The sequence below is a fragment of the Paenibacillus sp. Soil522 genome (assembly GCF_001428245.1).
Classification (GTDB): domain Bacteria; phylum Bacillota; class Bacilli; order Paenibacillales; family Paenibacillaceae; genus Pristimantibacillus.
Genome location: NZ_LMRV01000035.1, coordinates 1 through 57,671 on the forward strand (window position 1 = coordinate 1; position 57,671 = coordinate 57,671).

General features: G+C 46.6%; 50 protein-coding genes and 1 pseudogene (1 of these 51 running past the window's edge). 17 read left to right on the forward strand and 34 right to left on the reverse strand.

Features of this window, described 5'->3' with window-relative positions; translation table 11 throughout:
• Positions 1-105 precede the first annotated feature (105 nt).
• A complete protein-coding gene (locus ASG81_RS33900; RefSeq protein ID WP_081417249.1) occupies positions 106-393 on the forward strand; it encodes a DUF3502 domain-containing protein in 288 nt (95 codons plus the stop codon).
• Between the two features lie 44 nt (positions 394-437).
• Here ASG81_RS33900 and ASG81_RS33905 read toward each other — a convergent pair whose 3' ends face one another.
• The 4 genes from ASG81_RS33905 to ASG81_RS10635 all read right to left on the reverse strand — a co-directional run bounded on the left by ASG81_RS33905 (position 438) and on the right by ASG81_RS10635 (position 2,473).
• Positions 438-779 (reverse strand): DUF2238 domain-containing protein, encoded by a 342-nt coding sequence (locus tag ASG81_RS33905; RefSeq protein ID WP_081417250.1) that lies wholly within the window; start codon positions 777-779, stop codon positions 438-440.
• A 136-nt stretch (positions 780-915) separates the two neighbouring features.
• Positions 916-1,077 carry a hypothetical protein gene (locus tag ASG81_RS32655; protein WP_162255016.1) on the reverse strand — a complete coding sequence of 54 codons (162 nt, stop codon included), beginning with the start codon at positions 1,075-1,077 and terminating at the stop codon, positions 916-918.
• A 45-nt stretch (positions 1,078-1,122) separates the two neighbouring features.
• Positions 1,123-1,458: a PilZ domain-containing protein gene (locus ASG81_RS10630; protein WP_056633147.1), complete on the reverse strand. Its 336-nt coding sequence runs from the start codon at positions 1,456-1,458 to the stop codon at positions 1,123-1,125.
• A 484-nt stretch (positions 1,459-1,942) separates the two neighbouring features.
• Positions 1,943-2,473 carry a hypothetical protein gene (locus tag ASG81_RS10635; protein ID WP_056633150.1) on the reverse strand — a complete coding sequence of 177 codons (531 nt, stop codon included), beginning with the start codon at positions 2,471-2,473 and terminating at the stop codon, positions 1,943-1,945.
• Between the two features lie 67 nt (positions 2,474-2,540).
• Between ASG81_RS10635 and ASG81_RS10640 the strand changes: the two genes are divergently transcribed.
• The gene (locus ASG81_RS10640; protein ID WP_155971418.1) at positions 2,541-2,846 is read left to right on the forward strand and encodes a hypothetical protein; all 306 of its coding nucleotides are present in this window, start codon (positions 2,541-2,543) and stop codon (positions 2,844-2,846) included.
• 268 nt (positions 2,847-3,114) lie between these two features.
• A complete protein-coding gene (locus ASG81_RS10645; RefSeq protein ID WP_056633156.1) occupies positions 3,115-4,404 on the forward strand; it encodes a glycoside hydrolase family 27 protein in 1,290 nt (429 codons plus the stop codon).
• An 80-nt stretch (positions 4,405-4,484) separates the two neighbouring features.
• Here the strand turns inward: ASG81_RS10645 and ASG81_RS10650 are convergent, their stop codons facing one another.
• The 5 genes from ASG81_RS10650 to ASG81_RS10670 all read right to left on the reverse strand — a co-directional run bounded on the left by ASG81_RS10650 (position 4,485) and on the right by ASG81_RS10670 (position 11,337).
• Positions 4,485-5,168: a DUF2238 domain-containing protein gene (locus ASG81_RS10650; protein WP_162255017.1), complete on the reverse strand. Its 684-nt coding sequence runs from the start codon at positions 5,166-5,168 to the stop codon at positions 4,485-4,487.
• 270 nt (positions 5,169-5,438) lie between these two features.
• Positions 5,439-7,445 (reverse strand): glycoside hydrolase family 15 protein, encoded by a 2,007-nt coding sequence (locus ASG81_RS10655; RefSeq protein WP_056633159.1) that lies wholly within the window; start codon positions 7,443-7,445, stop codon positions 5,439-5,441.
• Between the two features lie 38 nt (positions 7,446-7,483).
• A complete protein-coding gene (gene glgD, locus ASG81_RS10660) occupies positions 7,484-8,596 on the reverse strand; it encodes a glucose-1-phosphate adenylyltransferase subunit GlgD (RefSeq protein WP_056633162.1) in 1,113 nt (370 codons plus the stop codon).
• 19 nt (positions 8,597-8,615) lie between these two features.
• Positions 8,616-9,752, reverse strand: a complete 1,137-nt coding sequence (locus ASG81_RS10665) for a glucose-1-phosphate adenylyltransferase (RefSeq protein WP_056633165.1) — start codon at positions 9,750-9,752, stop codon at positions 8,616-8,618.
• A 289-nt stretch (positions 9,753-10,041) separates the two neighbouring features.
• Complete coding sequence (locus ASG81_RS10670; protein ID WP_056633167.1) at positions 10,042-11,337, reverse strand: ATP-binding protein; 1,296 nt, start codon at positions 11,335-11,337, stop codon at positions 10,042-10,044.
• Positions 11,338-11,895: 558 nt separating this feature from the next.
• Between ASG81_RS10670 and ASG81_RS10675 the strand changes: the two genes are divergently transcribed.
• The 3 genes from ASG81_RS10675 to ASG81_RS10685 all read left to right on the forward strand — a co-directional run bounded on the left by ASG81_RS10675 (position 11,896) and on the right by ASG81_RS10685 (position 14,574).
• Complete coding sequence (locus ASG81_RS10675; protein ID WP_056633170.1) at positions 11,896-12,885, forward strand: LacI family DNA-binding transcriptional regulator; 990 nt, start codon at positions 11,896-11,898, stop codon at positions 12,883-12,885.
• Between the two features lie 280 nt (positions 12,886-13,165).
• A complete protein-coding gene (locus ASG81_RS10680) occupies positions 13,166-13,390 on the forward strand; it encodes a hypothetical protein (RefSeq protein WP_056633335.1) in 225 nt (74 codons plus the stop codon).
• Positions 13,391-13,602: 212 nt separating this feature from the next.
• Positions 13,603-14,574 (forward strand): alpha/beta fold hydrolase, encoded by a 972-nt coding sequence (locus ASG81_RS10685; RefSeq protein ID WP_056633174.1) that lies wholly within the window; start codon positions 13,603-13,605, stop codon positions 14,572-14,574.
• Positions 14,575-14,591: 17 nt separating this feature from the next.
• Here ASG81_RS10685 and ASG81_RS10690 read toward each other — a convergent pair whose 3' ends face one another.
• The 4 genes from ASG81_RS10690 to ASG81_RS10705 form a co-directional block, all read right to left on the reverse strand.
• On the reverse strand, positions 14,592-15,548 hold the full coding sequence (locus tag ASG81_RS10690; protein WP_056633177.1) for a sugar ABC transporter substrate-binding protein: 957 nt from the start codon (positions 15,546-15,548) through the stop codon (positions 14,592-14,594).
• 71 nt (positions 15,549-15,619) lie between these two features.
• Positions 15,620-17,671, reverse strand: coding sequence for a PAS domain S-box protein (locus tag ASG81_RS10695; protein WP_056633180.1), 2,052 nt, complete (start codon positions 17,669-17,671; stop codon positions 15,620-15,622).
• Entirely contained in the window at positions 17,613-18,407 is a 795-nt protein-coding gene (locus tag ASG81_RS10700; protein ID WP_442952857.1) for a CheR family methyltransferase, read from the reverse strand. The genes ASG81_RS10695 and ASG81_RS10700 overlap by 59 nt, the downstream gene beginning before the upstream one ends.
• Positions 18,408-18,487: 80 nt before the next feature.
• Entirely contained in the window at positions 18,488-21,244 is a 2,757-nt protein-coding gene (locus ASG81_RS10705; protein ID WP_056633184.1) for an ATP-binding protein, read from the reverse strand.
• 656 nt (positions 21,245-21,900) lie between these two features.
• On the opposite strand from ASG81_RS10705, the gene ASG81_RS10710 reads away from it, so the two are divergent.
• Positions 21,901-22,431 (forward strand): SRPBCC family protein, encoded by a 531-nt coding sequence (locus tag ASG81_RS10710; RefSeq protein ID WP_235548816.1) that lies wholly within the window; start codon positions 21,901-21,903, stop codon positions 22,429-22,431.
• Between the two features lie 175 nt (positions 22,432-22,606).
• Here ASG81_RS10710 and ASG81_RS10715 read toward each other — a convergent pair whose 3' ends face one another.
• Entirely contained in the window at positions 22,607-23,056 is a 450-nt protein-coding gene (locus tag ASG81_RS10715) for a hypothetical protein (protein WP_056633187.1), read from the reverse strand.
• Between the two features lie 349 nt (positions 23,057-23,405).
• On the opposite strand from ASG81_RS10715, the gene ASG81_RS10720 reads away from it, so the two are divergent.
• From ASG81_RS10720 to ASG81_RS10760, 9 genes are all read left to right on the forward strand, one after another.
• A complete protein-coding gene (locus tag ASG81_RS10720) occupies positions 23,406-24,164 on the forward strand; it encodes a prolipoprotein diacylglyceryl transferase (RefSeq protein ID WP_056633190.1) in 759 nt (252 codons plus the stop codon).
• Positions 24,165-24,166: 2 nt separating this feature from the next.
• On the forward strand, positions 24,167-25,606 hold the full coding sequence (locus ASG81_RS10725; RefSeq protein ID WP_056633192.1) for a radical SAM protein: 1,440 nt from the start codon (positions 24,167-24,169) through the stop codon (positions 25,604-25,606).
• Entirely contained in the window at positions 25,590-25,895 is a 306-nt protein-coding gene (locus ASG81_RS10730) for a hypothetical protein (RefSeq protein WP_056633195.1), read from the forward strand. The genes ASG81_RS10725 and ASG81_RS10730 overlap by 17 nt, the downstream gene beginning before the upstream one ends.
• Before the next feature lie 433 nt (positions 25,896-26,328).
• A complete protein-coding gene (locus ASG81_RS10735) occupies positions 26,329-30,579 on the forward strand; it encodes a GH32 C-terminal domain-containing protein (protein WP_056633197.1) in 4,251 nt (1,416 codons plus the stop codon).
• 580 nt (positions 30,580-31,159) lie between these two features.
• Positions 31,160-31,606 (forward strand): hypothetical protein, encoded by a 447-nt coding sequence (locus ASG81_RS10740; RefSeq protein ID WP_056633199.1) that lies wholly within the window; start codon positions 31,160-31,162, stop codon positions 31,604-31,606.
• 1 nt (position 31,607) lies between these two features.
• On the forward strand, positions 31,608-31,841 hold the full coding sequence (locus tag ASG81_RS10745; protein WP_056633202.1) for a helix-turn-helix transcriptional regulator: 234 nt from the start codon (positions 31,608-31,610) through the stop codon (positions 31,839-31,841).
• Positions 31,838-32,548, forward strand: coding sequence for a DUF4386 domain-containing protein (locus ASG81_RS10750; protein ID WP_056633203.1), 711 nt, complete (start codon positions 31,838-31,840; stop codon positions 32,546-32,548). Before ASG81_RS10745 ends, ASG81_RS10750 begins: the two co-directional genes overlap by 4 nt.
• The gene (locus tag ASG81_RS10755) at positions 32,526-33,512 is read left to right on the forward strand and encodes an NAD(P)-dependent alcohol dehydrogenase (protein WP_056633208.1); all 987 of its coding nucleotides are present in this window, start codon (positions 32,526-32,528) and stop codon (positions 33,510-33,512) included. Before ASG81_RS10750 ends, ASG81_RS10755 begins: the two co-directional genes overlap by 23 nt.
• Before the next feature lie 110 nt (positions 33,513-33,622).
• A complete protein-coding gene (locus ASG81_RS10760) occupies positions 33,623-34,366 on the forward strand; it encodes a DUF975 family protein (protein ID WP_056633211.1) in 744 nt (247 codons plus the stop codon).
• Positions 34,367-34,820: 454 nt separating this feature from the next.
• Here the strand turns inward: ASG81_RS10760 and ASG81_RS10770 are convergent, their stop codons facing one another.
• From ASG81_RS10770 to ASG81_RS10810, 10 genes and pseudogenes are all read right to left on the reverse strand, one after another.
• Entirely contained in the window at positions 34,821-35,834 is a 1,014-nt protein-coding gene (locus ASG81_RS10770; protein WP_081417255.1) for a GNAT family N-acetyltransferase, read from the reverse strand.
• A gap of 595 nt (positions 35,835-36,429) precedes the next feature.
• Complete coding sequence (locus tag ASG81_RS10775; protein ID WP_056633219.1) at positions 36,430-38,154, reverse strand: RCC1 domain-containing protein; 1,725 nt, start codon at positions 38,152-38,154, stop codon at positions 36,430-36,432.
• Between the two features lie 339 nt (positions 38,155-38,493).
• Positions 38,494-39,342 carry a sulfurtransferase gene (locus ASG81_RS10780; protein ID WP_056633222.1) on the reverse strand — a complete coding sequence of 283 codons (849 nt, stop codon included), beginning with the start codon at positions 39,340-39,342 and terminating at the stop codon, positions 38,494-38,496.
• A gap of 45 nt (positions 39,343-39,387) precedes the next feature.
• A complete protein-coding gene (locus ASG81_RS10785) occupies positions 39,388-40,254 on the reverse strand; it encodes an alpha/beta hydrolase family protein (RefSeq protein ID WP_235548817.1) in 867 nt (288 codons plus the stop codon).
• A 132-nt stretch (positions 40,255-40,386) separates the two neighbouring features.
• A complete protein-coding gene (locus tag ASG81_RS10790; protein WP_056633228.1) occupies positions 40,387-41,622 on the reverse strand; it encodes a molybdopterin-dependent oxidoreductase in 1,236 nt (411 codons plus the stop codon).
• A gap of 23 nt (positions 41,623-41,645) precedes the next feature.
• A complete protein-coding gene (locus tag ASG81_RS10795) occupies positions 41,646-42,728 on the reverse strand; it encodes a sensor histidine kinase (protein WP_056633231.1) in 1,083 nt (360 codons plus the stop codon).
• Positions 42,725-43,471 carry a response regulator transcription factor gene (locus ASG81_RS10800; protein ID WP_056633234.1) on the reverse strand — a complete coding sequence of 249 codons (747 nt, stop codon included), beginning with the start codon at positions 43,469-43,471 and terminating at the stop codon, positions 42,725-42,727. Before ASG81_RS10800 ends, ASG81_RS10795 begins: the two co-directional genes overlap by 4 nt.
• Before the next feature lie 532 nt (positions 43,472-44,003).
• A complete protein-coding gene (locus tag ASG81_RS31970; protein ID WP_056633238.1) occupies positions 44,004-44,426 on the reverse strand; it encodes a hypothetical protein in 423 nt (140 codons plus the stop codon).
• 194 nt (positions 44,427-44,620) lie between these two features.
• Positions 44,621-44,863, reverse strand: a complete 243-nt coding sequence (locus ASG81_RS33910) for a Beta-galactosidase C-terminal domain (protein WP_162255018.1) — start codon at positions 44,861-44,863, stop codon at positions 44,621-44,623.
• A gap of 22 nt (positions 44,864-44,885) precedes the next feature.
• A pseudogene (locus tag ASG81_RS10810) lies at positions 44,886-46,415 on the reverse strand (glycoside hydrolase family 32 protein); the annotation flags it as partial.
• A 333-nt stretch (positions 46,416-46,748) separates the two neighbouring features.
• Here ASG81_RS10810 and ASG81_RS10815 point away from each other — a divergent pair.
• The gene (locus ASG81_RS10815) at positions 46,749-47,066 is read left to right on the forward strand and encodes a helix-turn-helix transcriptional regulator (protein ID WP_056633243.1); all 318 of its coding nucleotides are present in this window, start codon (positions 46,749-46,751) and stop codon (positions 47,064-47,066) included.
• A 16-nt stretch (positions 47,067-47,082) separates the two neighbouring features.
• Here ASG81_RS10815 and ASG81_RS10820 read toward each other — a convergent pair whose 3' ends face one another.
• From ASG81_RS10820 to ASG81_RS10865, 10 genes are all read right to left on the reverse strand, one after another.
• On the reverse strand, positions 47,083-47,922 hold the full coding sequence (locus tag ASG81_RS10820) for a PRD domain-containing protein (RefSeq protein WP_056633246.1): 840 nt from the start codon (positions 47,920-47,922) through the stop codon (positions 47,083-47,085).
• Between the two features lie 29 nt (positions 47,923-47,951).
• Positions 47,952-48,452 (reverse strand): PTS sugar transporter subunit IIA, encoded by a 501-nt coding sequence (locus tag ASG81_RS10825; RefSeq protein WP_056633249.1) that lies wholly within the window; start codon positions 48,450-48,452, stop codon positions 47,952-47,954.
• Positions 48,445-49,848 carry a PTS transporter subunit EIIC gene (locus ASG81_RS10830; protein WP_056633252.1) on the reverse strand — a complete coding sequence of 468 codons (1,404 nt, stop codon included), beginning with the start codon at positions 49,846-49,848 and terminating at the stop codon, positions 48,445-48,447. The genes ASG81_RS10825 and ASG81_RS10830 overlap by 8 nt, the downstream gene beginning before the upstream one ends.
• Positions 49,849-49,991: 143 nt before the next feature.
• A complete protein-coding gene (locus tag ASG81_RS32660) occupies positions 49,992-52,640 on the reverse strand; it encodes a glycoside hydrolase family 68 protein (protein WP_081417258.1) in 2,649 nt (882 codons plus the stop codon).
• A 394-nt stretch (positions 52,641-53,034) separates the two neighbouring features.
• Entirely contained in the window at positions 53,035-53,787 is a 753-nt protein-coding gene (map, locus tag ASG81_RS10840) for a type I methionyl aminopeptidase (protein WP_056633255.1), read from the reverse strand.
• A gap of 245 nt (positions 53,788-54,032) precedes the next feature.
• Positions 54,033-54,221 (reverse strand): hypothetical protein, encoded by a 189-nt coding sequence (locus tag ASG81_RS10845; RefSeq protein WP_054026245.1) that lies wholly within the window; start codon positions 54,219-54,221, stop codon positions 54,033-54,035.
• A 180-nt stretch (positions 54,222-54,401) separates the two neighbouring features.
• Entirely contained in the window at positions 54,402-54,620 is a 219-nt protein-coding gene (locus ASG81_RS10850; protein WP_056633258.1) for a hypothetical protein, read from the reverse strand.
• Between the two features lie 134 nt (positions 54,621-54,754).
• Positions 54,755-55,183 (reverse strand): PaaI family thioesterase, encoded by a 429-nt coding sequence (locus tag ASG81_RS10855; protein WP_056633261.1) that lies wholly within the window; start codon positions 55,181-55,183, stop codon positions 54,755-54,757.
• Between the two features lie 5 nt (positions 55,184-55,188).
• Entirely contained in the window at positions 55,189-56,973 is a 1,785-nt protein-coding gene (locus ASG81_RS10860; protein WP_056633265.1) for a long-chain-fatty-acid--CoA ligase, read from the reverse strand.
• Positions 56,974-56,988: 15 nt separating this feature from the next.
• On the reverse strand, positions 56,989-57,671 hold the 3' end of the coding sequence (locus ASG81_RS10865; protein WP_056633268.1) for an acyl-CoA dehydrogenase family protein. Its footprint extends 1,108 nt past the window's final position; 683 of the gene's 1,791 nt are visible here — the last part of the coding sequence; its start codon lies off the right edge, out of view; it ends in the stop codon at positions 56,989-56,991.

Here is a 57,671-nt window from a genome sequence, read left to right on the forward strand (position 1 = left end):
GATTACAGGCGAAATTAAACGGCCTCAGTCCGATGGAATTTAGGACTAAGGCCGCATAACTGGTTTTTATTATTTGTACTGTCTACTTGACGGGGCGCAGTTCATATTTGGGAGAAGACAGCCCTTTATAATAAAGAAGCTAAAAAGTCCAAAGCCTTTGGATTCTCCTTAAACGTTGATCCCGTCCGCACCGAAATGTCAGCCTTACAGGCTGTCTTAAATCAATACCTAAACGGATTGGAAACCGGAACCTTAGATCCCGATGAAACGCTGCCCGAGTTCCGGGCTGCTCTCCGGGCAGCAGGCATTGTGCGGGTTATAGAAGAGAAACAAAAACAACTGGATATCTGGTCAGATCAACAGATCAAGCTTAATACGGAGGGAACGAAATAAACACAGGCCAAGACGGACCACTATGCCATCAGTGGTCCGTCTTCCTAGTATAAACCGCCCATAACTAGATGCGGCACATATGAGCTCGCAATTTCGTTTGAATCCAGTTCAAGCAAAATGATGGAAAAGGTGAATGTATACAACCATTTGTGCCGCAGTCTCATTAACGCTGCTATAAATTCCCTAACAGGATACACAATTAACAGACCAAATGAAAAATGGACAAACCAATCATAAATCCCCCTCTTCATCCCGAAAAGGTTTTTGGCCCAAAAGTCCAACGGCGTATTTTTATATGCAAAATGCGCGCCAATCATATGTAATATGCAAAATAAGGTGAAAAACAAATAAGAACGGTTGCTGAACTTGAAGAATCGGTATAGAATCGCAAGCTATCCCGGAGGGAGCTGACTTCGATATAGTTAATAACCACTTCGAGGAGTTGAATTAGAATCTTTGTAAAGATTTTAAAAAGGGTTACTCATTCAAGGTAATTGTCCATTGATCAAGTGCCTTCGTAGTTCAGCTTGGCGGATTCATTGATAGGTACAGCCGATTCAGATGCAAGTCAGGATTCCACCAATAGTGCTGATCCATCATTCGTTCAAGAAGAAGAGGAGCAGGAAACAGAAGCTGTGCAAGCAAACCAAAGAAGCTCCAGAAATCAAAAAAAAGGTTGGCCATCGGCCAACCTTTTTTTCTCCCTATAATAAACAACCACGAGTGATCTTAAAAAGATAACTTAAAGATAGCTCCAATCATTTGATTGCTCAGAGCTATAAATTTAACTCCGTATCTGAATTGAAGCAGCCCGTCCACATTTTCTTTCCAAATAATAACCCCATCTAAGTCCCCATATGAATCACTATGAAATTTATAAATAATCCCTTCATCGACAGGGAATGACAAGTTCGATTCAAATTGTAAGCCGCCCAATGAAATATTCCGTACCAGAACATCTGTTTTTTCTGTTAAATGACTCTCTTGGTTTATGGTTTCTATTGTCAGATCCGAAAGAGAGGAGACCTTCAGCCGATCGTATAAACGCAGGTTATTGGCAGCCATTATCAGCACATCCTTTCTTCTTCATTAAATCATATGAACACGCAACAGAGAATGGGAAACGAGTCCTAGGGATATCCGCCAAATTCAAGTCTTTTGCTGGTACTATTTGATAACATCTATTAAAATAAAATAGGTACACAGAACGACAATTTTTTCAGGATTGCCTATTTTATGAATAAGAAAGGAATTGACTATGAAAAGTGTTACTGCCAACCTTTAATGTCCGCCGGTTGACGGCGTAAGTTGTCCTGCTGATGACGGACAAGCTGACTGCAACAAAAAGCAGCAGAACAGCATTTTCGAGGAGCCAGTCTTTATCATAACAATTGCCCTTGCGACTCATGCTGGCTGTCATTTTATATTTGGTGAGTTTCTTTCGATAATCGGATGAAGCATACTGCGAGCCGCGATCAGAAGGACGGTCCATAATTGGTTAGAGCGCACAAGAAAGACAGGCCTGTAAAGACCCGTCTTTCTTGATCCGTCAACGGTTAAGCAAGTATTTGGCATAAATGGCATCGTACTCGGTTTTCGTTATCGGTATAACCGTTCCGTGACGGGGGCTGTTTGGCAAATCGTAATCGAGAGAAACCGTCCATACGCCAGAGTCCAGATCCGTCGTTTCGAGCGGAACATAACCTCGGCCGCCGAATTCGTCGGCGAATAAATACCATTTTTCATCCGTATTGGACTTGAAGACGGTTGGTCCTTCGACTCCTTTAAGGCCACCGACGCCTTCTTTTATAATTTGATAACCGGGATCGAACACGGAGCCTAGTACCTCCTGAAATACCATTTTGCCGTAAGGGGATAACGGCTGATTGTCTCTTTCATCTTTCGTGAACCTATAAATTTCCCCCTTATGGGAGATCATTGTCGTATCGATAATGGAATACCCGAAATCCATATGCGGTTCTGTAAAGACACAGAAATCCCGGGTTTTGCTGTACATGATTTTTTGATAAGCATCCCCGGCATGACTTTCATCCGCGAACAGCTTGGAAGCCCAGAACACGATATACTCGCCCGCAGCTACATCAAAGCTGTGGGAAGAAGTGCTCAGGCTTGATGCGAATTACGAAATGGCCTATATCGGAATTGGCAAGTCGCTGCTGCGTCAGGGCGAATACAAGCAAGCCATGACTTTTCTGAGGCTGGGCAATGACAGGGAATATTATTCCAAAGCGTTAACGAAATACCGCAGGGAGTATATGCGCGAGCACTTCGGGCCTATTTTAGCAAAATCAGATATGCTATGTAATGCGTTACACCTATTGCAGTTAAAAAAAGAGCAGGCTCGTCGCTTCAACGATCGTTCCTCCCCCAGCTATAATGTCCAAATTACGCTTCAGCAACCATCAATGAAATGGATTTCATTAATGGCATAATTATAGAACTACTCTATAAGCGAGTCAACGGTTACCATCTCATTCTCCCTCCGCCATCGCCACAAAACGGATGACTTTCAACACTGACAACGAGTGAAAAGCGGATGATCAATCATCTGCTCATCCACATTGGGCGGGTATGTGTGCTAAGCGTTAGGCATCAACTAGTTTAGAGTGCATAAGATTTAAAGATTGCTTTTTCCCGTTCAGTCGGATACTGAACGACTCGCGAAGATTTAACTAACGCGGAGGAAAGGAAGAATGCGGCATGAGGGAGCATCATAATGTTGCTTTGACTCCGCCCATGGGCTGGAACAGCTGGGATAGCTACGGAGCAAGCGTTACGGAAGCGGAAGTGCGTGGAAATGCCATGTATATGTCCCGCTATTTGAAGCCTTACGGTTGGGAATATGTTGTTGTGGATATTCAGTGGTATGAGCCCGGAGCAACCTCATCCGAATACCGTCCTTATGTGCCGCTGGAGATGGATGAGTACTCCCGGCTTGTTCCGGCTGTCAACCGGTTTCCTTCCGCCGCCGGGGGAGCAGGTTTTAGGCCTTTATCGGATTATGTGCACGGACTTGGCTTGAAGTTTGGCATTCATATGATGCGGGGCATTCCCCGGCAAGCCGTTCATGCAAATACTCCAATTAAAGGCTCCGTCTCCAGAGCTCGGGATGTCGCACATATCAATTCCATCTGCCCGTGGAATACGGACATGTATGGCGTTGACGCCACGAAAGAAGGTGCCCAGGCGTATTACAACTCCTTGTTTGAAATGTATACCGAATGGGGGGTGGATTTCGTCAAAGTGGACGATATTGCAGCTTCACGCCTTTACGGTATCCATTTGGACGAAATCCGATTGATCCGAAAAGCGATTGACCGCTCCGGAAGACCCATGGTGCTCAGCCTCTCCCCTGGCCCAGCGCCTTTGGACGAAGCGGAGTTCTTAATGAAAAACGCAAATATGTGGCGGATAACGGATGACTTTTGGGATCGTTGGGAGCTCCTTTACCAAATGTTCGAAAGGTGCGAGAAGTGGTTTCCTTATTCGGGACCCGGACATTGGCCGGATTGCGACATGCTCCCTCTGGGCCGCATCGGGATCCGCTCAGTCGACGGTGACCGCTGGACAAGATTTACCAGAGATGAGCAAATCACCATGATGACGCTTTGGACGATATTCCGATCCCCCCTTATGGTCGGTGGCGAGCTCCGCGATAACGATAGGTGGACCCATTATTTACTTACCAACGAAGAGGTGTTGCAAGTCCATAAAAATAGCCGCAATAATCGGCCGCTGTACCGCGACGGCTATTGGTCATCTTGGATTGCCGACGATGCAAAGGGAAACAATTATTTAGCGCTGTTTAACCTAAGCGAGGTGTTATTGACCTTCCCGATTACGGCGGAATGGCTCGGGCTCCCTGACAAATTAAAAGTGAGAAATCTGTGGCAGCGCACGGAGCTGGGGAGCCTCCATGATAACATCATGATTCCCATTCCTCCGCATGGCGCCGCGTTATTGAAAATTTATCCTTCGGCTATCGAATGATTCAAATCTTGAGCATAGTAGTCAAATAGACTACCTCTTTTCCATACATTTGGCCATAGGGTACTTGCTATGAAACGGGTTTAAGCATCGCTTTTTCCGCGTCGTAAATAACTGATCGTGACCAGTATACCAATGGATATCAAAGCGCCAAAAAGTGTCATAGACATATCTTTCTGAGAATCCAGTACATCTCCCTGAACGCCAAGATACTCCTCAGCAAGCGTTTGACTAGCCACCAATACGACACCCATTTCTCCGATTTCAAATAATGCGCTGGATGTCATAATGATGGAGAAGGTGAAGATATACAACCATTTGCTTTGCAGTCTTAAACACGCTGCTATAAATTCCCTAGCGGGATAAACAATTAATAGACCGAATGCAAAATGGACAAACCAATCATAGATACCTCTCTTCATATCGAAAATGTGTTTGGCCCAAACGTCCAGCGGCGTATTTTTGTACGCATAATGCGCGCCAACCATATGCAAAATGCAAAACAGGGTGATAAACAAGTAAGAACGGTTGCTGAACTTGAAGAATCGATATAAAATCGCAAGCACTGCAACAAAAAGCAGCAAGACAGCATTCTCGAGGAGCCAGTCTCTCCTGTTTACGGGAGATATGGCAAGTACTCCCCAAGCTAGAACGAATATCGCGATCATAAAATGCAAAGGCCGATTATGTCTAAACGAAATTTCAGAACTCGATACTTTCCGTGAACGCGTCCATTCGCGCCGGCTTTGTTTGGAAGAGCGAAGCATAAAGAAATTCACCTCATAAACCAAGAGTTTGGTTTGTATTGAACCCATCACCAACTTTTTTATATTGTCCATAAAAACCCATTTTACTCCAGATCGTTGAATTAACACTTTATATTCCTCTTATACTCCCATTTAAGCCCGGCCTAATAAAGAAAATGGCAGCCTGCAACTTTGTTTAGAAGTTCCAGACTGCCAATATTAAACGATAAGGAAATGCAAATTTCTGCTTGTCGTTTTCCGGGATAGAGTAGGAAATGATCTTAGAAATGGTTAGCTTTGTACTTGGAGCTGCTTTACGCGGTTAAGTTCCATTTCAACTAGTATCTGATTGTATTTCTCCGTATATTTTGTCACGGTCAACACGAAAGTGGAGTGGGACCACGTAAGGGGGGCCACCGAAAGAGGCTCTCCAGTCAAGGGATTCAGCTGTTCGGGGAGTACACCGCTTTCCATTGCTTGTTTATGGGTCCAATATAGTAAGTCATACGGTTCAGTCAAATCGGACAAAGTTTTTGCTCTTGCGATTTCCCATTCCGCTACCCAAAGTGTGCAGATAATCCACGGATTACCGGGGATCTTTCCATGGTCGTTTGATACGCTGAAATAATAATCCCCTTCATAGCGGGCATAACCGCCAACCTCCGTTTTCACCCTCAGATTTGATTTTATCGCTTCCATCGTACGGACAACCCGCGGATCATCTGCCGGCAGCACACCAAAGGAAAAGAGAGAGAACATGCTGCTTTCCACATTGTAATCTTTACTGATTTGTCCGTCGCTGTTCAGGTAAATTCCCCGCAAGAAGCGCCCTGTTTCCTCATCGTACAAATACCGCAGCATGGCCGCTTTAATCGATTCCGCTTTATCGTTATAACGTCTGTAGCGGATGTCGTCTCCGAACAATTGGGCAAAATTAGCTGCTGCCTTCAATCCGGCATATACGGAGGAGCAGGTAAAGGTGAAGATGCCTCGCCGTTCTTCCCATAAATCATAGCTTGGCAGCGGCAGCTCCAGTTCCGAATGCATGTAGTTTAACAAAAATTTGGCTGCCGGACGGATAAGCGAAGCGTACAATGACTGGCAGTGCTCAATTTGCTTCGTCTTCTCATAGTATTCCCATAACGTATACAATACGAGTGCGGTTTCGTCTTCTTGAATCGGCAGCTGCACTTCACCGTTCTGGATAACCGGATGCCAGCTCGATCCCACCGAACCGTCAGGATTGTACTTATGCTGAAGATACCCTTCTTTTGAAATCGCTTTTTTGCAAAATTTATAAAAATTGAATACCATTCCGCCATAGCCGGCCTTAATCATAGCCAGAGAAACCAGTGCGCCGTCACGCGGCCACATATAGCTGTAGTGATCGCGGTTGAACTCCAAGACGTCCGTATCGTTAGCGGCAATAATAGCGCCATTCTGATCGATTTGAGTGCTGACGACCAAGAGGCTCTTTTTGTATAAATCGATAAGCTCCGAAGGAAGATTAGCAAAATCGTCATTTTCTTTGTTCACCCAACGCTGCCAATATACCTCGATTCGTGACAGAAGATGGTTTGGATCATTTTCCATGACATAATTGTTCAGTTTTTTTACATCCTGATAGGTTTCACCGACACACAACCAGTAATACAAGGTTTGTTCTTCGCCCTCATCAAGGAAAAGGCGGAATGAGATTGTGCTGTCAACCGATCCTTGGGCAATGGTATTGCCGCCGAGCACTCCGTCTTCTGCGTCACGCCATGTTCCTTCGGCCTGATTAAATCGTTTGATGCCGATACTGTATTGATGGACTCCTTCCGTAGGTGTCTGTCCGTTCGCCATGATGTAAACATTCCGCTTATAGTGGTAGACGGAATTCAAACTGGGATCATACAGTGCGGTATCACCTATTTCCGATTCGTTCAAGTTAAAGTCGTGATGGAAAAACAGGCGGATTTCCCGGGGTTTCGAAGACCAGTTGCGGACCCGGACCCTTTTCAAATAAATATTATCCCGTTGATGAATACCGTCTTCCATGTGCAGCTCCAACTGCAATCTATCGTTTGCGGCGCGAATGTTAGTAACCAGCGAATCCGGCTGATAGCGCAATTGCCGATTCCACTCGTCTTCATCCAGCCAGTTAAACATTTCGTCCGTCCATACACCCATTTTGCAGTAATGGCCGCCCACATGATTGAGTTGTCCTACATAGGGATAATAAAGATCTCTTAAGCGAAGTTTGTCATCAAAGTTAATAAGCATTTTGCTGTTTCCGATTACTAGTGGTCTAGGCATTTTCTACACGTCCTCAATTCGTCTGTTAGCATTGTTGTTTAGATTCTGCTTTTCTTTGTGAATACCGTCGGGGCAGTCTGTTCTCCAATAAGTCTGCTTCCCTGTGTGACATATACTTCCTTGTCAAGGATCACATGTTCTAAAAAAGCCTCTTCTTCAATGACGCAATTTTGCATCAATATGCTGTTCTTAACAACCGCGCCTTTAGCGACTTTAACTCCCCTGAACAGAATGCTGTTCTCGACGGTTCCTTCAATAATGCAGCCGTTCGCGATCAGTGAATTTGCCGCTTGAATATCTCTCGTATACTTAGTGGGAGGCTCGTCCTTGATTTTAGTGTAAATGGGACCCGGCTCGAAAAAGAGCGATTCGTACACTTCCGGCTTTAATAAGTCCATACTGAATTTATAGTAATTATGAATGGAATTAATAACAGCCAGATGGCCTTTATATTCAAAGGCGTACACATTTAATGCGTCAAGATTGCGCATAATGACATGTCTTACAAGATCATAGTAGTTTTGCGCCACGCTCTTTTTCACCAGATCAACTAATAATTCCTTTTTAATCACGATCGTCCGCATGTACACTTTGCTGCTGTCATGCTTCAGATGGTTCTCGGTCATATTCGTGACGCGGCCATCATCGTTCTGCTCCACCATGATCAGGTTGGCAAGGTTTTCCTCGCTGGTGTTCATTTCTTTATAAATGATGGTAATATCCGCATTTCTCTTCTGATGGAACTCCACCACTTCGGCAAAATTAATGTTGCAGATCATGTGGCTGCTGGATACAACCACGTACTCCTCCGTGCTGCGGGCAAAATAATCGAGGGATCCATAAAAATTTTGCAAATCGCCGTTAAAGCCGGGAAAATGCGTATTGTTGGGAGGTAAAATGTATAATCCCTTCTGCTTTCTGTCTAAATCCCATTCCTTCCCGGAACCTAAATGATCGATGATGGAACGGTAGTTGTTGTGGGCAAGGACAGCAACATTATTGATCCCTGAATTCACCATATTGGATAGTACAAAATCAATCAGCCGGTATCTGCCGCCGAACGGTACAGTTGCGGTTGCACGCGAGTAGGTAAGTTCATGCAATAGCGGCTGGTTGATGCTGAGATTGATTACACCTAACACATTATTCACGGTACAAGCTCCTTTGACATTAAGATGAAATGACCATTTTATCCCCGATCAAAGTAATTTCCGTATCATACGGGCTACCGATCCGGGCGCCGTCTTCAATGACCACGCCGGAGCCGATAATCGCTCTATGGATCACGACATCTTTGCCGATGCGGCAGTTAGGCATAATAATCGAATCTTTGATCAGGCTCCTTTCACCGACTCTTACGCCATATGATAGTACAGAATGGTCGATTTCCCCGAATACCCTGCAGCCCTCATTTACCATGGAACGGTTAATTTTAGCGGTAGGCGCAATATATTGCGGTGGAAGGTTAGGGTTTTTCGTGTAAATTCGAGCTTTTTTGTCATGGAGAGAAAATGGCGGCTCATCCTCGAGCAGGTCCATATGCGCTTCCCAAAGGCTATCTAGCGTTCCGACATCTTTCCAATAGTCTTTGAATCGATAAGCTAATAAATATTGATTGCTTTCAAGCATAGCCGGAATGATATCTTTGCCGAAATCGTTGGATGACAATGGATTTTCCTCATCAGCAATCAGCAATTCCCTTAATACACTCCAGTTGAAAATGTACACGCCCATGGATGCCAGGTTGTTTTTCGGATATTTTGGCTTTTCGTCAAATTCGGTGATCCGGTCTTCTTCGTCCACATTCATAATGCCGAACCGGCTGGCCTCTTCTATCGGAACTTCTATAACCGCGATGGTAGCGTCCGCGTTTGCATCCTTATGAGCCTTAATCATCGCGGCATAATCCATCTTATAAATATGGTCGCCGGAAATGACGAGCACATATTCCGGATTATATTGCTCCAGATAGCTTATGTTCTGGTAAATGGCATGGGCTGTCCCTTTATACCAATTGCCCCCGTTTTTTGCGACATAAGGCGGAAGCACGGTAACGCCTCCATTTTTCCGGTCCAAATCCCATGAACTGCCGATTCCTATGTAGGAATTGAGTACCATCGGCTGGTATTGGGTCAGCACCCCGACTGTCTGAATTCCGGAATTGCAGCAATTGCTCAATGTGAAATCAATGATTCGGTATTTGCCCCCAAAGGGAACGGCGGGCTTGGCAAGATTGGCGGTCAGATTGAATAATCGTTTCCCTTCACCCCCGGCCAACAGCATGGCTACGCATTCTATTTTTTGCACCGGTTAATCTCCTCTCTGTCTCTCGCACTTGCTTACATTTACTCTTCCCCAGGATGTCGGTTGACGTCGTTAAGCTATACTTTTTCTTCCATTTAATCGACTCCTTTCTAGTATTTTTTACATTGTAAGCGAATTCATAAAAGATGTCAATATATTCTGACAATTCAGAAAATATAAAATTAATGTTAACATTTGCTAGAGTTGTATGCGATAAATAGCACAAAAAAAGCCGGGTTCCTCCTCTGTGGAATTGCCCCGGCTTCTTGCTCTATCGTTCGTTTTCACAAACCTAAAATTCAACAGGAAGAATAATATCAACGGTCGTCCCTTGATTCACTTTACTTTTTATTGACATACTCCCCTTGTGTCCTTCTATTATTTTATTCGTTACCATTAATCCGAGACCCGTTCCAGTCTCTTTGGTGGAATGAAACGGTTCGCCCAGCTTTGGCAGTTGATCCTCAGGGATGCCGATGCCTTGATCAATAAACCTGATTAATATTTGATTAGGCTGAATATTTTTAACTTGAATACGGACTATACCTCCATTATTCATCGCTTCCAGAGCATTTTTAAGAATGTTAATAAAAACCTGTTTCAGCTGATTTTCATCACACTTGATTAAGGGAATGCCACTATCATATTCCGTTATCATTTGCACATTTATAAGATTTGCCTGTGCGCTTAGCAGCAGCACGATATTCTGCAGTATACACTCCAATCTTTTTTCTTCCAGGGTGCGGACTACCTGCGGATTTGAAACGATCATAAATTCATTTACGATAAAATTGATTCGTTCGATCTCGGCTTGCATAATCTCAAAATAGTTTTCATAACCGAGATTTTTCGAATTTAACAATTGCAAAAAACCTTTTAAAGACGTTAATGGATTCCGGATTTCATGCGCAACCCCCGCTGCCAATTGCCCTACTACAGAAAGCTTTTCAGACTTCCTGATCATTTCCTCCGTTCGCTTTCGCTCTGTTATGTCTCTCATCACATTTTGAATGACGGGCTTGCCCAAATATTTATCAAAACAGATGCATGAGGTTTCGACGTCTATAATCTCTCCATCTAATCGGATAATCTTCTGCTCGATGCTTTCCGAACGTTCTTCCGCCGGTATAATAGACTGAATTCGTTCTGTCTCCATCTCATGATAGTCGGGATGCAAGAAATCAAAGATCGGTTTTCCTACCACTTCTTCAATCCTGGCTGCCCCAACTACTTTCAAAGCAGCATCGTTCGCATAAATCAAAATACCATCGCTATGAATCGTTATGGGTTCAGGCGAAAGCTTAATGATTTTCCGGTATCTGGACTCGCTGTCACGAAGCATCTCTTCTATTTGATTCCGCTTAAAATTATTAATCTGCATAAGTAAATAAAGCATCCAAGCCATTACAACGACAAAGAAACAGCCTTTAATCGTTTGTATTCTAGTTATGATTTCCGCGTCCTTGAAAAATATAAACAATATATTGTCTGTCAATACAATCCACAGGACTGTAATAAGTACATAGATGAATACTATTTTTAAAATGCTCAGTTTTCCATTGGAATTTTCTTGTCTGCTCGAGCTCATGATGATTCCCTTCTTTTCCCTATAAGTTGCTTCGAGACTTAGGAGCCATGCTCTTAAAAAAGCCTGGTTCACTCCCTCATTGACTAAAAACGGTTACAATCAGCATATGTAGAGTGTTTTTTTAAAAGGGATTTACATTTAGTGTATTTTTACAGAAAAAGTCCTAACTGAAAAATATTATCCTTCTTTACTTATATATCGGAAAATATTTTCCCAACATGACCGAGTATAAGATAATTTATTTTCCTAGTCAATGCTAATTCGGATAATTTCCAACGATCATGCTAGGATTTAATTTTAGGTTAACAATGAACGCACACGGCACGGGTTAAATGATAGACGGCAGCCCTCATTTTGCTGATACATCCGTTATAAACTAAGCAGTCAGCGGTATTTTCGTTTACAAAAAATTAATATTTTATAACAGGAAAGTCATAGTCGATTGCAGACCATCTATTTTCTATTGCATATTGAATGGACGTGAAATATAATTTGTCTGTTCAGGAAAAATTTTTCCTGTATTTAGAAACGGTCAATCTTATTCGGGTGGTGATGAACATGAAAATAACGATTAACGATATAGCAGAAATGGCCGGGGTTTCGATATCTACAGTCTCAAGAGTGCTCAATAACAGCAAACCCGTTAAAGAGGAAGTACGGAAACGGGTTATAGAAGCAATCAAGCAAACCAACTATCGCCATAGCGCTTTAGCGAGCGATGTTAACAAGAGTGAATCTTGCCTGATCGGCGTCATTATTCCGTTATATATCCATACGGTATTGGACGAATTTATCATTGGTATCAAAAACGTAGCCAATTTTTACGGCTATGACGTTTTGATTACACAAACAGATGGTACCATCGAAAGCGAGCTTCAGCATTTGCAGCTATTTCGTAAACTTCAAATTCACGGCATTATTTTCACAGGAACGCCTATACATAAGAAGCATGTCGACATGATTGAAAGCACACCGTGCATTGCGATCGGCCAAATCTCAAGTCTCCCTTCCATTCCTTCTGTGCATGTTGATAACATAATGGCTGCCTATGAAGCAGTAACCTCCCTGATACATAAGGGCCACCGCAATATTGCCATGATTCGCGGTACAGGCATATCGGCCGTAGGCGAAGAGCGTTTTATAGGTTATCGGCAGGCTTTAAAGGATGCCGGTATTACTATGCGCAAAGATTGGGTCGCGGAGAGCGGGTTTTCCGTTGAGGAGGGTATGAGCGCGATGGACAGCATTGCAGCAGCAGGTTCGTTGCCTACCGCTGTATTTTGTTCAACTGATCTCATGGCTCTGGGAGCGATGAATTATTTACTGGACAATGGCCTTCGCATTCCTGAAGACGTTTCCGTTTTCGGCTTTGACGGCACCTACATGTCAACTATAGTAAGACCTAGACTTTCGACAGTGGAATACTCCGATACGGAGATCGGCATGACGGCTGCCCGCAATCTGTTCAAAATGATCAAAGGAGCCACGGATATTCCTCAGCATACCAATGTAACGCATTACGTAGCGATTCGCGACAGTACGCATTGAGCTGCCTCCCCTTGTTAGAACTCCAATCGCTAAGCTGTCTCAGGTTCTTGATTCGTTATCAATTAGGTATCACCAATAGATTACATTGAATAAAGTCGAGTTAATAGCAAATTAACAGACATCTTACATTAAAAAACAGATTTATATAATCGCTGTATCTCTCATGTGTTGGCACTCTCGATCGCTCCCTCCCGTTGAGCATAAAGAAGGAGCAAGTTAGTTCCTCTCCGCGTATGTCCTACATATAATGGCTTCTGGAGGTGAAAATATTTTGCTACAAATGCCATGGTATACGAAGGCTTTGGGATTAGTCGGCCAGCCTGTGGGGGTTTCATTGGTTAACGGGCAAGGTGTAACGGGGGTTTTATGCAGCGTCAGCGGCGGCACCGTGGTTCTGCAGGAGTACTTGTATCAAAGCCAATTTGCCACAAAGCAGTATCCCTTCAATATGATTCAGGATATTAATTCTTTTCCGGGCTGCAGCGTTCCTGGCCCTTTGTTTTGACATCCAATATTTCTGGACACAAATAAAACGAACCGTTCAAGAGTCTCCTTGTCGGTTCGTTTTTTATATTGGAACTTTACTTGTAGCAGATTCAGACTAAAGGCGGGGTGCCCCCCCTGCTTAAGGCGGTTATTCTTTCCACTAAATTCCTGTACATTATAGGAGGCGCTGAGTGACTGGAAACTGTTTACTTGAAAGGGGAATTGAAATACATGTGGAGACGGGTCCGCAAAATTGCGTTTTACCTGCTCGTGATGCTTATGGTGCTGGCAGGTATCGGTGCTGCTTATCAATGGTACGGTTCCGTGCAGGACAGGAAAACATATAAAACAACCGGGAAACTGTATGATGTAGCAGGCGGCAAGATGCATCTCTATACGGAAGGTGAAGGAGACACTACGGTAGTGTTCGCTTCAGGGTGGGGAACGGTGAATCCTTACGCCGATTTTTATCCTTTGTATGAAGGGCTGAAGCAGCATGTGAAGCTTGCAGTCTATGACCGGCTCGGTTACGGTTTCAGCGATATAACCGGCAGAAAACGGGATATCGATACGATCACCGACGAGATTCATGAGCTGCTTCAAGCATCCGGACAGAAACCGCCTTATGTGTTCGCCGCCCACTCTCTGGGTGCTCTGGAAACCATCCGGTACGCGCAGCGGTTTCCAGAAGAAGTGAAGGGTATACTGCTCATAGAAGGCGGAAGTCCTGAATATTACAATTTCAGCCCGGAGCTTACCCTTATTCCTTGGACGTACAAAGGACTTCGGACATTGGGCATACTGCGGACATTGTATCATATGAACGGCTTCGCCGAATGGGTTGCCGACCAAAGCAACGGGGAGAAGCTGCTGCCGGAGGAGCTGAAGGAATTAAACCGCAAAGCCACACTGCTTAAGGCCGGGAACCGGAATATGACGGATGAAATACGCCAAAGCCGAGAGAATGCCGGAATCGTGCTTGCAGGCGGAAAGCCGCTTAACATCCCCATTACAGTAATGACTGCCGATTATTTCGGCAAGCTGGACGATGATCAAGCATGGAAAGACAGCCAAGCAGCGCTTCCTTCATGGTCCGTTTCCGGCAAGCAAATCATCGTGCAAAGCAGCTCCCATTATATACACAGCTATCAGCCAGGCCTTGTTGTTGATGAGCTGCTAAAACTGGCCGGGCAGGTTGAATGATTCGAATAGGAGCGATTCTAATTTAATATTTGTGTGAGGAAATCTAATTTTTCCTTCGCATTATCTTTCGTTATGATGTCAATACCGCTGTCAATCCTTGTTTCAACGGTCTCCCCTTCAATCGCTTTCAATGCGTTTTCAACACTTAAATAACCCATGTCATAAGGGTTCTGTGTCACTGTAGCGGTCAGCGTTCCCGCTTCAATGGCCTTGACCATGTCTATAATACCGTCCGCTCCGACGACCGGAATTTTTAAACCTTTTTCTTCTATTACTTTTAATGCCTTTAGAGCTAAAGTGTCATAAGTGGCAAATACACCTTTAATATCGGAATTCGTCTGATACATATTCGTTTTCAAAAGGCTACTCATTACTGATCTAACCTCTGCAATGTCGTCAACATACTCAAACTGCTGCTCGACAATTTTAATTCCAGCGGCTTCTAAAGTTTCTTTAGCTCCTTTTATCCGTTCATTCGCGTTTACTGATATCCCCCCAATGAGGGCTACTTGATCCCCGGGCTGCAGCATGGAAGCTAACAGCTCTCCTGCTTTTTTGCCCAATGCAGGGTTATCCGTTCCAATATAAGCCGTTTTATCATTCCAATCGGCTTCCGTATCCACAAACAAAACAGGAATATTTTTTTTCTTATATTCCATTAATATAGGAATAATGGAAGAAGGTTGTTGCGGAGCGACAACCAGTGCATCCGGATTTTGCCTCAAAACGTTTTTCAACAATGTTGCCTTTGTCAGACTTTTGGAATTAGGTGCTAGCACTTTACCCTCTATATTAAAATCAAGAAATGCTTTATTCGCGCCTGCTTCAACAATTTTCCAATACTCTGAATCTAATCCTTCAAGTACGACAACAACCTTCGGCCTCTCATCCCTATCTATTAACCTGACAGTTAACCCGATTAAAGCGAAAAGTACGATTGTGCAAACCAATAGGACCATCCATCTTTTCTTCATCGCTCATCCCCTCCCCGCATGGTTTTTCCGGACATTCGGAATTCTGTTTCGCTTCATGCGTTCATGCATAATCAAAGCCTGAAACGAATAGAAAAGACAGTCCCATGATCACCTGATTTTACATCGATGACAGCATGATGACGTTCAGCCACACTGTAGCAAATAGCTAGGCCTAATCCGGATCCCTTCTCTTTCGTTGTGAAGAAGGGGGTTCCTATTTTCTCCAGTAGCTCCGGTTTAATTCCCACTCCCTCATCCCGTATCTCCAGAACGGCCGATTGTTCTTCAGAATATGTCTTTATCGTAAGCGTTCCTCCTGAAGACATGGCCTCCAACCCATTTAAAACGAGATTCAATATAAGCTGGCGAATTTCCTTTTCATCTAAATATAGTTCCGGGCAATCCCCTAATTCAAGCAGCACATGCTTGTCAGAAAGCAGCGCTTCTGCCTGAATCAGCGGAAATAGCGCTATTAAAATCTCATTGAGATGCTTTTGGGTTTTATCATTGACTTTATTTTTAGCCAGAGTCAGAAATTCTGTAATGATGCCGTTGGCCCGATCAAGTTCTCCCATCATTAATTCAATATGCTCCAGTGAAAGAATATCACGTTTAAACTTGGACATTTGTAAAAATCCCCTGACAGAAGTCAATGGATTTCGAATTTCATGGGCAATTCCTGCTGCCATCTCCCCAATTAAATTCAAACGGTCCAATCGAGCCATTTCTTTCTCCAATAGAATTCTTTCGGTTATGTCAGTCACAACAATGATAATACATGCTTCTCCTTGGATTTCTATTCGTTCTGTTGACAATAAACCCTCGCGCACTTCCTCGGACTTGCTCCTATATCGAATCTTCTCATTGCGAATCGATTTCCCGCATTCAAGACTGAATAAACCGGTATTGCTCCTATCAGAGTCCGGTATAAGATGCAGCATATCGTCCGTTTGATTCTTTACCTCTTCATAACAATAACCGGTATAATGTAACCATCTCTCATTAACATCAATGAACCTTCCATCCTGGAGAGAACGAATTGCTATCAAGCAAGGACTGGACTCAAAAATTTTCCGAAAACGTTCCTGGGATAAGCGAAGATCGTCCGCTATTTTTTTTCGCTCCTCAATTTCTTTCTGGAGCTTCTCGTTAGCCAGTAAGAGTTCCAAAGTCCGCTCTTCCACCAGCTTCTCTAAATCATTGAATTGCTGCCTTCGCAGAGCCTCGAACTTTTTTCTATCCGTAATATCACGAATGGAACATACATAGATGTTTTGATTCTCTATATTTGCTTCCCCAATTTGAATATCCGCGGGAAAAATGCTTTTGTCTTTGCGCAAGGCAACAGCCTCCATCAACTTGCCGGTAATCGGCTTGACCTTGGGAGAAATGATCAATGAGGCCTCTTTCCCATCATCTTGCTTAAAGGCAGGGAGAAGGTTAGCGACATGCTGGCCTAATAACTCATCAGTGATGTAACCAAACATATCTTTAACTGCATGGTTGACAGAAAAAATATATCCGCTTTCATCAAATGTTATAATCGTATCTATCAGTGTCTCTCCAATCACCCTCGCCACTGCTTCCTTATTGCGCAAATCCAGCGTCGTGCGGTCAAGTTTTTGGTTAACTTCCTGAAGCTCAAGAGTACGCTCCCATTCACTTTGTTCATAATTTTTGTGAATGTTTATAAGTTGTTCAATTTTCCGCCTCAGCGTTTCCGGATGGAAGGGTTTGGTGATATAGTCAATGGCTCCAACGGAATAACCACGAAGGACATTTTCAATATCCTGGCTAATAGCAGTAACAAAAATAATAGGGATATGTTTTGATTTTTCTCTTTCCTTGATTAATTTAGCCGTTTCAAATCCATTCAATCCCGGCATTTGCACGTCCAGCACAATAACGGAAAAGTCCCGCTGTAAAACATACATCAATGCTTCTTCACCCGAATTTGCTTTGGTAAAACAATAGTTCGGGGACATGAGCACAGCTTCTAAAGCTAATAAATTTTCCGGGTGATCATCCACTATTAAAATATTGACCTTTTCGGCGGATATTGCACTATTTGATTTTACGGTACATTCTTTCTGCGGAATCAAACTCTTCGTAATGGTCAGCATATCTTGTATACCGAATCCCCTCTCTATTACCGAGACCAATAAAACCCGATAAACTTAAACTCTCATAAAACAGCTGATGTACATGATTTTGCAAAGATTTATTAAAATAAATCATCACATTTCGGCAAATAATGATGTGAAATTCATTAAAAGAGTGATCGGTCGCCAAATTATGCTGAGCAAATACAACATTTTCCCGAAGAAAAGGATGGAAAATCACTTTATCCTGCTTAACTGTGTAGTATTCGGAAAAGGCCCTCGTTCCACCAGCTTCCAAATAATTTTTAGTATACATTTGCATCCGTTCTAAAGGGAAAACTCCACTTTTTGCCTCTTCTAAAAGAGTGCCATTCATATCTGTTGCATAGATTTTAGTTTTGTCGTATATTCCTTCCTCGTGCAAAAGAATGGCCATCGAATAAACTTCTTGTCCTACTGAACAGCCTGCATGCCAAATCCGAATAAATGGGTATTCCCTCAGCTTCGGAATGACTTTATTTCGAAAGGATAAAAAAAAGCTGGGATCGCGGAACATCTCCGTCACATTGATAGAGAAATCAGCATAAAATCTTTTCATCAAGTCAGGGTCATGGAAAACCTTCTCCTGAAGGCCAGATATGCTTTTTAATTTCTCAGCACGAATGCGATACCATATTCTGCGCTGAATAAAGGGAAATGAATAGTACCTAAAATCAAAGCCGTAATAACGATACATGCCTTCAAGCAATAATTCGATTTCAATTTTTTCTAATTCGGCATCATCTTGTATTTGATTTTTACTCTTTTCATCGATTAGCTCTGTAATGGTAGTCCCGCCTATCTATATACCCATACCTGTATCAGTGAGAGTAGTTGAATAATATTTATTGGTTTGCTGATATAATCAGAAGCCCCGGCATTCATGCATTGTTCCCTATCCTGTTTCATTGCCTTTGCTGTAAGTGCGATTATTGGAATATTTTTGAATTGAGGCATTTGACGAATCGCGTGGATGGCCTCAAAACCGTCCATCTCCGGCATCATGATATCCATCAATACCAAATCCGTCTCAGGGTTGCTGCATAAGATTTCAATTCCTTCAAGGCCATTTAGCGCAAATATTACTTCCATTTGATATCCCTCTAACGCAGTCGTTAACGCGAATATATTGCGCATATCATCGTCCACAATGAGAATTTTTTTACCGTCGAGCAAGTTTTTTTCATACGGATTAGGGTTCCACGATTCAACATGCAGTCCATTCTTCGCAGCAGATTCCACGGAATTGTGCGCCTGTTCGTAATGCCCTGCGGCCACCTCTTTCATAGAGGATCGGTTTTCTGTCAATGGGAACGATTCAATACTGGGCAAATACAGAGTAAAGGTAGTTCCCTTGTCTACCTCACTATTCACTTGGATGAAACCGCCTAACAGCTGGGCAATTTCCCGGCTAATCGGCAGACCTAAACCAGTGCCGCCGTATTTTCGGCTTGTGGTTCCATCCGCCTGCTTAAATGTCTCGAAAATCATTTCCTGTTTTTCTTCCGGAATCCCAATTCCCGTATCTACAACTGAAAAGGCCAACACAGATCCCATTTGGTCAGCAATAGGTTTTTCACCAAAAACTTTTTGGGACGTCTTCTGAATATATAGGGATACACTGCCCTTTTCCGTGAATTTAAAGGCATTTGATAATAAATTTTTCAGAATTTGCTGCAAGCGATGCTCGTCGGTAAATATACTCTTCGGTAAATCCGGATCGATCCGGACGGAAAATTCAATCCCTTTCTGGCGGGCAATCGGGAAAAATTGATTTTCTACAAATACCTGCACATCCTGAAGCTGTAATTCTTCAGGAATCACCTCCAAGTTTCCAGATTCCACTTTCGCCAAATCTAAGATGTCGTTGATTAAATTGAGCAGATCATCACCTGATGAATAGATTGTCCGGATATATTCCAATTGTTTATCGGTAAGATTCCTCTCCGAATTCTCAGCAAGTATATGAGTCAGAATCAATAAACTGTTGAGCGGTGTTCGCAGTTCATGGGACATATTGGCAAGAAACTCGGATTTATATTGAGAGCTAAGTGCCAAATGCTGAGCTTTTTCCTCGAGAACCAGCCTGATTTCTTCCAGCTCCGTCTTCTTCTGTTCCGAGTTTTCATATTGTTCTTCGAGTCTTTCATGGGCCGATCTTAATTCCTCTTGCTGCATTTGGAGCTCCTCCGATTGACTTTGCAGTTCTTCTGTAAGAGCCTGCGATTCTTGCAGCAATTTTGCCACTAGCATTCGGCTTTTAACACTATTTATGGCAATCCCAATTTTGCTCATAACCTCATGAAGCAGCATTTGCTGAAGTGGAGTGAATGTTTCAAAGGTAGCCAATTCAATGACAGCCAGTATCTCCCCTTCATACTCAGCGGGTAAAATGATTAGGCTTGCTGGCGACGACATGCCGGTACCGGAAACTATCTTTAGATGATCCTCCGGGATCTGATTAAGCAAGATAGACTTTTTTATCGCTGCACATTGTCCAACCAGCCCCTCCCCCACACGAAAACTTTCGAATCCAAATGGTTCATGATGAGCAGCATAGCCAGCCAACTTTCGAAGGCGGTATTGATCCCCTTCCCCCTCCTGCGTATAGAAGACTCCATAACTGGCTCCCGCCATTGGCGTAATCTTCGTAATAAACAATTGAGCCAAGGTCTGCAAATCATCCACTTTAGAATACATCGTGGCGATTTCTGCAATTTTTGTTTTTAGCCAACTCTTTTCCTGAGCCTCTTCTTTTAACTCTATTTCCTGCTTGGCGCGTTCTTCCAAATCTTGGGCCATTCCATTAAAGGCTTCAGCAATCGCACCAAACTCATCTTTGGAAGTCACCTTAATGCGGGGTAACTTCGTTACATTATTATGGGTTACGCTAGTCATTACAGATGTTACTTTATTAAGATTCTTTGTAATGCTTAGGATCAACCAAACCGTCATCCCTATTCCGATTATCAAACCTATTAAGACATATGTATAAATCATTTTGGTGGCTACATTATATGTCGCGCGGGTCCGATACAATTCGTTTTTCATCTCTTGTTCCTGCAGGGTATTTAGTAAGTCTATATTTTGCAGCAGACGTTCACGAAGCTGCTTCGAATCATACCATAGCAATTTTTCGTATTCAGCCTTCATACCCGCTTTTTTGAGTGTTAAAATTTGTTGTGTCATTTCAGTATAAGTTCCATAGAGTGCCGTGAATTTTACAATTAATTCCTGTGACTTTTCACGAGTATCCATCTTCTTTAGGGACTCAATGGCCATACTCGTATTCATACGGGATTTTTCCATATCATTCGTGAAATCTTGAAGGAGATCATCAGGCGGATCGGAAGTGAGCCCCTTTAATCCCCTGTCCAAATTGGCAATCTCGTACTGAATGGTTGCAGTCATACTTACCCTTTCGGATAATTCCTTGACTACGACATTCATTTTTACCGTTATTTGATCCAGCATATTTATTAAAAACGTCACGAGGATAATAATGATTACTAAAAAAGAACCCAATCCTAAATAGAGCTTTGTTTTGAATTTCATATAATCTCCATTCTATTTAAATGTCTATAAATTACTAATTTAGGGGAATTATAAATTATTTCTTCTCTTTAAAGCGATTGTCATTTGCATTACCTCGGACAAGGAGGCTGTGGGGTCAACGTTTTAGCAAGACGGATGGTGCGAGGAGATTCGTTATTGCAAGTATTATTCCTATTTTGAAAAGCACGCCCGGGGCTCAAGCCGGCCCTTTAGTCGATACAGTCCTTGTTGCTTCAATGCAATCTAAACCTCCAAAGCATTAAGTTTAATTATAAATATAGCGGAATGAAAAATGAATAGTTATTTCAAATTTAACATGTAATTTACAAAAGTATGAAGTGAAATTGAGCACCTTATAGTCTCCTATAAGCATTATAACAGATTTCTCTTTTATCGCATCACTTGGGAACTCGCTTGTAAACTACATTTATACTTAAATCTGGAATTTTTTAGATATTATTGAATGGCAGTCGGTTTCGGCAATACGATCAGTCTTTCAATTCTGCTTCGGGCAAACATGAATATAATATTCCTTGACATGAATATTCCATATGGAGTATATTCGATTCATGAACTAATCTTACTCGCACTCGCCGAGCCCAACCGATTACACATTGACCCTAATCCATACTAAAATCAAAATTGGAGGAATTGTCATGACTGAAAGCCAAGCAGCAAACACCAATCCCATGAACACAGAGGAAGGAAAATTTGTTATCTCTCGCACTTTCAACGCACCGCGTGAGTTAGTGTTTAAAGTATGGACGGAGTCTGAGCACTTGATGCATTGGTGGGGGCCTACGGGTATGTCACTTGAAGTAAAGAAGCTTGATCTGCGCCCAGGCGGTATGTTCCATTATAGCATGCGCTCCCCTGATGGCCATGAAATGTGGGGCAAGTTCGTTTATCAAGAAATCGTTGCACCGGAAAAAATCGTATTCATCAACTCCTTCTCCGATGCAGAGGGCCATACAATACGTCCCCCATTCAGTTCTGAATTTCCGCTTGAAGTGATGAATATCGCAACGTTCGCCGAGCATGAAGGCCAAACCACCCTCACTCTTCGGGGAGGCCCTCACCATGCAACAGCTGAGGAGCACGAGTTCTATAAAGGCATGTTTGAATCCATGCAGCAAGGATTCGGCGGCACCTTTGACCAGCTCGACGCATATTTAGCGAAAATCTAAGGTACCAGCGTTCGGAATTGGTTCGAGTTTAATTTCTGAGTTAGGATTCCATGTTAAACATAAAAAAAGAGTACAGGAGATCACACCTCCTGTGCTCTATTTTTAGAATCCAGCGTAAAAACCTTACTGGGACAAGTACGATGTAAGCTCAGTCTTAGTACGACGGAGCTTCTCATCACTTATTCTTCACCCGCCGCTTTCTACATTTAGGAATACATTTCTTTTTCGTTTTCTTTTCCTTGCTGCACCCAACATCCACGGCAGTTATTGAAGTAATTTTTATATAGCTAACGACACCATTCACATTTATAACGACACAGCCATCTACAATGCCTAAAAACACTCCAGTACGAACTGTTCCGTCAAAATGAATTCGAATATTGGCAGTACCTACTCCAATATCTGATAGAATGCAATGAAAGTGACTATTTTTGCCGCAGCTTTTTTCCTCTGATCTTTTACTTCCGTCGCTCCGACAATCCGAGCCTTTACTTCCGTGGCTTCTGCTCCCCGAGCTTTTACTACCGTGACTTCGGCTTCCCGAGCTTTTACAACCGTCGCTTCGACTTCCCGAGCTTTTACAACCGTGACTTTTTGAGCCTTTGCATCCCCCTTTTTTCTTCATTCACACCATCCCCCTTTCATTAAGAATTAATATTATCATATGGAAATTGAGAGAGTTCCGTGTGTATATTTTCAATAAAATTTAAAAATAAAAACCTGTTTTTAATAAAAATAATAATAATTATGGACTAACACAGCTTTAATACGTTGAAAATACTTACAGTTAACCTAATATTTGAAGTAGAAGAAACGATGTTTTCATATTTATCAATAATAAATTAATCTTGGTTTCTCCTCGGGTATTTCGATGTCACTCTAACACACCTGATCCCTTGTGAACATAAAGGATTATCAATTGCCGCTAGCGAATGTATAGAAAATAAATCCATAAAACGAAACTGGAGAACGTGATGACCTTCCCTATTTGGATCAATCTTGGCTTTATAAAGCTGCATCCTCATGCGGTATTTGAAGCGCTCGCTTATTTTATCGGCTATCGAGTGTACCTCTACACCCGCAGCAAAGATAAGCTTCCGATTGTGCAGGGCATGTGGATCATTGTCGGCGCCATTCTAGGAGCTGCCATCGGGTCTAAAGTGTTGTACTGGCTGGAGGACCCCATGCGGACGATCGAAAACTGGCGCAGCTACACCTATTTAATGGAGGGCAAAACGATAGTCGGCGGACTGCTAGGCGGATTGATCGGTGTGGAGTGGATGAAGAAGCGCGTCGGCATTACCCGTTCCACCGGCGATGATATGGCGCTGCCGATTATCGTAGGCATGGTTATCGGGCGCATCGGCTGTTTTATGACCGGGCTTAGTGATCATACCTACGGCACGCCGACAACTTGGATGACAGGCATTGATTTTGGTGACGGCATCCTCAGACACCCGACACAACTGTATGAAATTGCTTTCCTGCTTCTGCTTGGCGGGACGCTCTATCGATGGAAAAAAAGAGCCGCATTTCCTGACGGAGCGATTTTCCAGCTTTTTATGGCGGGGTATCTCTTGTTCCGCTTAGCCGTCGATTTTATAAAGCCGACCCCTCATCTTTATCTCGGACTCAACAATATTCAACTGGCTTGCCTCGCAGGCTTACTCTATTACTTTGCTTTGATATACAAGTGGGGACAGCCATTACGCCCACATAGGAAGGAATTGTAACGATGACAACGAAAAACAGACCCTACATTTTCTACGAGCTAACGAACAGCATCTGTTCAAAATGTTTGCGCAAGGTCGAAGCTAAAGTCATCATTGAGGACAATCAAGTGTTTCTGCTCAAATATTGCGGACAGCATGGACGGGAAAAGGTACTGATTGCAAGCGACGCCGCCTATTATAAGAAATGCCGCGAATTCCTGAAGCCTGCGGAAATGCCGCAGCACTGGAACACACCGATCCGCTACGGCTGTCCCTATGATTGCGGTCTATGTCCCGATCATGAGCAGCACAGCTGTCTGACGCTGCTCGAGGTCACAGACCGCTGTAATCTGCAATGTCCGATTTGCTATGCGGAGTCCTCCCCGCATAAGGATTCGTGGCGCTCACTGGAGCAGATCGAGAAAATGCTCGATGCCATCGTCCGCAACGAGGGCGAGCCCGACATTGTGCAAATTAGCGGGGGCGAGCCTACTATTCATCCGCAGTTTTTCGAAATACTGGACCTCGCCAAAAGCAAGCCAATCAAGCATGTTATGGTAAACACCAATGGCCTCCGCATTGCCCAGGACCGCAGCTTTGCCAAGCGGTTAGTCGAATATATGCCCGGCTTTGAAATTTACTTGCAGTTCGACAGCTTCCAGGAAGAGGCATTGCGAGAGCTTCGCGGCGTTGATTTGCGCGACGTTCGCCGCCGGGCTTTAGAGCATTTGAACGAATTCAATATCTCGACCACGCTGGTCGTTACGCTCAAAAAAGGACTGAACGATCATGAGATCGGCGACATTATTCAGTTCGGCCTGAAGCAGCCCGCCGTACGCGGTGTGACCTTCCAGCCTATCCAAGCGGCAGGACGTTTGGAAGATTACGATCCGGCGAAGGATCGCTTGACCCTTAGTGAGGTGCGGCAAGGAATAATTGACCAATCGGGTATTTTTCGCTCTGAGGATATTATTCCGGTACCATGTCACCCCGATTGTTTGGCGATGGGCTACGCCTTGAAGCTTGGCGGGGATGTGCTGCCGCTTACCGGATTAATGGACCCTCAAATATTACTGGAAGGCGGCCGCAACACGATCGTGTTCGAGCAGGATCAAACCCTTAAGTCAAAAATATTCGAGCTGTTCTCGACTGCTCATTCCCCTGCCTCTTCAGCGCTTTCGCTAAAAAACCTGCTATGCTGCTTGCCGATGGTCGCCGTGCCTGACAACATTAGCTATGATAATGTATTCCGTGTCATCATTATGCAGTTTTTAGATCCATACAATTTTGATGTACGCTCTGTCAAAAAATCTTGCGTTCACATCGTACACCCCGATGGACGAATCATTCCTTTTGACACGTACAATATGTTCTATCGCGGTGATCAAGAGAAGAAGCTGGCCGAGCTGAGAAATGAATTTGACATGCGCCCGGGAGGTAAAATCAATGAGTGGAATGAGTGATGAGGATAACAAGCAGCTAGACGTATCGCCTTCTGGCAAATCGCCTGATCATACCAAGCAAGTATGGCACGGAATCGGGCTGCTCACCGTGCTGCATTTATTGCTTTTCCTTTTTCCTATCGCCTTTTTCTTTATCAGCATCGCACAACTCTTATACCTGATTCCTGCTATCCTTATTTTCCGTAAAAAAAGCGGTATCGTCCAAGGATTGCTTATCGGCGCCGGCATTACTTTTCTGTTGAACGCTGCCTGCTTCGGTCTCCTGCTTAGTGGCAATTTTTCTCTATGAGCCTTGCTAATTCAGCCGCCTTAGATCTGCTGCAATTCAGATGGAAAGCCAAAAGAGGGCCGTAACAGCCCTCCTCTTGGCATCCTTTCACAACCCCAAAACCCGCGTCCTACGCGGCCTATCTGCCCTTACTCTTCCCCCATCAAAAATAGCTTGAAGAACTCATTTTTAGATTGTCGGTCATCTGCTGGCACTCCTACCCCAAGGTTAAATGCGAAAAAAGTGAAAGTGCGAAACCAAACAAAGTAAAAGTATTATCCTGCAAAATGCCTTTATAATGACAAAAAGAGCACGCTCATTCAAGAATTGACACCGGGCGGCGTCGGCTCTGCTCATCCAAAAAGGAGGGGAAATTCACGAAAAAATCGGTTTTACGCGAACTAAATTGTATGCGCTTACATAATTACCACAATACGATGGAAGAAGGCTTATCATGAAACTAAACATGAAACGAAATCACTTCCTCAAATTTGGCGTGCTTCTAGCAACCGTTATCATCAGTTCGATGTTCCTCACGATTCATGCGGCCGCGACTGCCGAGTTCCGCTCGAACGTGCCCAGCTACCTCCCGATAACGGGCAACTGGTCCGAACAGACCAGTGAGGGACTTAAAGGCGTCAGCGCCGACAATGCCAATGCGTTCAGTATGACGAATGCGGCGAGTGAAACGAATTTTACGCTCGAAGCGGATGTGAAGGTAGATGCTTCCTCGCCCTACGGCGTCGGCTCGCTCATCTTCCGGGCATCTGAAGACGGCAGCAAAGGCTACGCGCTGAGCGTGGATCCGAATTTGGACCGTCTCCGGTTGTTCGATCTGGCGACCGGCTCAACCGTCGGGACTCCTTACAGCACATCGCTGAATACGGGAGCTTCCTATCATCTGAAGGTTACAGCGGACGGCCCTGCGCTCAAAGTATATTTGGGCGGCACGCTTGCGATTTCTGTCAGCGACACCAAATACGCCAAAGGCAGCTACGGCTACAACGTATATAACGGAACGGCGTATTTCCAAAATGTAACCGCTTACGATATGTATACGAATTTAACCGGCTGGACGGCTTCCTCCGGCACATGGACTTCGAGTTCGCTAGGCATTCGGGCTTCAGCGGCCAGTGGCCAGAACGGCTACTTCATGGCCGGCACAAGCTCGGACAGCTTCACATATGAGTCTGACGTGCTCATTGAAAGCACCCATGCCATCGCAACGCTGTTGTTCCGCTCCAATGCGGCTGGCACACAGGCCTATGGACTGCAGGTTGACGCAAACTTGGACCGGCTTCGCTTGTTTAAGACGAGCGGCGATGTGACCTTGGCAACCCAAACCGTCACGATCGATACGGGTAAGGTATACCAGCTTCGGATAAAAGCGGAGGGCAGCGCAATCAAAGTGTACCTTCAGCAAGCAGGCTCGCAGATCTTGACCGGCTACACGCCGGCCATCTCGGTTACGGACGCCAGCTACGCTTCCGGCCAATTGGGTCTAGGCGTCTACAACGGCAGCGCCGTTTTCCAAAATATCCGGATCAGCGATATAAATACGAACCTGTACAGCTGGACTGACATGGGCGGAACCTGGATGCCGAACCTTGGCGGAGTCAAAGCTGTCAGCGCCGGTACGGTCAATACGTTCCGCATGGCAGAGAACGTTTCGTCCAATTTCGTTCTGGAGGGCGATCTAAAGGTGGATGCTGCCACCCCGCTCGGAACAGCGGCGCTCGTCTTACGCGGGAATACGCAAGGCACCTCCGGGTACGTGGTGAATATCGACCCTAATCTGGATCAAGTGCGCCTGTTCAACGCAAACGGAGGAGGCACAATTGCCTCGGCGAGCCGTGTGATCGTTCCAGGCAAGACGTATCATCTGGAGGTTGAGGCTGTCGGCTCCAGCATCAAGATCTACCTCGACGGCTATGCCGCTCCGGTCATCTCGGTGACGGATACCAGCTATGCAAGCGGCAAAATCGGCATGAACGCCTACAATGGAACGGCTTATTTCCAGAACGTGTACGTCACGGAATCGAACAAATGGTACAGCGAGCCTTACCGTCCGCAATACCATTTCACATCGCCGCGAAGCGCGGTAGCCGATCCGAACGGGCTTGTCTATTATGAAGGGGAATACCATTTATTCCATCAGGAAGGCGGTAAGTGGGCGCATGCAGTCAGCACGGATCTAAACTATTGGAAAAACCTTCCGATCGCGCTTCCGTGGAATGATATGGGTCATTCATGGTCCGGCGCGGCGATTGTCGATGCGAATGACGTTTCCGGGCTGTTCAACGGCGGTTCGGGGCTGCTCGCCTACTACACCTCCTTCAATCCGGACAAGACGAACGGCAATCAGAAAATCGGTCTCGCCTACAGCAATGACAAAGGACGCACTTGGTCCTTCTATGGCAGCGGCGCCATCATCGAAAATCCGGGCGGCGCAAGCGGCAGCTGGGATTTCCGCGACCCGAAAGTGGTATGGGACAGCGACCATTCCAAGTGGGTCATGGTCGTCTCCGGCGGCGACCATATCAGATTTTATACGTCAACGAACCTAATCAACTGGACATATGCCAGCTCCTTCGGCTTTGGCGCTTACCTTCACGGCGGTGTATGGGAATGCCCGGATCTGTTCCAGCTTTCGGTTGACGGCAATCCTGCAAACAAGAAGTGGGTGCTGACGCTCAGCACCGGCGCAGTCCGGCAGACGGACGGCTCGGCTTCGGAATATTTTGTCGGCGGCTTCGACGGTACGACGTTCACGAGCGACAATCCTGCGGCAACGGTCCTTCGTAGCGAGCGGGGCAAAGATATGTACGCCGCAGTCTCCTTCTCGGACATTCCCGCTGCGGACGGTCGCCGCATCCAGCTCGGTTGGATGACGAACTGGGACTATCCGTTCAGCTACCCGACCCGTCCGTGGAAAGGACAATTTTCCATTCCGCGCGTCCTAACGCTAAAGAACTACGCAGGCGAAGGTGTCCGGCTCGTGCAAACGCCGGTGGCCGAGCTGCAGGCGCTGCGCGGAACGGCTTCTTCCTTCAGCAATGTGACCGTCACCCCTTCGACGACGAATTTACTGGCGAATTTCTCGGGCAGCGCCTATGAAATCGTCGGCGAGTTCGAAATACCGGCGACAGACGTTTCAGCGGAATTCGGCTTCCGCCTTCGCGAACTGGGTGACCAGATGACGTATGTCGGCTACAAGCCGGGGCTGAACCAGATGTTCATCAACCGGACCGATGCCGGGATGGACGATTTCACCACGTATTTCTCCGGCTGGCAGGATGCAACGGTTGTACCGGTGAATAATCGGATCAAGCTGCATATTTTCATCGACCAGTCCTCGATCGAAGTGTTCGGTAACGACGGCAAGGTCGTGTTCTCTGATATGATCCTGCCGGGCGATGCAAGAGACGGACTCACCTTCTACACGAACGGCGGCAATGTGAAGGTCGTCTCGCTGCAAGTGTATCCGCTTGCAAATACGTGGCGGAGCGAGCCAACCTCCGGCACGGCTCCACAGAAGGTTGTCATGGACAGCACGAGTATGGATGTGGCGCCGGGGGCGACTAAGCAGCTGTACGTCGCCGTTCTGCCGCAAAGCGCAACCAATAATAACGTCACATGGAGCTCCAGCAACACGGCAATTGCGACTGTGTCGGCAGTGGATTCCCGAAGCGCGAACGTAACAGGGGTGGCGCGTGGGCGGGCAGTCATTACAGCTACGACGCAGGCAGGAGGGATAATCGGTCAAACCGTCGTCGAGGTCGGAGGCGCGTTCAACACGAATCTGACCGGCTTCGTCCAGCCGGCGACGGGACGCTGGTACGCCTCTGCAGACGGCATTGCGGGCACTTTTGATCAAGATACGAACTATATCTCTACGGTTTCGGCAGACAATTTCACGTATGAAGCGGATATTCGTCTTGACGCCTCGGGCGGAGCCGGCTCCCTGCTCTTCCGTTCAAATGCGGACGGATCAAGCGGATATTACCTCAACGTGGACCCTAATTTCCGTATGATCCGGCTGTTCTACAAGCTGAACGGAAGCTTTAGCCCTAGCCAGATGCTGGCCAGCGCTCCGGCCTTTATCCAGCCGGGCAGAACCTACCATATCAAGATCGTCGCCAGCGGCTCGAATATTAAGGTCTATTTTGATAATGCAGCGTCGCCATCCATTAATGTAAACGACAGCACCTTCGCCAGCGGTTATTTCGGACTAAACGCCTTCGGAGGCGTCTCCTATTATCAGAATGTTTACTGGTGGCCGGAATTAATCAACGCCACCGTCTATCGGTTGATCAACACAGGCAGCGGCAAGGTGCTTGACGCGGCCGGAACCGCAGACGGTGCCAATGTCCAAATCTGGTCTTCTCTCGGTAACGATAACCAAAAGTGGACGTTAACGACGAATACAGACGGCACCTTCACTCTCACCTCGGTAGCCAGCGGCAAGGCGCTTGACGCGGCGGGTACCGGAGACGGCGCCAACGTTCAGGTGTGGCAAAACCTGGGCAACGCCAATCAAAAGTGGATAATCACACCGAACAGCGACGGCACATTCGAAGTGAAGGCAGCGGACAGCGGCAAAGCGCTGGATGTCGCAGGCGGGGGGACCGCCGACGGCACGAACGTGCAGATCTACTCGAGCAACGGATCGTCCGCGCAGAAGTGGCAGCTGATAAAGTCATAATTTGATGGAGCAGGCGCCGGATTGGCGCCTGCCTATTTCTAAGGTTTAACTTGTTTACTTCATGTTTGTAATTAATCTGATTAAAATCTAGAGCAAATTTTGGGTATATCAGTTTTCTCATGTATTAGCCTCATAGCTTCAGATTGTTGACTTTGACACCATTTCAGCAAGCCTCGCAAGCTACACGCTCCACTATATCAATGCATCTCAAAACCCGCGTCCGACGCAGCCTATCGGCTCTTATTCTTCCCTCACCGCAACCGGATTCCCTCTACCAGAAATCCAATGGCTTCAGCTATCATTTGCCCATTATCCTAGCTTTTACCCACGAGAATTGCACTCATCTCATGCAGAGTGGTATGTCCCCATTGCTCGATGAGCCTGCAATAGCTCTCCGTTCGTGCATCTGCGCGGCGACGTCGCAGATAGTCAAGGACTAACCAATCTTAGGGAGAGGCAATTTAGGCGTAGGTTTCTCCAAAAGCAATGTAAATCAAACTTGACATTTTGGATTATATTGGTTATCTTATGTATATAAAACTTTACTTAATGTAAAGTATATTTTACAGGAGGCGAAACCATGACCTATCAAGAAAAGAAGAGCATCGTATCGTTGATCAGCGTCATTCTTATTTTTGGATCTTATTGCTTGTACATGTACCCGAGGTACCCTGAAGGGGGGCTGGAGTCGACGGAAACCTTTCGCTATTGGGGGTCCTTCGTGCTCATCCTGATTTTGGTTTCGATAATCGCGCATATCATAATCAGCATTATTTTTAGCATTTTCTTTCGAATAACGACCAGAGAAAAGGAACCAACATTCGCGGATGAACTGGATAAACTCATTGACTTGAAAGCGACCCGAAATTCTTTTTATGCGTTTATCGTCGGCTTTCTTCTTGCCATGGGATCGCTGGTGATTGATCAGCCGACACAGGTGATGTTCATTATCCTGACCGCGGCCGGATTCATTTCCGAGGTGACCGGCTCCGTTACAAAACTTTATCACTATCGGAAAGGAGTCTAATATGGGCAAAAATCTTGTCGGCAATCACATCCGAAGATTACGATTCAACTTTGATGAAATGACTCAGCAGCAATTGGCTGACAAGGCGGGCGTAACAAGACAAACCATCGTGGCCCTGGAAAAGGGAAACTACTCCCCCTCTCTGGAACTGGCTTTTCGCATTGCTCTCGCCTTCAATGTACCTTTGGAGGAGGTATTCTTTTATGGGGATGAAAAAGAAGGAGACAAAATATGAATTCTAACAAAAAGACTGCAATGACCGTGGGAATACTATTTATGCTTGCGGCGGTTACGTCGATAATCGGTCTTATTTTATACGATCCTATTCTAAATGATCCCGATTACCTTACTGCAGGTTTTGAACATAAAAACCAAGTGGTACTGGGAGCGCTATTTGAGTTGATTCTTGTCTGTTCAGCTATTGGCACTTCGATTATGCTTTTTCCCTTATTTAGAAAACACAATGAAAGTATCGCTCTTGGGTATGTTTGTTTCAGATTTCTTGAAGCCGTTATTATTACTATTGGTATAGTCAGCGTACTATCCCTCTTGACCTTAAGTCAGGAATTTGTAGAAACAGCAGCTTCGAATGCTTCCTCTTTTCAAACTTCAGGTACATTATTAATAGCCATACATGACTGGACCTTTATGCTTGGTCCTAACTTCATGTTGGGCATAAATACGATGATGTGCAGTTATTTACTCTATAAATCAAAACTCGTTCCCCGATTTATATCATACATGGGTCTTACCGGAGCGACACTTATTTTTATTGCAGCCTTGTTGGAAATATTCGGTATCATCCTTCAACTTTCAGCATGGGGAGCCGTTTTGGCGATTCCGGTAGCCTTGTATGAAATGACTCTAGCGGTATGGCTCATCGTTAAAGGATTCAATTTATCGGCAAGGAGGGATATTTATAAAAGCAATTGTAGCAACTAAATACGGATCGCCGGAGGTTCTTCAGCTCAAAGAGATTGAAAAACCTAAGCCCAAAGACAATGAAATATTAATAAAAGTGCATGCGACAACCGTAAACGCCGGGGACTGCAGAATACGAAGTTTTACAGTCCCCCCTATGTTCTGGCTCCCCGGTCGGATTGCTTTAGGTTTTAGAAAACCAAGAAATCCGATATTCGGAATGGAACTAGCCGGTGAAGTTGAAGCAATCGGCAAAGATGTAACCCTGTTCAAGGCAGGTGACCAGGTTTTTGCATCGACCTTCAAGGTGAATTTTGGTGCCCACGCCGAGTATAAATGTCTGCCCGAGAATGGGGCAGTAGTAACAAAGCCGAACAATATGACCTATGAGGAAGCCGCTACTCTTTCTGTCGGAGCAATTACCGCTCTGTTTTTCCTCAAAAAAGGCAACATCCAGCCCGGAAAAAAAGTCCTTATCAATGGCGCCTCGGGTAGTGTAGGCACTTTTGCGGTGCAGCTTGCCAAGTACTTTGGAGCAGAAGTCACCGGGGTGTGCAGTACTCAGAATATAGAATTGTTAAAGTCTCTAGCAATTGATAAGGTCATTGACTACACGCAAGAGGATTTTACAAAAAACGGCGAGACCTACGATATTATTTTTGACACGGTAGGCAAGACTTCGCTATCACAATGCAAAAGCTCGCTGAAGAACAAAGGGTATTATCTTAATACGGTAATGGCGGGGTCAATGATTAATGGGCTGTTGTATTCGATGACAACAGACAAGAAAGTCGTCGGCGGGACAGCAGTCACACGCAAAGAAGATCTAGTTTTTCTCAAAGAGCTTACGGAGTCTGGACAACTGAAATCAGTTATTGATCGCTGCTATCCATTGGAACAAACTGCCGAGGCTCACAGGTATGTTGAAAAAGGGCACAAAAAGGGTAATGTAGTTATAAATTTGCAACATGATAAAAAAGCCTAACTATGTGCTGCATACGAGAACGGTGATGACTTCAATCTTGTGCCTACTATAAATTTTATGACATCTATTGTAAGATGAATAACAAAGTATTCATAGAGAGAGGGATTACGATGTGGGATCGTAAAAAATTGAAACGAAGAGCCAAGGATGTGCTGCGGACATCGTACTGGAAGGCATTTTTGGTGAGTATTATACTGGCAATTTTCAGTGGAGGGGGCGGCGCTCCCAGCTTTAACTTTAACGGTGGATCATCCGACTCCTCTGGCGCGGATATGGATTGGGGGAGCATCTCGCCTTTCCTTGCTATCTTGATTGTCGTTATGATTTTCATATTTTTGTTCGCACTTGCGTTTCGCATCTTTCTCGGCTTCCCCCTCGAAGTCGGTTCGATTCGTTACTTCAAGCAATCTGCGGAACATGAGGTCAACCTGAACAATTTGGGCTTTGCTTTTAACAAGCGCAGGTATCTGGATATCGTGAAAGCGATGTTCTGGAGAGGTTTTCTGAATTTCTTATGGTTTTTGCTCCTCATCATCCCCGGGATCGTGAAATCCTACGCTTACAGCATGGTCCCGTTTATTTTGGCTGACAACCCTAATATTGGGTATAGGCGCGCTGTGGATTTAAGCAATCAAATGACTCGGAGACAAAAATTTCGCATATTCGTGCTTGATCTAAGCTTTATCGGTTGGATCCTCCTCGGCATTCTGGCAATCTTCATCGGCGTCCTGTTTGTGCTGCCCTATATCAATGCTACGAAGGCGGAGCTGTACCTGACATTGCGCCAACAGGCGCTGGAGAACGGCCTGACAACGGAAGAAGAGCTGCGGCTGACTCAGACACCTGTCTTTTAAACCATCATCTGGAGGACGACCTTATTAAGAACCGGATTCGATGTCCATAGTTGAACAAAGCAAGTCTGCCGAAACCTCAAGCTTCGAGGTCTCGACAGACTTTTTTTTGATATATGCGAAACTCGAACAGCCTGCCCACGGGCAATCTGTCGCAGCCCTTCAACTAGTCTCGATAATAGGAAAGAACCCAGCAAATGCCGTTTCGGTCCGTGATGATGGCCAACAGTCCATTAAATGGAGCCTCATATACTTCCGTATTGATATGGCCCCACACTGCTAGGTCTCCATATGCTTTACGAAACTCCTCTTCCGTCTCGATCTTCAATATGACTTTTACATAATCGCCTTTCAAAGACGGCTTGGCTGCGTGCGTATCGGCGAATGTAATCTTACTGCTCCCCAGATGCAGTTCCGCGTACCGACCACCCAAAGGCAGTCGGTTATACAAATAATATTAGCAAACGTCAAATTCCACAGGCCAGATAATATTCCCGGGTGCTCGTTTTCCTGATATTACTTCTTCACAATAGTCAGTAATAGAAGAATTATCATTAAGGATTTTTAGCATTTTCTCAGGACCTGAGTTAACTTCTGTTTGGTAATCAAGGGTTACTTGGTTACGTTCACACGACTCTGGGGAAATAGGCAAAAATAGAAACTTTGATTCGGTATTATCCAGCACCAGTTTGCTTTTAATATATGCACATATTTCCATTAGCGACTCGCTATCTCTAGCCAGTATGTTCAAAATTCTCCCCGGATTATCTTTCCCGTATCGAAGATATCCTGAAAAATTACCGTCAACTTCGATCGCTGAAGCTTGAATTCCTTTTCCAGGACTAATCCAGCTAGTTATTGAAGACTCTGGTTTAAAAGCCATATCGATACCCTGATTCCATATTTCCCACATCCCATTTAAGCTTTCAAGATCTGTCACATGTATTCTTCGTTCCTTAACGAACTTAGATGAGAGAGGGATTTCATTTACTGGAAGTAGTACATTTGAATTACTCCACATTTTTGACAGATAACCAAAGCGGGGGTAATAACCAGGGTGCCCCAATAGAAGCGAAAAGTGAAAGCCCTTTTCTTTTGCCCTTTTATGCCCTTCTTCGATAAGTACTGTGCCTATGCCTTTATTCTGAAACTCAGGATATACGGCTATTGGTGCCAATATTACTGCATCCAGAAGCTTGTCCCCTACGAACACTTGCTGCGGCGTGAAAAGTACATGACCAATAATCCTGTTATCTAGTTCAGCCACAAGCGAAAGATCCGGATCGAAAGCTCTACGACTTCTAAAAACGTTGATAAGCGTTACTTCTCCCATACCATAGCTGTAGGTAAATGCTGCTGCGTTAACATCCGAAATCGATTGGTAATCGGTTATTCGTTCAGAACGTATAGTACATTGTTTCAAATTAGTTACCCCTTTCATTCTTGAGGGGTTATACGGTTTATCGGGCAAATATACCCCTCATTAAATTGCCAATCAAACAAATGCTACTTTTCATAAACATTGCCTCCCTCACTATTTTCCTTTACATTGTAACATCTTTTCTATCCAAAAATTGGGCAAAAAAAGCTATACTTAATTAGTTTGTCCCTCAATAGCTATTGTAAAATACCGGTTTCATCAAGGCAGATCACCATCTTGATCATTACTTTCCGTAATTTCGTCCGCAAGTTCTTTAATTCTGGTATAGCATTTCCCATTGCCACTGAATACCCAAAGCCACTCAAAAGAGGGAATTGCCGGTCTTTGTTTTGTCTATATAGAGGACTGTACGATGTACAGAGAAGCATACAAACGCACGCTCGGTACAGAACTTCTTGAAAGTACTTTCAGAGAGCGATTGTTGACTCCGTGTTGACTCTGAGCATAAAAAATACATCGCCCATGGCACGCGGCCCATACGGCGATGTATTCAAATTTTACATACTGTTATACACCTTTCGGCATTTACTCGTCTCCGGTGGCAATTGGGTTAGAGGAGTTAGAACTCCAATCGCTCCAGCTGTCGTTTTGTCAAACGGAAGTATTATTGTGGGAACGGGACGCTTTATGCCTCCTGGACCCTCACACGTACAGGCTTCTTCATTGACATAAAAGCGTTAGTACCAACCATCCACACAATTCCAGATTCATCTATTGCGTATATTTCAGATGACGTTGAGACAATATCTAGAATTCGAATATGCTCCATATGCCATTCGGGTATGTAGTCTAATTCCGTTTCTTTCATATGAAGTCTACTCTTTTGAAGCAATTCTATTGCCGCTTTATCACCAGTAATGGTTCTACTTCCTTCTCCAAGCCGATAAAGAGGAGAAGCATGCTTCTTGGTATAATATCCATCTTCCCCTGGCTGGTCGTGATCGACAAAAAAGCTGCATAATTCTCCGGTTTGATACAGAACGAAGATTCTGTATGTCGTTTTAACCACTTTCTTTACTTTCTCGAGCAATTTGGCCGGAGCATATCTTTCCTCGTAGTAACTGTCACTAATGTGAGCGCTCGAACTCCCCCATGCATATAAGTCCCCATTTTCCGTTACGGCATATACGAAATGATGAGCCTGTATCGCTTGAACGACTTGTTTGAATTCTTTTCGGGGCACTTGATTCGATAAGCCACGTTTGTGCTCATTACGCCATATGTAAAGATCTCCGTTATCGGTAATGGCATGAACAGAATATCCGTCGCTATCAACGGTTTTCACATTCGTTAAAATGCAATCGCTTCTACCATCCGTCATTTTGCCTAGTTGACCGTATGCATTTTGCCCGAAGCCGAAAAGTTCTCCTGTAATTGAAATAGCAAATGCATCATACTCCGTTACATGAATGCTTCTAACCTCATCGCGAAGAAATACAAAATCGCTACTATTCCACGTTCTGCCATAACTATACATCTTTCCAGAATTCAGCAAGAAATAGGCGTCTCGCGCTCTCACACCCATTTCCTTTATATCGTGTAAGGGCATTATCTTTGGCATTGATGTTCCATGCGGTGAATGCTCACCCCAGCCTATTAAATCCCCTTTGTCATTGATAGCATACGCCGAGTAGCTGCCCATTGTAACTTCTACGATGTGTTCCAAAATTTTTTCTGGCTTGGTTCTATTTTTAATAGATCCATCACCCAGAACACCGTAGCTTTTAGACCCCCAAGTGTAAAGCTCCTTGTCTGTTGTCACCATTGCCATCGTTTGGGAGCCCGGTCGCAGAAAACTAGCTTCGTATTTCTTTTCTTTGTTTTTCCCTTTAGGTTGTGTTAAAGGATTTGTATTCCAAGGTGTCTTGGGCGCTGCCAATTTTTTCACTATCGTCTCCGTTCTGAAAGGAAGGTTAAATTGAAATTGCAGATAATCGCAAAGCTCCCAAAGATCGAGTTCTTTGCATACCCAGTCCAACTCTTTGTTGTTCATGCTTATGTTTAAAACTTCATGTATTTTCTCAACTTGAAGTCGTTTTTTTCTTAATCCATACTCCTCTAATGCTGCACCTTGAATTAATGAAGTGATTCTTTTGCCTGCTTGCATCAAATGTATTTCCAAAACTTCATCGTCGAAATACTCAACGCTCAAAACGGGAAATTGAATTTTCTTCGAAAGCTTTGCGGCCGCTGGGAACGTAGATCCCCATTGTAGTGACTCACCATAAATGCTAATCCACCCGGGGGAGGATGTAGTAATTTGAAGCTCTTTGAGGATAATTTTCAACATGGAGATTGCCTCTACGTCTTCTTCTGTAAGAATGTGAATGCTTCCGAATTTGGCTCCCATCTATTAACACCCTCCCCTTGTCCAAAGATTGATATGAATTAATCTTGTTGACTCCTTGTCGATTTAACTCACAACATACTTAATATGTTGACTTCACCAGCTAAACGATTAGTCTTAAGTAATATTTACTAATAATAAAGGCCGGAGGAGTTCCGGCCTTCTTTGTGTTGCATTAAAAGGTTTCAAGCGGATATTCGATATTACCTTCTTCGAACGTATTTTCAGTAATTGATTGTTGACTCCATGTTGACTCCGAGCATGAATAAATACATCGCCGGGGCGCATGAGCCGCATTGCGATGTATTCATCATAAGCATACTGCTATACACCTTTCATTTCTTACTCTTCCCCCGTCGCAACAGGATTCCCCTCAACAGAACTCCAATCACTCCAACTCCCCGCATAAAGCTTCACATTACGGAACCCCGCCTCCTGCAAAGCGAAAACGTTCGGCGTTGCCGTTACGCCTGATCCGCAGTAGACGATGATTTCGTCGTCCTGCGACAAGCCTGCGAAGCGCTCGGCCTGCTCCTCCGGTGATTTCCAGGTGCCGTCGGGGCGTTTGCCTTCGTTCCAGAAACGGTTGATGGCGCCTGGAATATGACCGGCTTTAGGATCGAGCGGCTCGACCTCACCGCGATAGCGGGGGGCTTCGCGGGAATCGATCAGCACGATGCCGGATTTGCCCATTCTTGCTTTTACATCCTCTTGACTTACCAGCAGCTCATCCCGAACGACTGGTGTGAATGTTACTCCCTCTGCTGGAGCCGGCACTTCTGTGCTGACCGGATGTCCAGCCGCTTGCCAGCCTGCGAACCCGCCTTCTAATAGATAGACTTGTCCATCATGGCCCAGCCATTGCAGCAGCCAGCGCAGACGGGAGGCCATGGCGCCGCCTTGATCGTCATAGGCGATAACCGTCGTATTGCTGCCGATACCGATACGTCCAAGCACTGCCGCCAGCGCCTCCGGTTCCGGAAGCGGATGGCGGCCGCCTTCTCCGTTCGGGCGCTTCGGCCCGGAAAGGTCGCGGCTTAAATCTAAATAATAAGCCCCTGGAATATGCGCCTCCGCATACGCCCTTCTGCCCGCTTCCGTATCGTTCAGTGCATAACGCGTATCAACGATAACCGTGCCTTCCTCACCCAAACGTTCAAGCACCCAAGCCGCTTTTTGATAATAGGTCATTCTGCTTAGCTCCTTATGTCTATGATTTCTTCTTTGATCGTTTTCTTATTGATCGCTTTCTAACTGACGCTGCAGCAGCGGCGCAAAGAAAGCGCCCGTTATCGCTATCGCCCGCTCCAAATCATCCGTCGTCCCTGCAAAAGGATGCACGATGCCGAATGTATGGGTCGCCCCTTCCAGCGTTGCAAAACGATGATGGGGCGCAGCCTTCCGCAAGATGCGGTAGCCTGCAAGCAAGCGTTCTGAATCCTGCGAGCCTTGAATGAACAGCACAGGTGTCTGCAGCGATGCCGCCCTAGCCGGGATATCGAAGCGCTCGCGGTTGCGGTCCAGATCTTCAAAAAATACAGCGTTAATCGGCATTTGCTGCTTCGTCCTTGCATTAGCTACATAGCCTACTCCGTCACGCAGTACCTGCTCGCGAAATTCCTCACCGAACAGGTTGCCGTCCGCAATCCCGTTCCAAGCCACAACGCCGCGTATTTCGGAATGCTCCGCTGCGAACAGCACACTGTTCCCGCCTCCGCGGCTATGCCCAACCAGAAAAATTTGCCCGGTATCCAGCTGCTCCGCCAGCGGCAGCCTGCCTTCCAGCACCACTGTAAGAACGGCCGACAAATCCTTCTGCTCCTGCGAGTAAGTATTCAACCCGAATTTATCCAGCTCGTCGAAATCCTGTTCATAGACACCGTTATGCGAGAAGTTAAACGTAATGACTGCGTAATGCTGACTTGCAAACCGCTCGGAAGCATAAGGGAAAAATCCCCAATCCTTGAAGCCCTTGAAGCCATGCGCAAAAAGGAGGACCGGCTTGCGTCCTCCTTCCTCCTGCACCCGTATGTCGCCTCTAATAAACACTCCCGGTTCCAGCTCCAACGTAAACGTCTCATGCAGCAATTTCGCATTCTCCACTAACAGCACCCTCCCCATAGCTATTTTTCATAAAATATGGTCGATTGGCTCTGACTGTATCGTTGTCTAGTCATCATATCACTAAAACTCTGTATGGAGTTGGGACTTTATGTTGATTTTTTAAGAAGCAAGCTACACCCACGCATCGTTCGCGTAACCGCGAGCCTCCCAATAACCCACATGCTCACCTTCAATCAGCTCGATTCGGTTCAGCCATTTCACCGATTTGTAGGCGTACATTTTCGGCACGATCAGACGGACCGGACCGCCGAGATCGCTCGGAATCGGCTTGCCGTCATGCATGACCGCTACCATGACGTCGTCCATGTCGGCTTGCTCAAGCGTTAATGTATCGGTATACACTCCATCACCCGAATACAGCTTCACTGTTTGAGCGCCGGGGTTCACGCCCGCCATCTTCAGCAGCTCTTTGAGCTTAATGCCCTCCCATGTGTTTTTATACACCGACCAGCCGGTCACGCAGTGAAAATCGCTGACCTGCACCGTTCGCTTCAGCGCTACAAACTGCTTCCAATCCCATTTAAACGACTTTTCAACTAGCCCGTCGATCGTAAATGACCAGTCCGCATTTGTAAAAGAAGGGATCGGCGTTACCGTGTATACGCGGAATTTTCCGATCGCGCCTCCCCCCATCGGCGGGGCGGACGCCGGCAGCGGCTGCGGTGCAGGCAGCAGCATATTCGTATCCTTTTCGATCAGCTTATCAATCGTATCGCTGCCGCCAACGCTGCCAAGCGAGGTGCCCAGCCATTTTAGAAAAGACGGCCCCATCGTAACAGCGAGCCCGATGCCGATCGCACCGCGAATGAACGCTTTTCGCGTATAGACAGGCTGCGGCGCCGCAGGATGTATGCCATCAAGCTCGCGCTCGTTTTTGACGGTACGGCGATTCGGCTCCTTCAGCCATTTGGCACGCGTAATTGAATGGTAAATGATATAAGGAAGACCGATCCACGTCAGTAAATCATGCACGACCAGCGCAGTGTTCGATACGCTTGGACCGACCGCTCTGAACTGCCATAGCAGCACGCCGGAACCGAACCAGCCAAGCAATAAACCAAGCACTACAAGCACATTAAACCGCTGCCACGGCTTTTGCTTCAGTTGCTTCCAATGCTTGCCCGCAAGCAGTAGATAATAGATGACCGGCAAAATGGACGCAATCCCGACGACGATATGGGCCCACTTGATCCATACCCGGCCCTCCTCGAGAAAGCCGCGCCAAAAGCCGCCAATGAGTATAAGCCCGGTCAATGCCAAAATAACGACAATCCAGCCGTTCCAAGCATGCAGCGAAACGAGCTTTTTCCCATAGCCCTTGCGAAGCCGCTCCATTAGTCCGCTCATTTACAAAGCCTCCTCCTTCTCCCTTATGTTTTTGCCAAATGACCCATGCTTGCACCTTCAGGCGCCTCCTGCACCGTAAACCAGAAAGCGCTCCCCTGACGACCTGACTGCTGGACGCCAATCGTTCCCCCGTACTGCTCGACCAAGAGCTTGGCAATGGACAGTCCCAGACCAGCGCCTCCGCTCTCCCGGCTTCGTGAACGGTCCGAACGGTAAAACCGCTCAAATATCCGCTCTCTTTCCTCAACCGGCACGCCTTCCCCTTCATCGGAGACGGTAAAGCGTATCCACTTTTCCGGCTGTCCGTTCATTTCTTCCGCTTCTATTACTATCAACCCGCCCTGCGGCGAATGCCGCACCGCATTTTCAAGTAAATTTTGCAATACCCTTTGCAAATGCCGCGGCTGCATCGTTAAGCGCAGCGGACGCTCCGGCAGCTTCACTCTAAGCTGCAGGGACCCCGATTCGAACGGCTTCGTAAACCGCGGCAAAAGCTCGACAAGCACGTCCTCCGCAATCGCCGGCCTAAGCTCCTCCGGCTCCCGCTTCTCCGCATCCAGCGTCGACAATTCAAACAAATCCTGAATCAGCTCGCCAAGCCGGATCGTTTCGCTGCGTATCGTCCCCAAGTAGCGCTTGAAGGTTTCCTCATCCTGAATGAGGCCATCCTCCAATGCCTCTACATACGACTGTACCGAAGCGAGCGGCGTTCGAAGATCATGCGCCATATTCGCAACAAGCTCGCGCTGCGCCGATTCCGCCGCCTTCACCTGCCGGAAGCTTTCCTCCAGGCTGATCCCCATATGATTGAATTGATCCGCAAGCTGCTTGAACTCCTTCAAACCGGTATGCGCCACACGCGCTTCGAGATCGCCTGCCGCAATTCGTCCCGCTCCTTCTCCAATACGCCGAACTGATCCCTCGAGCGGCCGCACCAGCATGAAATGAAGCAGACCCGACACGATGCCCGCAGCAACGGTTGCCAGTGTCAGCCAAATGAACTGTTCTTTGTTTAAGAGCATATAGCGGTAAAACGCCAGCAGCAAAATAATAATAAACGCGATACTGATCGTATTGGCCAGCAGCAAATAGGTGCGGAGCTTCATATGGTTGCCCCTTTGCCATCCAGCTTATAGCCGATCCCCCACACCGTTTTGATCCAGCCCGGGTCGGACGGATTGTCCTCGATCTTCTCCCGCAAACGGCGAATATGAACCGTCACGGTCGTCGTATCGCCGTCATAAGCAACATCCCAAATCTGGTTAAGCAGCTGGCTGCGCGAGAACACCTTTCCCGGGTAAAGGGCCAGCAAATGCAGCAAATCGAATTCTTTGGCCGTCAGATCCGCCTCCGCGCCCTTAACGGTAACCCTTCTCTCCTGCGGAAAAATTGCTAATCCGTCAAAATAAAGCGACTGCCCCGTCTCCCCGCTGCCGCTGCCTGTCTCCAACTTCCGCTGCTCCTTCGCTATGCTGCCCGCTTGCGTACCCGTTCTTCTCAAAATATTTTTAATCCGCAATACGAGCTCCCGCGGGCTGAACGGCTTCGTCATATAATCGTCGGCGCCCATCGTTAAGCCCAGCAGCCGGTCGGCCTCTTCGCCCCGCGCCGTAAGCATAATAATCGGAGTCTCCTCCTCTTGCCGAATGAGGTCGCATACCTCGATCCCGCCCAGCTTCGGCATCATTAAGTCGAGCACCAGCAAATCCGGCTGATGCTCTCTCCATAGCTGAACCGCTTCCTCTCCGTCCGCCGCAACCCACACGGTCCAGCCTTCACGCTCCAAATAACGGCGGCATACATCCGTTATATTCCGTTCGTCATCGGCTACTATTATTTTGGCGCTCAACGCTGGCCCCTCCTCGTTTCATCCGCTTCTATCTTCTTCCTACATTATAACGCCGATAGGTCACAGATTCGACTCCAGCTGTCCTTATAGCCATAAATCCCCCGCCATGCAGCGGAGGGCGAGTATCAGGCTATTTATTGGAGCTTTAGACGATCGGCAAAGTTGCAAAAAGAAGTTTGTCGATTCATTCGATTCGTGTTATAAAGTATACCGGTAATATGTGTCGTTATATCAGTAATTTTCGCTTTACTGACAGAAATAAAGGAAAAATTCGGCGTTATTCAGCTGTTTTGAATGGATAGGAGTCAGTTCAGTGTGAATAAGACCAAATAATTCCGCTATTGCTTGATCCCTACCATGAGCAAAAAGAATAAGTCCACAAATTACCGCTATGCTGCATCGACTTACGCATCATGAATCCTTAATCGACAATCTTCAAAATGCAACAGCGAGCAACAAGCATCCCATCGTGCCTGACCCAACAGACAGCCAAAAGCCCACACTTACTCAAACGCGCACAATTTCAAACTAACTACATGTTCTCTTCCTTCATATCGTTGCTAGCCATGTCATCTGTTTTCATATCATCTGTTTTCATATTTTCTTCCATCTTACTGTCATCCTTCATACTCTCGTCCTTCATACTCTCGTCCTTCATGCCGTCATCCTTCATACTCTCATCCTTCATACTCTCGTCCTTCATACCGTCATCCTTCATGCTCTCATCCTTCATGCCGTCATCCTTCATACCGTCATCCTTCATGCTCTCATTCTTCATGCCGTCATCCTTCATACTCTCATTGGTCATACTTTCCTTATTCTTCGCATCGTCACTCATTTTCTCGTTCATTTCCGTTTGCGAATTCCCTTTGTTCATGTCGTCCTCGTTTGCGTTGCACGCGCTTAGCGCCAGCATGCCTCCCAGCAATAATGCGGCCCAAATTCCTTTTTTCAAAACAATCTCCTCCTCAGATATTCACAATGTTCTTTTACCTAAAAACGATAATAACGAACATTGCTAACCATCCAAGAACGATACACTTGCGAAAACATTAGAAAACCATTACGAAAATATTAAATCTGATAAAAATACAAATAACCCGTAAGAGGGGCACTTAAAATGTCCTTCTTGCGGGTTACGGTTTCTATCTATAAAATTATTAGACTGTAGATTGTAAAAGATACCACTTCAGCTTTAGGATAAGGCCGGTTCGGACAACGTCCTCCGGCCTTCCATTCCATGATGTTCTTTAGCCTAGATAAGCGTTTGTGCAAGATCATGACGCCATACGGCTCAATTTCTACCGTTGCGCTCACCTGGCGTTGCGTTAATAAATCGGTATAGACTTCATTTTCGAGCTTGATGGCGGCTTGATGACTGTTATGATTCAAGACGTTTAAAGGATTATTTTTTCCATACCTTGTCGAGCGAATAAATGTGCAGGGAGTTCAACGTCACATTGCCGCCTGCCGTATAAAGCTCTAGCCCGGTAGCCGAAGCATCGGGGAAGATTTGGTCGGTGATGACTCTCTCTCCTTCATTGCCGAAAACTTCTACGGAAGACCTGTCGACAAAAATATGCATCGTTACCTTATTATTCTGCACCGTGAGCGGGGCTTCATGCCGTTTGGCAAAATCACCGTGGAAATCGGATATTCCCGAGCGGGTGCGGTCGACAAATAATGTTCCGTTTTGTCTGCCGAATCCGACTATCGTTTCGTTTCTTTCACCTTTACGAACTTTAAAACCGAATTCGTCGGCAGTAGTACTCTGATCCACCTGAAATTCAGCAACGATTTCAAGCGTTTCCCCGTTTATATCATCAAGCTGGTTGATGCCCGGCTGCACCAATTGATCGGAAATGCTTTTGGTTAAATGACGGAGCTGCTTTAATTGAGGTACGGGCGTTTGAACCATCCGGATTCCTTCCGGCAGCGTTTTTAATTCTATTTTCCTCACCAGTGAAAAAGCGCTTCTCCATGTTGAGGTAGGAGTATCGTTGGCGTACTGCCAGTTGCTCATCCAGGCCAGCCATAGTCTGCTGCTTTTGTGATTCGGATCGTCACTCCATGTGACGCCTGCATAAAAATCGGCGCCGTAATCGGCCCATAACGTCGTGTTGGCGGGATTGTCATTGGTAAACGTCTTTCCGTCGAAATTGCCCACGAAATACTGCATGCCTGATCCGCCGGCAATAGAGCCATTGTTAATGCTGACGGCCAGCACCCATTTCTTCTTGTTCGGATCTCCGTCTACCGGCAGAGAAAATAAATCGGGACATTCCCAGACGCCGTCAGGCGCACCGTTTGGCTTGCCGAATTCACTGACGTACGTCCAATCTTTCAAATTGGACGAGGTATAAAGCATTGCTTTCTCTCCGGCTGCCAGAATCATTACCCATTGTCGGGTCTCTTCATGCCAGAACACTTTAGGGTCCCGCCAGTCGACATTCGGCGGATTTGGCATAATCGGATTTCCTGCATATTTTTCCCACGTTCTTCCTTTATCGTTGCTGTAGGCAATGCTTTGTATTTGTTTGTCTTTCGAATGCGTGAAAATGGCGACGAGAGGAGGATGCTTAGGATCCGTTCCAAGGCCGCTTGTATTGTTCCAATCCACAACCGCGCTGCCGGAAAAGATATAGCCGTGCTCATCAGGCTGCAAAGCGACAGGAAGATGTTCCCAATGAACCAGATCCTTGCTGACCGCATGTCCCCAGTGCATTGGACCCCAGCGGGTACCGTAAGGATGATATTGATAAAATAGATGGTATTCTCCCTCGTAATAAACCATGCCGTTGGGATCGTTCATCCAGTTCGCTTCCGGGGTAAAATGATATTGCGGACGAAAAGGCTCGTTATAATAAGGACTCTGTTCTTGTTCAACGGACTTATTCAGGCCTGGAAAAATCAAGGCAAAAAGTGCAACGATAATGATGGACATTACAACTAAAATGAACCATAAAGCGCGTAATTTGATATTTTTGAACATATTGCTTACTCCTTTCATTTCGAATTTGACACCGCACCAGAATCTGCAGCGCGAATTAATTTGCGCTAACAGGCAACAAAAAAAGACCTTCAATTGGTTAAGGCTAAAAACAGCGAACGCTGTCCATTAGCATTAACACTTTGAGGTCTTGCCTGCATAACAGTAACAATCCTGTGTGTTTCCACTCATTCTAATGGTTTTTGACAAAAATCACAATGGTCGAATATTGATGAATTGCCAACCTTATCCAAACTGCAGGCGAAGCGATCAACGAAGCAGGGCGATTTGATTCGAAAAATCAATGATCTCATTCATAAAGAATACGCAAATCCGAATCTCAGCCTGAACTGGATCGCGGATGAATTAGATATGTCCTCCATTTACTTGAGCCGGGTTTACAAGCAGCAGACGTTAGCCGCAATCGTTGATGTTATTAATAATGTGCGTATGGAGAGGGCAAAGGAATTTTTGCTGAATACCGATTGGCCGATCGTCGATATTGCCGTGAAGAGCGGCTATACGAGCAGCTCCTATTTCCACCGCATGTTCAAGAAGAGCTTCAGTGTAACGCCGTCCGATTACCGGAAAATGAATCTGGGCTAAAATGGAGGGCATTTCCCTATGCGGTTACTCTTGAGGTAATACGTTGGATCTGCAAAGAGATGTATGCCAGCTCCGAATCATGCAGTTCAAAATCATACTCCTGCAGCACAAAATGGCCCGCCTTTTGGGCAATGGCATACGATTCAAGGTATTTTTCCTTGATGATACGGGTCATCTCGGGATCCAATTCGTGAAAAGGCTCCTCGGACTCCGAACGCTGAACGGCAAAACGCAAATGGGTAATTAAGCGCTCATAGGATACGGTGTCTTCCGCCAACTTGACAGCCAAGCCTCCCTCAATGATATCGACAATGCCCCGTATCATGGAGGTGATGTCGAGCGTTTTGGTCATTTCCCCGGCATTGATTTTTGCAGTATAAATATGCAAAGCGATATAGCCTACCTCATCCTCCGGAATATCGATTCTGAGCTTTTCGCGTATAAGCTCCTTCGCGTAGAGCCCGATTTGAAATTCTTTCGCGTATAATACTTTTATTTCGTTCAACAGCGTATTTTTGATGACCATCCCTTTGGCAAGACGGTCAAGCGCAAAGGACAAGTGGTCAGTAAGCGCGATATGGATATGCTCGTTGATGACGACGCCCAGCTGGCTTTCGGCATAAGAAATAATGTCCTCCGACACCTGAATATGCTCCTCCGGCAGTGTCGACAATATTTCTTCGAACTGTTGATGCTTCGCTTGGTCCTTCATGACGAAAATTTTTTCAATGCGGGTCTGATCGACAGGATCGTTTTTCCGTTTCTGAAAGGCAATGCCTGACCCGAAAACAATTTTCTCCCCCTCCCAATCCTTGACGACAATCGCATTGTTGTTCAATATTTTGTTGATCTTCATCGCACGCTCCATTCCGGGAGTCTCAGGCCCTAAGATTTTACTTTAACCTTCATGAGCGGAGTTAATCCCCTTTCAGCTCGTTCCGGCAGCTCGATATCAATCTGTTCAATTTGATCATTATGGATAAGGAACATCGGAGTGACCGGACTCGTCGCTTTCTCCCGAATGAGATCGAGCGAGAAATCCATAAGCGGCTGACCTATTTTAACCCGGTCCCCCATTTTGACGTAATGGTGAAAGCCCTCCCCATTTAGGCAAACCGTATCCACGCCGATGTGAATAAGCAGATCCAAGCCGCTTTCAGCTCGAATCCAGAGCGCATGTTTCGTTTGGAAGAGATGAACAATCTCTCCGTTTACGGGAGATCCTACCTTGCCGTCTTCCGGGTCGATCGCTACGCCCATTCCAGCCATACTTTTGGAGAAAATAGGGTCGGGCACCTCCTCCATTGCCAGCACTCTCCCGCTTATAGGCGAAAAAATGATTTCCTCCGTTTTCCGTTGCTGCATGCCAATCCAACTTTTAAACATCTTGTACTCCTTTATCTTCATCGAATCCAATAAGCCACGTCGCAATAAATGCAGAACCGACGGAAATAACGAAGCCGATAAGGTAATGAATTAAGTTCGCCAAACCTAACGGAGCTGCAAGGATCAACATCGGCAAGCCTGTTAAGCCGTATGAATTTGCCGCTACATGGGCAAAGACAACATAGGCGCCGCCTGCCGCTCCCCCAATGCAGCCGCCGATAAACGGTTTTCTTAACCTTAAATTCATGCCGAAAATGACGGGCTCCGTGATGCCGAATAAGGCTGAAAGCGAAGCGGGAATTGCACTCTCCTTCAGCTTTTTGTTTCTTGCTTTAAAATAAATCGCCAAGCCGGCGCCGCCCTGCGCGATATTAGCCATCGACCAAACGGGCAGCAAGAAATTCACCCCGATTTTAGGATCGGCAATCAAACCGAGCTCGACGGCATGAAAAGTGTGATGAAGGCCGGTAATCACGATGAGCGGATAAAACCCTCCGAATAGTAAACCGCCAATAAATCCGACACCATGCGTATAAACAACCTCGAGACCTTGAGTAAGCCAATTGCCGAGGAATGCTCCGAGCGGTCCAATCGCAAGCAGGGAGACAACCCCGGTAAACAGGACGGTAACAAGCGGAATAACGAATAATGCTATGGACGGAAATACGATTTTTTTCAAACCTATTTCAACTTTGCTCATCAGGTAAACGGACATCAATATCGGAATTACCGTTCCTGAGTACCCGGTCGGAGCGGCTTGAAGTCCGAATGCATCCAACCATGCCGGAGAATGGATTTCATGTACTCCAGGCTTCAATACATCGGAATGCACTAATAGGCCGCCTATAAAAGCTCCTAAGACCGGACTGCCGCCGAATTCCTTCGCAGCGCTAAATCCGATAATGACCGGCAAAATAAGAAGAGCGGATGTCGAGAAAAAATCCAGCATATTCATCCAAGCGCTATCGGGCGCAGCCCACTTAGAGGACGCAATCATTCCGGTCAGCCCCCTCAGCAAGCCGCTGGCTACAATAAAGGGGAGGATCGGAACAAAGATGTTGGACAACATTTTCGTGATGACAAAGATCGGATTTCTTTTTTTCGGCAAGCATGCGGCAGGCTTCTCCGTTTCGGCTGGCACTTCTGCTATCGCTTCTTCCAGCCCCTTGTAAATCTTGTTCACAATGCCGATTCCAAAAATAATCTGGTATTGTCCCGCTCTGGAAAATACCCCCTGTACCTGATCCAGCTGTTCGATTGCAGCGCTGTCCGCTCTGCCTTCATCATGCAGAACGAGTCGCAGCCTTGTCGTGCAGTGTGCTGCGCTTGCGATATTTTGCTTGCCGCCCAGCAGCGGCAGCAGCTCTTCGACGATTTTATTCGCTTCGGCTCGAATGGCAAGTTCCTCCTTAACGTAGAGTTTACGTTATTATAACATTCGATTCGCCTGCTTGTTATCTGTCGCAGTGCGGCCCGAACATGGCCAAAATGCGCTCAGCATAAGCTGAGCGCAGATTCTGGCATTATTCAATTCGTTTCTTAATTGATCGAGCCTGGAGGAAGTTCTCCTGCAATTTTGGTCGTGTCGCCATTGATTGCGATTTGGACCGTCGGAGGCAGCGTGCCGCCCCAGTGTGCGAATTGGAATTCAGGAGACTGATTGCCAACATCTCCAATGGACATTGTGCCCAAATCGCCGAAGTGCGCGAAGCCAACGACGTTCAGGTTCGGCAGAACCAGCCAGGAGTAAGCTTGGTACGGGTTGTTCTTAGGGTTGGCGAGAACCAGACCGCTACCATTCAGCGGTTTGAAGCCTTCGCCCAGTTTGTCGGATACGAAACCGTACAGGCCTTCAGGACCTTGCAGACCTTCCGCGTATTTGTTGATGTGGCTGTCTGTGAACAGATAGTATTTACCGTCCTTCACCACGATGTGCGGACGCTCCAGTTCTTCGTTTACATAGTTCGCTTCAAGAAGCGGAGGAAGAAGCTTCAGATTATTGAAATCGCCTTTAACGACTTCGATAATACCGATGTTAGCGTTGGCACTAGCTGCTCCTGCAGGAACAGTATGAGTTTTCTGGAACTCTTCGCTGCCGATGTATTCCGGCTTCAATTCGCGGTCGCCAACAGCGCCTGCGGATTGGCCTTCGAATAGAAGATACTCTTTTTTCGTTTTAGGATCTTTAAACCACATTGGATCACGGAAAGCGTAACCGCCGCCTTCACCTTGCTTCGCTTGCTCCAGCGTTTGGTAGTGTTCGCCGTCCGGCTCCATAATGATGCGGTGCGGAGTCCAGTCCGTGAATTTTACGCCGTTTTTGTCTGCTGCGATTTCACCGATGGACATAGCCAAGCGTTGCTCATAAGTCAGGTTTTTCTCGCCTTCATGGCCGGTAGCGGTGTAGAAAGCATGGATTTTATCGCCGTCCAGCATCGCGGAACCTGCCCATTGACGTGAACCGAGCTTAGTGCCTTCCGGGAACAGGTCGCCTACAAATTTCCATTCCTTGCCATCTTTTGAGATGAAGTAACGAATCGTTGCGATATCATGAACTTTGCCCGGCAGCACGTCGCTCGGTGCGGAAAGCGCGAAGAGCACTTTATAGCCTTTGTACGTAGCGACATTTCCGTTGCGGTCCATCAGCGGCCATGTATCCCAGATGTGATAGTCCGGCGTCATTTTTTCAAGCTTTTTGATATCCGTGTAAGGCAGGGTGTTGTCTGCGTTTTGTTCGATCATGGACGCTTGTTCGCGTGTCCAGTTAGTCGTTGTTATTTCTGTTTGGGGATTTTTCTTTTCCATTTTTTCTACATCTTTAGCGCTGAGATAAGGGCCGAAATCGCGGATTTCACCGTGCTGCAATTCACCGACGATTTTAGTTTTGTCGCCCTCGAAGGACAGCTGCAGCGTTGGAGCGAACGTACCGCCGTGTTTCACATTGCCGTTCTCGTCAAGCGGTTCGTTGATGAAGCTGATTGCCGTTTCATCCGGAAGAACCATCCAGGAGTAAGCCTGGTACGGGCTTTCTTTCGGGTTGGCTACAACAAGACCGGAACCGTTAAGCGGTTTGTAATCGCCGCGGACGCCGCCTTCGTTGTGGAAGCCGTATACGCCGTCCGGACCGGTCAAGCCTGGTGCGTACGTGAAGGTATGGCTGATCGTCATCAGGTAATAATCGTTGCCTTTGATGTACATGTGCGGACGTTCCACTTGATGGTTCGCACCGATGGATTCAAGCAAAGGAGGAAGCAACTTCAGTTTGGACGCATCTTTGTCGGTTACTTCCGCAATACCGATGTTACCGTCATACAGTTCTGCTCTATCCGGAACGGTATGCGTGCTGCGGTATTCTTCGTCACCGATGTTCTCAGGCTTCAGTGTTTGTTCGCTCGATTTGCCGCCTACTTGGCCTTCGAATATGATGTACTCTTTGCCTGTATTCGGATCCTGGAAGAAGAACGGATCGCGGAAAGCCGTGATATTGTGGCCTCCATCATGGAACTGTTCAATCGTTTCGTAGTACTTGCCGTCCGGCTCGGCGATGATTTGGTGCTGGCCTTCATTGGTCAGCTTAACGCCGGTTTTATCCGCTTTAATGTCGAAAGTCGTTTTGGCCAGACGTTGCTCAGCCCGCTGTACCCAGCCGTTCTGATCCCACTCTTTGCCGCCATTGGCGTTCATATCGGTAGTAGCCGTGTAGAACAAGTGAATTTTGCCTTTCTTGTCCAGCATTGCGGAACCTGCCCATTGCATATGGCCGTAAGCATTATCATAGTCATAAGGAATGCCTGCGTAAGTCCAGTCGACTCCATCCTTGGAGTAGAACATACCGATTCTGGCTTCGGTGTGACGATCGTTCCATCCGAACGTACGCGGAGCTACCAATGCGAATGCGATTTTGTAGCCATTGACGACAGCAAGGGAGCCATCGCGGTTTTGGAGCGGCCAAGTATCCCAGATCCATACATCAGGAGCTGCCAGTTTAAAGTTAGTGTCAATCTTAGGTGCAGTGTTCGTAGCCGTAAGCTTGACTTGCTCCGCTGCTTGACGGGACCAGACGGCCGTGTAATCGTTAGGCACAGACGGAGTCGGTGCCGCTTTCGCCGAAACGGTGCTTGACAGCAAGCTGCTTGCAAGAATCGTTGCGGTCAAAACCATTTTTCCATATTTTGCTACTTTTTTCATTTTTTATTCCTCCCCAGAATTGTTTGCTTAACTGCTTTCGCTGCTGCAATTAACCTTTAATTACGGATCCTCCCCCCGTTTAAGCGGAACAAAAAAAGACCTAAAACGTCCAAGGAATAAAGCACCTGTCGGTACAGTCGTCCTCAAACATTTTAGGTCTTGCCTGCTGTGCAGTAACAATCCCGCTATATGCAATTCGTTTTGCTTCCTCATTCTAGCAAGGCAAAAAATTTATATCAATAGTAAGATATCCCTAAATTTTCAAATTAAAAAAAGGGACAATCGACCCAGACTAAAAAATGAAGTCCTTGCAATCCGGGCACATTGCCGCAATAAAAAGCCGAGCAGATGCAGGCATGCTGCCTGGACCCCGCTCGGCGGTATGTTAAAGCCTTCATTCCCACCTGGTCAAAATAATCGGGCCTTCCTTCGTAATCGCCACCGTATGTTCAAATTGCGCCGCCCAAGCCCCGTCTATCGTACGTGCCGTCCAGCCGTCTTCTGCAATGTATACGTCTGCTCTGCCTGCCGTAATGATAGGCTCTATCGTAATGACCATGCCTTCTTCAAGCTCTATGCCTTGACCGGGTATGCCGCGGTGCATGACCTCAGGAAATTCATGCATGTCTCTGCCTATGCCGTGACCAGCGAAAGCGGTTACGACCTTAAATCCGGCTCTTTCCGCTCTCGATTGAACCGCATAGCCTATATCGCCCAGCCGGTTGCCAAGCACAGCCTGCTTAATGCCGTCAAGCAGCGATTGCTCCGCTGCAAGAAGCAGCTTCTCGGTAGCCGCATTCGTCCTGCCGATTGAGTATGTCCAAGCGGAGTCTGCTTTCCAGCCGTCCAAATCGGCCACCATGTCAATCGTAACAATATCGCCGGATTCAAGCGGCTCCGAATCGGGAAAGCCGTGGCAGACTACCTCATTAACGGAGGCACATGTGGCAAACGGATATCCCTTATAGCCCTTCTGAGCTGGAGTCGCTCCCCGGTCAAGCATGAACCGTTCAACAAACCGATCAATTTCCTGTGTCGTAACTCCCGGCGCTATTCGTTTCGAGAGCGCTTTGTGACAGGCAGCGACAATACGCCCAGCCTTACGGATTCCTCGAATATGTTCCTTCGTTTTCAAATCCACTGCCATGTGTGCACTGACCTCCTTAAGGTTTTGCGGAAGCAAAATCCACTTCAAAGCATAATCCTAGGCTCTGCTATGTATAACTTATTCGGGAAAAAGGAGACAAATGACGATCATGTATGACGAAATTATGATTGCATGCTAATTTTCAGAAATTTTATAAATTTGAGGCTGAAAGTGGAGAACAAAAACAAAAAGACTTTGCATTCTGCCGATCGACAGTTTACAAAGCCGTATATTACATGGTGAGTTTAGCTGACCGAGGAGTTGATTCTGCCTAATTCATTTTCCACCAATGTCGTCAATTCATCTTCGTAGCCTCCGGTAATCCGGTACTTGCGAATATACTCTTTAACAAATTTACGCGGGTCCTTGGGTTGAAAAATTCTCGTTAGTTCCTTCAGGCTTTCCTTGACTTCATTCTGGCTATGCTTCGCCATGAAATCTCCTCCCCTTTACGTTGGATGGTCGTCCTAAACATCATAATACGAGACCTCGTGCGGCTATTTCACCGCAAGACCCCCCATCGGTGCAGATATCTCCATGGCCAATGAGTCGCAATGTTTGCATTTTTCTTACTATTATAACATTTTGATTTAGATTATGAAAGTTAACATTTGTTAATCTCTCGGAGCGGCTTGTTCGGGTTTAGCTTCCTTATTGTGCCCGCTATCCATTGATTTTGCTGCAATTATGATATTTGGGGGCGGGACATCGGTCTGGTCAGATGTTGAAGAGAGCCTGTCTTTACGAAACATTCTTAAATACGCAATGACTCCAATTACGGCAACCAGCATTCCAAACGCTAATACCAATGTCGTCACCCAGCCCTGAACCATGTCCCCGCCTCCTTTCCCCTACTCATTTATCGGTATATCGCGGTCAATTATTAGTCCTTTTCAATACCCGATTACCTTCCATTTATTAGGTATCATTATAGCGAATCAGAAGCAGGCAAGCAAACTCCCTCTGCCTAAATGACCCGATAAGCGCCGGTCCCGATACTTAACAGCTTGCCCCCTTCATCCTTGACCTGCGCTTGCAGCGTGAGCGTTCGGTCCGTTCGATGTATCAGCTCTGCCTCGCATAGGATCACGCCGCCCTTGCTGCTAGCGAGAAATTGCGTGTCTAAATTCGCCGTTACAGCCCGCTCATCCGGTACCGCCAGCATGACAACGAGCCCCATCGCGTTATCGAGCAGCGACATAAGCACGCCGCCGTGAACGATGCCGATCAGGTTTAAATGCCGATCCGAGGCATCCAGGCAAATCGTCGCTTTTCTGGCATTTGCCTGTACAACCTCACAGCCGAGCGAACCCCAGAACGTCGCTTGCGCACGCTCCGCGAGTCTTGTCAGGTGTCCAGCCTGATCGGCCTGCTGAACAAACCATTCCTCATCCATCCCGTTCACTCTCCCTTATCCTCAGCGGCCCGCTTCTTTTCCGCCTCCGCCTCCTCCTCCTGCAGCTTGCGGCGAAGCACCTTGCCGATCATTGTTTTTGGAAGCGCTTCCCTGAAGGAATAGTGATGCGGCACCTTGTAGGCCGCCAGCCGTTCTCTGCACCAGCGGTCCAGCTGACTGCCTGATACCTGCCAGCCCTCCTTAAATACGATAAATGCTTTCACCGTTTCGCCCCGATATTCATCCTTTACGCCGACAACCGCCGCTTCCCGTATTGCCGGATGCTCGAACAGCACCTCCTCCACCTCGCGCGGATAAATGTTAAACCCGCCTGCGATGATAACATCCTTAATCCGGTCCATAATCGTAAAATAGCCGTCTTCGTCCATCATCGCAAGATCGCCCGTGTACAGCCACCCGTCCCGTAATACTTTGTCGGTTTCCGCAGGCTTGTTCCAGTATCCCTGCATGACCTGCGGCCCGCGTACGACTAGCTCGCCAAGCTCGCCTACACCCAGCCGCTCACCCGTTTCCGGATCAATGACAACAGCTTCGGTATCGGGGAAGGGTACGCCGATCGTGCCGATTTTTCGATGCCCCCATATCGGATTGGCATGCGTTACGGGTGAAGCCTCCGATAAGCCGTAGCCTTCAATGAGCCTGCCGCCGGTTAAAGCTTCGAACTGCTCCTGCACCTCAAGCGGCAAGGCAGCCGATCCGCTTACACATACATTAATAGAGGAAAGATCCGTTTTCGCAGCGTCCTTATGATGAATGATCGCGACATACATCGTAGGCGCCCCCGGAAAAATCGTGGGCTTCTGCTGATTGATCGTCTGCAGAACCTTATCCACCTCGAACCGCGGCAGAAGAATAAGCGTGCCTGCCCGCAGCACCGACATATTCATTAATACCGTTAATCCAAACACATGAAACAGAGGCATCGCGGCAAGAAAACGTTCCTTGGCATCCTCCGCCTTATAGCACCAGGCCGCGATTTGCATCGTATTCGCAACGAGATTCCGATGCGTCAGCATCACGCCCTTAGGCGTCCCGGTTGTGCCTCCCGTATATTGCAGCGCCGCAAGCTCAGCGCCCTTTGCGAGCTCGGGCAGCTCCGTAAATGGATGCTGCTCAGCGAGCAGCTTCTTATAGGAAATGACGCCAAAGCTGCCATAAGGAATATTTGCGCGAAATCCTTCTTTTCGCTGCTTAAGGGGATAGAGCAGGCTCTTGGGAAACGGCAGCCCGTCTTTAATGGATGTGATAACAGCATGCCGCAGCTTCGGCAGCGGACCTTTCTCAGGCGGCTCTCCCCGCACCCGGGACAAGCGCGCATACAGCAGATCAACCGTTATGATAGCGACGGCCCCGCTATCCGCAAGCTGATGCTCCAGCTCGCGTTCCACATACAGCGGGTTCGTCTGCACGACAACGCCTCCTGCGAGCAGCACGCCGTAAAACGCTGCGACCGCCTGCGGGCAATTCGGGAGCATAATCGCCACGCGGTCTCCTTTGGCAATGCCCAGGGAAAGAAGGCCGGTGGCAAGGCAGACAGCATCTCTATGCAGCTCGCGGTAGGTTAAATTTTTGCCAAGAAAATGTACAGCTGTATGGTTCGGATGGTTATTAACCGCGTTTAACAAAAATTGGACGATACTCTGATCGGGATAGCTCTGCGAAGGAGAAACCTCCTTCGGGTAATGCCGAAGCCATGGACGTGCGGGCTCTTCGGCTTCGGCAGGCGGCTGCTCGGGCAAAAACGGGTCTTGCGGACTGAGCGGATCCATTCATGCTCTCCCCCTTCACACGACATAATGCATACTCCGAATGACACGGGCGGCAATCGTCCGTTTCAAAGCAACCGTATCGGAAAGCGGCGCGCGCATAAGCTTTTTCAAAATCGAAAGCTGCATTTGCAGCCCGTCTCCCTGCTCCAGCGCAGTAAGAGCAAGCTTGGCTAGCGACTCGACCCTCTCCATCGACTCCTGCACGAAAACCGTCGTCATCGCGATGGCATTCTCCGTCTTTTCCGAGTCGGTGCCGCCGCTGGCCTTGCACATTTTTTGCGAACGCAACAGTACGCTTTCCATTGCAAATATTTCGATCATCAGATCGGCTAGCGAGCACAGCACCTCCTGCTCCTGCTCTAGCCGCAGCCCCAGCTTCTGAACGGCAAGCCCTCCGATGGCGAGAAACGTTTTTTTCGCTTGCGCAACGCGGTACGCCTCCTTGCTAAGCGGCTTTTCGAGCGGCGGAATCGGCATCGGCTGAACCAGCTCAGCTTGAAGCGAGCGTACCTTGCGCAGCAGCGGCAGCTCCCCCTTTAACGCTTTTTTCATCAGCGTGCCGGGAATGAGCATCCGGTTAATTTCATTTGTCCCTTCAAAAATCCGGTTTATCCGCGAATCCCGATAAATTCTCTCTACCTTATACTCGCGGATGTAGCCATAGCCGCCGTGAATCTGTACCCCTTCATCCGCAACAA

Excerpts from the sequence above, each read along its gene's own strand:
- ASG81_RS10715 (WP_056633187.1), bottom strand. The coding sequence starts at position 23,056 with ATGAAGAAAAAAGGGGGATGCAAAGGCTCAAAAAGTCACGGTTGTAAA.
- ASG81_RS10690 (WP_056633177.1), bottom strand. The coding sequence starts at position 15,548 with ATGAAGAAAAGATGGATGGTCCTATTGGTTTGCACAATCGTACTTTTC.
- ASG81_RS10680 (WP_056633335.1), top strand. The coding sequence starts at position 13,166 with ATGCCATGGTATACGAAGGCTTTGGGATTAGTCGGCCAGCCTGTGGGG.
- ASG81_RS10850 (WP_056633258.1), bottom strand. The coding sequence starts at position 54,620 with ATGGTTCAGGGCTGGGTGACGACATTGGTATTAGCGTTTGGAATGCTG.
- ASG81_RS10670 (WP_056633167.1), bottom strand. The coding sequence starts at position 11,337 with ATGAGCTCGAGCAGACAAGAAAATTCCAATGGAAAACTGAGCATTTTA.
- ASG81_RS10725 (WP_056633192.1), top strand. The coding sequence starts at position 24,167 with ATGACAACGAAAAACAGACCCTACATTTTCTACGAGCTAACGAACAGC.
- ASG81_RS10685 (WP_056633174.1), top strand. The coding sequence starts at position 13,603 with ATGTGGAGACGGGTCCGCAAAATTGCGTTTTACCTGCTCGTGATGCTT.
- ASG81_RS10705 (WP_056633184.1), bottom strand. The coding sequence starts at position 21,244 with ATGAAATTCAAAACAAAGCTCTATTTAGGATTGGGTTCTTTTTTAGTA.
- map (WP_056633255.1), bottom strand. The coding sequence starts at position 53,787 with ATGGCAGTGGATTTGAAAACGAAGGAACATATTCGAGGAATCCGTAAG.
- ASG81_RS10645 (WP_056633156.1), top strand. The coding sequence starts at position 3,115 with ATGAGGGAGCATCATAATGTTGCTTTGACTCCGCCCATGGGCTGGAAC.
- ASG81_RS10790 (WP_056633228.1), bottom strand. The coding sequence starts at position 41,622 with ATGAGCGGACTAATGGAGCGGCTTCGCAAGGGCTATGGGAAAAAGCTC.
- ASG81_RS10820 (WP_056633246.1), bottom strand. The coding sequence starts at position 47,922 with ATGAAGATCAACAAAATATTGAACAACAATGCGATTGTCGTCAAGGAT.
- ASG81_RS10745 (WP_056633202.1), top strand. The coding sequence starts at position 31,608 with ATGGGCAAAAATCTTGTCGGCAATCACATCCGAAGATTACGATTCAAC.
- ASG81_RS10655 (WP_056633159.1), bottom strand. The coding sequence starts at position 7,445 with ATGCCTAGACCACTAGTAATCGGAAACAGCAAAATGCTTATTAACTTT.
- ASG81_RS10630 (WP_056633147.1), bottom strand. The coding sequence starts at position 1,458 with ATGGCTGCCAATAACCTGCGTTTATACGATCGGCTGAAGGTCTCCTCT.
- ASG81_RS10825 (WP_056633249.1), bottom strand. The coding sequence starts at position 48,452 with ATGTTTAAAAGTTGGATTGGCATGCAGCAACGGAAAACGGAGGAAATC.
- ASG81_RS10855 (WP_056633261.1), bottom strand. The coding sequence starts at position 55,183 with ATGGATGAGGAATGGTTTGTTCAGCAGGCCGATCAGGCTGGACACCTG.
- ASG81_RS32655 (WP_162255016.1), bottom strand. The coding sequence starts at position 1,077 with ATGGCCAACCTTTTTTTTGATTTCTGGAGCTTCTTTGGTTTGCTTGCA.
- ASG81_RS10730 (WP_056633195.1), top strand. The coding sequence starts at position 25,590 with ATGAGTGGAATGAGTGATGAGGATAACAAGCAGCTAGACGTATCGCCT.
- ASG81_RS10860 (WP_056633265.1), bottom strand. The coding sequence starts at position 56,973 with ATGGATCCGCTCAGTCCGCAAGACCCGTTTTTGCCCGAGCAGCCGCCT.
- ASG81_RS10675 (WP_056633170.1), top strand. The coding sequence starts at position 11,896 with ATGAAAATAACGATTAACGATATAGCAGAAATGGCCGGGGTTTCGATA.
- ASG81_RS10795 (WP_056633231.1), bottom strand. The coding sequence starts at position 42,728 with ATGAAGCTCCGCACCTATTTGCTGCTGGCCAATACGATCAGTATCGCG.
- ASG81_RS10735 (WP_056633197.1), top strand. The coding sequence starts at position 26,329 with ATGAAACTAAACATGAAACGAAATCACTTCCTCAAATTTGGCGTGCTT.
- ASG81_RS10740 (WP_056633199.1), top strand. The coding sequence starts at position 31,160 with ATGACCTATCAAGAAAAGAAGAGCATCGTATCGTTGATCAGCGTCATT.
- ASG81_RS10720 (WP_056633190.1), top strand. The coding sequence starts at position 23,406 with ATGACCTTCCCTATTTGGATCAATCTTGGCTTTATAAAGCTGCATCCT.
- ASG81_RS32660 (WP_081417258.1), bottom strand. The coding sequence starts at position 52,640 with ATGAAAAAAGTAGCAAAATATGGAAAAATGGTTTTGACCGCAACGATT.
- ASG81_RS10750 (WP_056633203.1), top strand. The coding sequence starts at position 31,838 with ATGAATTCTAACAAAAAGACTGCAATGACCGTGGGAATACTATTTATG.
- ASG81_RS10695 (WP_056633180.1), bottom strand. The coding sequence starts at position 17,671 with ATGCTGACCATTACGAAGAGTTTGATTCCGCAGAAAGAATGTACCGTA.
- ASG81_RS10650 (WP_162255017.1), bottom strand. The coding sequence starts at position 5,168 with ATGCTTCGCTCTTCCAAACAAAGCCGGCGCGAATGGACGCGTTCACGG.
- ASG81_RS10775 (WP_056633219.1), bottom strand. The coding sequence starts at position 38,154 with ATGGGAGCCAAATTCGGAAGCATTCACATTCTTACAGAAGAAGACGTA.
- ASG81_RS10845 (WP_054026245.1), bottom strand. The coding sequence starts at position 54,221 with ATGGCGAAGCATAGCCAGAATGAAGTCAAGGAAAGCCTGAAGGAACTA.
- ASG81_RS10780 (WP_056633222.1), bottom strand. The coding sequence starts at position 39,342 with ATGACCTATTATCAAAAAGCGGCTTGGGTGCTTGAACGTTTGGGTGAG.
- ASG81_RS10710 (WP_235548816.1), top strand. The coding sequence starts at position 21,901 with ATGACTGAAAGCCAAGCAGCAAACACCAATCCCATGAACACAGAGGAA.
- ASG81_RS10760 (WP_056633211.1), top strand. The coding sequence starts at position 33,623 with ATGTGGGATCGTAAAAAATTGAAACGAAGAGCCAAGGATGTGCTGCGG.
- ASG81_RS10640 (WP_155971418.1), top strand. The coding sequence starts at position 2,541 with ATGGCCTATATCGGAATTGGCAAGTCGCTGCTGCGTCAGGGCGAATAC.